Source organism: Pseudomonas caspiana, from assembly GCF_002158995.1.
Classification (GTDB): Bacteria; Pseudomonadota; Gammaproteobacteria; order Pseudomonadales; family Pseudomonadaceae; genus Aquipseudomonas; species Aquipseudomonas caspiana.
In genome coordinates this window covers 438,437-496,107 of record NZ_LOHF01000001.1, presented here as the reverse complement: position 1 = coordinate 496,107, position 57,671 = coordinate 438,437, and the positions used below count along the sequence as shown (strand labels likewise).

Below are 57,671 nucleotides of genomic sequence, written 5' to 3'. Positions count from 1 at the left end.
CGGCGGCGAAGTCCATCATCGAGAAACCGGGGATCAACAAAAAAGTGAATAACCTCGACACCTCAAGCACCTCCATGCACGGACTTCATTTCATGTATGCAAGCCCTCAGCCAAACACCCTGAAGCATGTCGCAAAAGTCGCCATCCTCGGCGCTAAGTTACGGTTTGTGGACGTGGGCCTTGCGTAACTTAGCTCTCTATGGCTGACGGCATATTTGAAGACCGCCCCGTTACGGCGCCTTGACAGACTGCACTGCTCTGGCGCGGAACACGGGCCATTCGCAGTTGAGAGAAGGGATAGTTGAGATCATGAACAGAAACGTCATCGTGACATGCGCTCTGACTGGCGCGGGCGACACCGCGGGCAAACACCCGGCTATCCCAGTGACGCCAAAACAGATCGCACAGGCGGCGATTGAAGCGGCTAATGCTGGCGCCAGTATCGTGCATTGCCATGTCAGGGATCCCGAAACGGGAAAGCCCAGTCGTGACCCTGCCCTGTACCGCGAAGTTATGGAGCTGATTCGCGGCAGTGGGGTAGACGTCATCGTCAACCTTACAGCGGGTATGGGGGGCGACCTGGAAATTGGCCAAGATGAATCACCCATGAACTTTGGTGCCGGCACTGATCTGGTGGGGCCACTGGAGCGACTGGTGCATGTGCAGGAGCTGCTTCCGGACATCTGCACTCTGGACTGTGGAACGCTCAACTTTGGTGATGGCGACACCATCTACGTAGCGACACCTCCGCAACTTCGTGCGGGGGCGAAAAAAATCACCGAACTGGGTGTGAAGGCAGAACTTGAAATCTTCGACACAGGCCACCTGAGTTTCGCCAAACAGATGCTGCGTGAAGGTCTGTTGATTGACCCGATGTTTCAGCTTTGCCTGGGTATTCCCTGGGGAGCGCCCGCCGACACCGGAACGATGAAAGCGATGGTCGACAATTTGCCATTGGGCGTGCAGTGGTCTGCGTTTGGCATCGGGCGCATGCAGATGCCAATGGCCGCTCAGTCAATGTTGCTGGGCGGGCATGTCCGAGTTGGTCTGGAAGACAACCTTTGGCTCGACAAAGGCGTCTATGCGAGCAACGGCTCATTGGTCGAGCGAGTCGTTGAGCTGATCGCCCGAATGGGAGCCACGCCTCAGACGCCGACAGAAGCGCGCAAGACGCTGAATCTCGTCTGAATCATTCACCCACACATAGGGCCGCATCATGCATTCGACAGTCAAACACGTCGCCGTCATCGGCGCGGGTGTTATAGGCAGTGGCTGGGTCGCGCGTTTTCTGGCCAACGGTTTAAGTGTGACCGCTTGGGATCCGTCCGCGGATGCGCCAGCGCAAATTATTCAGCGCGTTACTAACGCTTGGGCAACGATGCCGTATACGACCCTAAGCTTTGAAGAGGCGATAGCGAACCTCCACATGGCGGACACGGTTGAGCAATGTGTCGCACAGGCCGAGCTGGTTCAAGAAAGCGCGCCTGAGAATCTTGTGTTGAAGATCGACCTGCACGCCAGAATCTCTCGCGCAGCCCCGACAGATGCGCTCATTGCGTCATCCACCTCAGGGTTGCTGCCATCTGAGTTTTTTGCCGACGCGTCTATACCAGAGCGTTGCCTGGTCGCTCACCCGTTCAACCCGGTCTATCTGTTGCCGCTGGTTGAGATCGTGGGAGGCGTGAACACCTCGCCTGAAAGTCTTGATCGCGCAACGGAGGTGTATCGCACTCTGGGCATGCATCCATTGCGCGTGCGTCATGAAGTGCCGGGCTTTATCGCGGACCGATTGATGGAGTCCATGTGGCGCGAAGCCCTGCACATGATCAATGACGGCGTGGCGACACCCTCTGAAATTGATGATGCCGTCCGTTTCGGCTGCGGATTGCGCTGGGCGTTCATGGGCTCGTTCATGACCTTTTCACTGGCTGGAGGAAAGGAGGGCATGCGCCATTTCATGCGCCAGTTTGGCCCGGCTTTGAAGCTGCCGTGGACGTATCTCCAGGCCCCGGAACTCACCGATGCGTTGTTGGATAGCATCGTTACCGGTTCGGAGGAGCAGTTAGCGGGCCGCAGCATCGAGGCGCTTGAGCGTTATCGGGATGATTGCCTCCAGGCCATTCAGCAAACCATTGCGCAGGCCAAAGCGCGCCACGGAATCGAGGATTAAGTGCGATGAGCAACGTACGACAGGCCCCGGAAATCCTCTGGTCAGGACAGGTACTTGCTGAGTGGACGGACTATAACAGTCACCTGCGAGACGCTTACTACCTGTTGATCTTCAGTTTTGCAGGTGACGCGTTACTCGATTGGCTGGGTCTCGACGCTACAGGTCGTGAGCGCTCGGGGCATTCGATGTTCACCCTGGAGTGCCATTTGAACTATCTGCATGAGCTCAAGTGTGGGGATGAAGTGGAGGTTCGTTGGCAGCTACTCAACGCTGACAAAAAACGCCTGCAACTGTACTTCAGCATGCATAGGCGGGGATCGAAAGACGCTGCTGCTGTCGCTGAGCAGATGTGGCTGAACGTCGATATGAGCGGCCCGAAATCAGCGCCTTTCAACCCCGCAGTTCAATTGCAGGTATCCACCCTTGCTGCCGAGCATGGCATGCGCAATACCCCGCAGTTTGTGGGGCGCTGCATTGCGCTGCCAGCCTGACCCCGGCAGTTATCTTTCTTGGAGATGATCATGAGCGCAGTTCAGAAACAAACCGTTGAGGAATTCGCAGCTGATTGGCGCAGCTTCGCCACGAACCGCCAGATTCAGAGCTGTCATCTGGAGTCTGGCAACGTGACCGTCCAGTGGGATGATGGCCGCAAGAATCTGTTCCACTTCGATTGGCTGCGCGATAACTGTTCGTGTCCGGCATGCGTGCATCCGGTAACGCGCGAACAGGTCTTCGAGATCGCTGATACACCTGTCGATCTATCTGTCGTCGACGCTACAGTGATAGGGCAAAGCGAGCTCGCTATTCGTTGGTCTGACGGGCACCAGAGCCTGTTCGGTGCAGGTTGGCTACGAGCCCATGGCTACGACCAAAAATCCCGTCAGGAACGCTTGAGCGCCGAGCGTACGGTGCAAATATGGCAGGCTGACCTGGAAATTCCTACGTTCGATTATTCCTCGGTCATGGCCGACGATCAGGCACTCCTTGACTGGCTCCTCGCTGCCCGGGATATAGGGCTGACTCGGATGATCAACATGCCCACCAGCGAAGAAACCATGGAGCACGTAGCACGACGGATTTCTTTCATTCGCGAAAGCAACTTCGGTGTGGTCTTTGAGGTAAGGACCAAGGTCGAGGCAGTCAACAGCAACGCTTACACTGCGCTGGAGCTGCCGCATCACACTGACTTGCCCACTCGTGAGTTGCAGCCGGGGCTTCAGTTTCTGCACTGCCTGGTGAACGACGCCACAGGAGGTGACAGCACCTTTGTCGATGGCTTTGCTATTGCCAACCACCTGCGGCTTGAGCATCCAGCGGATTTCGAACTGCTGACACAGACCCCGGTAAGCTTCCGTAACAAAGCCCCGCAGAGCGATTACCGCAGTCTGGCTCCGATCATTGGCCTCAACGCGCGCAGTGAGGTTAGCGAAATTCGCCTGGCTAACTGGCTGCGTGCTCCATTTGACGTCGCCGAGCGAGACATGCCTGCGTTCTACCAAGCGTATCGAAAATTCAGCGCAATGGCCCGCCAGCCGGAGTTCATTGTTCGCAAACGCCTGAATGCCGGTGAGATGTGGTGCTTCGATAACCGGCGTACGATGCATGCGCGCCAAGCGTTCGACCAGTCCAGCGGACTACGGCATCTGCGCGGTTGCTACATGGATCGCGACGAGTTGCTGTCGCGAATCCTGGTGTTACAGCGCACTCACCGCGCCAGCCGTTGACCAATATTCTTCCCTTGGGATTGGGTGCCTTGATGAGCGATCTGACTTTTCATCTGAGTGAAACGAGCGAGAGCATTTATCTGCGCACGGCATCAGCAACATTCGAGATGCCCGCACTTTGGTTGCGCGAACGCAGCCCCGACCCTACGCAACTGGAGGCGTTGACCCAGCAACGATTGTTCGACTCCCACGCAATCGACCCGCTGATCACAGTCAGATTGCTGGAGACCAGCGGTGAAGATGTGTGGTTGGGCTTTAGCGATGGGCACCATGCCCGGTATCAGGCCACGGCCTTGTTCAAGGATGCCACCGAACAGTCGAGCTTCCCGGTGTCTGAAGGCTGGGCAGGTGATCTGAGCCTGGCGAGTGTTCGAGCGGACTGGCGCGAAATGGATGATCCGAGCGCGCTTCTTGACGCGCTGGATGCTTACCTGCGGTTCGGCTTTATCATCCTGCACGATGTGCCCTGTGATCCTGAGAGCGTACTCGTCGTAGGCAACAAATTCGGTTACGTGAAGGAAACCAATTTCGGCCGATACTTCGAGGTTTATTCACGTCCGGATGGCAACGATCTGGCCTATCGCTCGATCCATCTAGGCCCACATACCGACAACCCCTATCGCGATCCGGTACCAGGCATTCAGCTATTGCATTGTCTGATCAACGAAACCAGCGGCGGACTTTCGACTTTGGTGGACAGCGTCCATGTTGTCAGCAAGCTGGCGCAGGAAGATCCCGAAGGCTATGAGCTGCTGTGCTCGGTTCCGGTCAAATATCGCTTCGTCGACAAGGGTACCGAACTGGTGACACACCGTCCGATCATCAACATTGATCGGCAGGGGCGGACGTTGGGTGTGCATTACAGCCCAAGGCTGGATGGGCTGCCGTTGCTGGCCGTGAACACGTTGAGGCGGTTCCATCAGGCACGAAAACGGCTAGGCGAATTGTTCACGGATCCGGGCAATGAAATCCGTTTCAAACTGGAGGAGGGCGAACTGATGCTCTTCGACAACAGCCGCGTGCTTCACGGGCGTACAGCCTATGACCCCAGTGAAGGTCATCGCCACCTTCAGGGTTGCTACATTGATCTTGATGGCCCACGCGAGCGATTTGCCAGCGCCCTCAAGTCCCTTGGCCGTGTTTAGGAGAATGGAAATGGATCAGGTTGCCTTCATCGAGATGAAAGCAGGTACCGCAGAGGAGTATCACTTCCTTGAGCGTCTGGAGCAGGATTACAACCAACATCTTCCAGAACGCATTCTGGAAGCTCTCGAAGCATCTGCACACACGCTTAGCGGATACAAGGTCAACCGGCTTGAACATGCCCTACAAGCAGCTGCGCGAGCCGAGGCCGATGGTGCAGACGAAGAAATGATTGTTGGCGCGCTCATCCACGATTTGGGCGATAGCCTGGCACCTTATAACCACTCGCAATTTGCGGCATCGATTATCAGGCCTTACGTGCGAAACGAGGTGACTTGGGTGCTGCATCACCACGGACTGTTTCAGAACTTCTATTATGCGCACACGGGGGGGGACAGAAACGAGCGTGACCGTTATAAGACTCATCCTTACTATCAAAGCTGCATAGACTTTTGCGAACGCTGGGATCAATCGTCTTTCGATCCAGACTATCCAACACCTGAGCTGAGCCATTTTGCTCCGATGTTGCGGAATATTTTCGGCCGTAAGCCTTTTGATCCGGAGGTCATAGGTGAAGAGTACGCACTAGAATGACCAGTGCTTGCAGTGCACGTCGCTATAACGCTGCCCTTGCAGGCAATCGAGCAAAGTCGGCAGCCGCATCTTCGACTATCTGCCTCGGAATCCTACACCCGCGCGGCGCCCACAAAGTAAGCCGACCTTGAACCGCGCTGCGTTGGGCAACAATGCACGCTCTTTCAGGGAAGTGTTCGGCGATGAACCTGCTTATTGAAGGTTCAGGGATCCATAGCGGGACAATTTTTTCAAATTGTCCCCGACAAGCAAGCCCACCCCGGTGAGCTTGTCTGCGTGTGTTGGAAACCATCCCCCGTAAGGCAGTCACACCGCGCTATACCACGGCGGCCTTGGCGCACTTTGCGCCCCTTAGCATGGCTGTTCGAGTTGCTTTAAGCATTCAAAGACCTTTACGCGTTCAGACATCACCGGAGAAACGCTGCGCGCCATGAGCATATGGTTTTGAACGACCTAGGGTATCAAGCGCATCTCCCGTAATTTGTCGAATACATCGAAAAATGCTTGGTCACTTGCTTGGTACGCAGTGAAGCCCATTGCACGGCTTTTCGACATATCCGTTACGACTTCGATGGGTCGACCGAGGTCTGCATCGGTATGCCACGGGGATATCAGGCGACCAATATCGGATTCTTTCAGGCCATGCTCCGCGACTATTTGCGTCCATACGGCCTGGTCGTCAGCCATTTGCTCCTCAAGGGGAGAAAGTGAAGCGGGATAGTCGGCAGCGGGCAAGTCGAAGTATTCGGCGATCCGACTCCACATCCATTTCCAGCGAAACACATCGCCATTAGTGATGTTGAATGCCTGGTTGGCTGCAGCTGGCGTGGTGGCCGCCCACAGTTGTTGTTTCGCCAACTGTCGCGCATCCGTCATATCGGTGAGGCTGTCCCACTGCACCCTTGATCCAGGAAACACAAAAGGGCGATTGGTTTTTTTGCAAATCGAGGCATAGACGGCGAGCGTGGTTGCCATGTTCATCGCGTTGCCTACGGCAACCCCGGTGACGGTGTGCGGACGATGGACGCTCCAGGTGAAGCCGTCCCTCTCAGCCGCGGCGAAGAGTTCGTCTTCTTGGGCATAATAGAAATTTTCGACATTCAGCCGACCCTGTTCCTCGCGGAACGGTGTTTGCGGAAGGCTACCTTTACCATACGCTTCGAATGGGCCGAGGTAGTGTTTCAGCCCGGTAACCAATGCTACGTGCTCAACGCTCCCGGCCGGGCGAATGGCGGCGAGTACGTTGCGTACCATGGCGGCATTAACGCGAATGTTCTCGGCTTCCGTGGCTTGCCGTGACCATGTGGTAATGAACACGTGAGTAGGTTTCAAATCCGCCAGCGCATGTTCCAGCGAAGCAGGATCCTGAAGGTCTGCCGCGACAGGGATGACGCCTTGCGCTTGCGAGGGGTGCCTCGACAACGCGGCGACCTGCCAGTTGTTGTCGATCAGTAACTGCGTGATGGCGCTGCCAACGATGCCGCTGGCGCCCACAACCAAAGCTGTCTGGGTCATACGATTCTCCTGGATTTAGGTTTGGGAGTCCTCTAAGCAACAGAGGTTCAACCTAAACGGGATTCGTATTAGCCGGTACAGGTGACACGTAAATACCGCGAATGGAACTGACGGGATATCAAAAAGTGGAGGTATGAACGCCTGACCTCACGCTGACAGGAGGCCGGGGTATGGAGATCACGCCTTGCTGCCTACATCCACAGGCTGCTACCCGTCATTGGCTAGCACCCTCGTTAACTGAAAGTGCTCAGCAAGCGGCGGCTATCAGCGCGCTCAAGGTAATAAGTGAGCTTGCCGGTCGTGTCGGCAAATGGAATGGCTGCCGTTGATCGTCGGGGTATGACAAGTCGCCGTTGCCGTCAACCGTGCTGATGTAATACATGATGCTGTCCGGGCGCGGCGGTTTTAACGTTAGCGCCGCTCCCGTGGCAGTATCCCTCGCGATGGGCGCAGGCCCGGCGGGTGCGGCGCTGTCGTTATGTGCCAATGCCGCCGGCCCTGCCGCAAGCGCTGCCAGAGCGAGAATCAGAGAAATGATTTTAGTGAACATTGCATGCCCTTGGCTTGAGAACGCGTACCGGTTTCAAAAGCATGTCTTTTCAACAGAGGGTCATGGCCTGCGTCTGCTGCCAATCATCAACAGTGAAAATACAGTCAGGAAGATCACGACTATTGGCAGTGCGAAGCTCAAAGGTGCGGCGGAGTAATACGGCATCAGCTGCGTGATCATGAGTCCAGGTTCAGCGGTCGGCGGATTCACTCCTGCGCCCAGATAGGCCAGTGTTGCTAAAACCAGGATGGCTGAGGCAGCACCAAGCGCGGAGGTGCTCAGGAGTCTTGATGACAGTTCAGGCCATACATGTCGGCGAATCACGTAGAGTGGACCGCGCCCCTGCAGGCGGCTGTCTGAAACATCAGGCGAAGCCAGCACTGTGCGTGTAAGCGCGCGTGTCATGCGGAAGTATTCAGTCCATAACACCAGTACGACAGCACCGTATATCGCCAGAAGATTTCCCGGCGACATCGCGACAATCAGTAACACCAACAGTAATCCGGGCAGGACGAGAAACACCTCGGATAACAGGCTGAAACATTTATCAATAACACCGCCTGTCCAGCCGGCAAGCATGCCCAGCAGTATTCCGGGTATTGCAGCGGTGATGACACTAAATGCCGCAAACCCGAGTGACAGGCCTACAGCGGCGGCCAACCGCGCAAGCATGTCGCGCCCCAGTTCGTCTGTGCCCAGAGGATGTCCATGGGTGGGACCTGACAGGAGCGCTGCGCGGTCCTGTTCCCCACTGTCCAAGCCCCAGATCAAAGGCACCAGCACGGCAAACAGTATCAGCGATGCGAGAAGGGAGAATCCGATGATGCGGGGCAGGGCATGCATGGCTGGAGAGTGGTTCTGAATAGCGGCTTCGTGGTTCATGAGTTTCTCCGGCGAGAATCGATGGAGTGGTTTGCCAGGTCAACAATGGTTTTGAGGAGCACGAACATCAGCCCGATAGCCAATGCGGTGCCCTGCATCATTCGTGAGTCGCGATCGACAATTGCGCGCACCAGTTCCAGGCCGATGCCAGGCCAGGCAAAAACCGTCTCGACGACAATGATGCCCTCCATCAGATACACGAGTTGGGCGCTGAGCCCGGTCATCAAGGGGCCCCTTATGTCGCGCCAGCCGTGCTGCCGGAATATTGAGAAGGCGCTGAGTCCTTCAAGTCGTCCGGACGCGTAATGGGGCGCTGAAGTAACGGCTAATGTGGCATCTCGCACGACGCTTGAAGACACCGCTGCCAAACCTAAAGCGAGGGTGACAGTTGGAAGGATCGAGTGAGCGAATGTGGTGTGCCCGTGAGGTGGAAGTACAGCCAGCGCTACTGCGAAGATCAATATAAGAATGGCGCCAAGGACAAATTGCGGAATTGCGCGTATCGCTGTGGACATGATCAGCAGTGCGCGATCCACCCATCCACCCGCACGCAAGCCCGCAGTGATCCCTAGCGGTATCCCGATCAACAGGGAAAGTATCAATGCACCGATGGCCAGGGGAATTGAACGACCCAAGCCATGGATAACCGTATCCAGGACGGGTTTACCCGAGACCAACGAATTGCCGAGCTCAAAGGTCAGCAGTTCACCTATCCGGCCGAAATAAAGCAACATGACTGACTGATCAGGCGGCAAACTTGCATTGCTCTGAGCAATTATCGACAAAAAAGTCAGTGCCGCGACCAGCAATATGACCATCAAGGCCTGCAGAAGACGAAGGCTCAACAACCTGATCATGCTGCGCACTCCTGGACGAGATCAGGTTGATGATTGCCAGCGGCATACACCTCACTGATGTAATGAAAGATGCTGTGCGGATGCGACGGCTTTAATGGTAGAGCCGCTCCATTGGCCGGGTCTGTCGCGACAGGTGCCCGTTCGCGGGTGGTATCAATAAGCATTGGATGTCCATGTCTTGAGAATACGGAAGTCTGCTCGGCCCAGGCTCGTGCAAACTGTGCTTATGGCAATCACAGTGCTGCGGTGTCCCGCAGTTAAAGGGGACGTTGCCATGCTCTTTCACTTGGAAGTTTTCTGAATGCATAAAGTAATTCAATGGCCGATATTTGAAATAGTACACCTGTACTATGTTTGCCTTTTGCGGGAAGTGTTAGGTTCATCTCATTAGTCGGTGGCAGTCATCGCCGTTACAAGTTTGCACCGTCTTAGGAATCTTGATTGACAACAGGTTTGAAGTTCACAGTAAACACTACTGGAGGGGGCGTTCTTTCCTGGGCGGGAAACTGAAAGTCTCGGCGGCTGCTTTTGAACGTGTCAGCAGCGTGCATGACGCTGCCCCGCATGGCTGCGGGCGCGGCGGCTCAGAACAAGTCAGACAATAATTCCTCGCAACGGAATGCCGCCGAACTTGAAGTCATGTTGAACGGTGTGATGAATTCAGCGTATGGCGCTGGTAATTACGACGTCTCACGAAAGTGCTGATCGGTTTTACCCGTGGGCCCCATGAGTCATACCCGCCACTGCGTTACCGAGCGGATATTTGCGGCGTGACACCGCGATGCATTAACTCAATGCAGGCGTCGCGAAACCCACGTCTTGTATCTGGTTCATTTTGAAGCTCAGCAGTAAAGAGCGAAGTTCAGCGGGACGCACCGGCTTGGACAGTATCGGGATATCCGGATCATTGAGTGACTGCTGGACATGCTGTAACTCATGACCGGTAATCACGATGGCGGGTATCCGGCGGCCGTGCAGTTCGCGCAGATAAGCGATGCTGTCGGCGCCGGTCGCGGTGCGATCAAGATCGAAGTCGGTGACGACAAGGTCGCAATCCACACGGGTTTGAGGGATTGCTGAGGCTGTCTGCACATCGCAGCCCCATTTTCGCAGCAACATCGCGGTCGCCTGCAGAACGTTGTGATTATCTTCGATCAGCAGCACACGCAAGCCCCCGAGCAAGCGTTTGTTCCAGTCGATATCAGGCGCTGGAGCCACTACATTGGCGGGCACGATGGGCAGACCATTAATGATAACGGCTGTGCCGCGGTCCGGGCGTGACTTGATGCTGAGCTGAAGTTTCAGTAGCCGGGCTATACGGCTGACAATGCTCAATCCCAGGCCAACGCCCTCGATGTCTTGATCGCGTTTCTCGCGAACCCGATAAAACTCATTGCACAAGTGCGGCAGGTGTTCCTCCGATATCCCGCGGCCCAGGTCATAAACGCCAATGCTCAGCTTGCCGTTACGCTGTCGGCAGCCAATCAGCACAGGTTTGTCTGGCGCATATTTGAAAGCGTTTGAAAGCAGATTCTGCACCAGAGTGCGCAATAGCGCGGCGTCACATCGTACATGTTGGCGGCACGGCCGCAGCCGGACTTCAACCCCTGCCCAGTTGGCGCCTTCACTGTTCTGACTTACCAGATTGCTCAGTAGCGCATCGACATCAATGGTTTCCAGATGTGGCTTCATATCGCCCTGATTGAGGGTGTAGATATCCAGCAACGAGCGGAAGAGTTGCTCAACGGCGCTCAAGGCCCGGTCAATATTGTCGACCAGTCGCCGCTCATCATTGCCCAATTGCCCGTCACGCAGGCAGGCGGTGAACAAGCTGATGGAGTGAATCGGCTGACGCAGGTCATGACTGGCCTGTGCCAGGAAGCGCGATTTGGCTTCATTCGCGGCCTGGGTTTCCTCAAGCGCGATATGCAGACGCGAGAGCAGGAAATAAACGAATAACGGCAGCACCAGCATCGTCAGAATCATCATCACCGCGACGGCGGGGTGCTGCTGCAGGAAAGGTGTGAGCTGGATGATCAGCGCCAGGGAGGCCAGGGCAAATCCGGTGGCCAGCAGCAGGTACGTACGCCCGTAGCGCATGCCGTAGCCTACCGTCATGCTCAACATCACCGAATATACAGGCAGCATCGCTTCGCCCCCGACGGTAATCGTGACAATCCCGGCCATATTGTCCACTACCAGAGCAAACATCCTCCGCGGAGTTGAAGCGCCAGGTTTTTGCGCGATGCGTATGATCAGCCCCGTGTTAACGATACCGAAGGCGAAGCAATAAGCGAGAATCACCCACATCCGCGTATCCGTCATATCGTCCATTGCATAGGCGATGAGCGTGTATAACGCGGAAGTGGCAATCACCGCCATGCGCAATAGAGCCTGAATCATCTCCAGGTCTTTGCATTTGGTGAGTATCGATATCATTGACATCGTTGCGCCTTATCCTGGAATTAGCCGAAAGATTGCCAGGCCGGATCAAATAATACGGTTATAACACCGGACTCTTCTGTCCTCCGCTGAAGGGGAGGTCCGTATGTTTTTAATTGCCCTTGCATAAACAAGACGGGGCATTGGTCGTCTGAAACGTTAAGACCGACATGGCGTCAGCCCTGCGTTACTTGACGACCAGGCTGGAAAACTGAGCTGCCGCGGCTGAGCGTGTGGGAACACCCAGTACCTTGAGCAGACTGGATACATGGATGCGCACGGTAAAGGGTGAGACACCCAGTTCCTTGGCGATTTCCTTGTTGGTTTTTCCAGAGGCCACCAGACTCAGTACCTGCTTCTGGCGAGCTGTCAGGTGACTGAGAATCTTCACGTCTGCATCGTTAAGGATCGAGCCGCCGGGTTTGTATTTGACGACAATCTCACCTTCACGAATAGCAAGGATGGACTCGGCAATTTCCTGGGGATCGATGTTCTTGCCGATAAACCCGTCCGCGCCATGCGCCATGACGAGGGAGATGGTCTCCAGATCATCGACCATGGACACCACTATGATTGACGTGCGTTTAAATTCCGCGCGGAGTTCGGCGATGGCCTGCATCGAACTCAAACCGGGGAAATGCAGATCCAGAAACAACGTATCAACTTCCGCGCCGGACCGAGCCAATGCCAGCACTTCATCGAGATTGCTGGCTTGCTCAATGATCGACCCGGGCAGCAGTCGCTCGATGGTCCGAAACATACCTTCACGAAACAGCGGGTGGTCGTCAGCCACGATAATTCTGCACGACATTCGTCTGTCTCCGTAATCCAAGGGAGCATCATACATACGAGGACATGATCTGTATCAAAAGTGATACGCAGTCAGAGTATGGTTTCGTCGCAAAGTTGCACTGGTAAGGGAACTTTTCAAACGAAAATTTGTGTGCGGTTTCCCTGGGAAGGGGACGGGAGGGGACTAGGTTGCCTGGGAGGCTGTGGCGCGGGGTATATTCGGCAAGGCCGGGCCCTTAATTCCGAGTGCAACAGTCTCTGAGCATAGAACAGCTTGCCCGGGTGTCGACTAATATTTTCTGAAAACCGGGTCAGTACAAGCTGAATAAATAACGCTGCATGGGGCGCCCCCATTCATCTCGCAGTCTTTCGTTGCTAGATCAATTGCAATCTCCACGCTTTCCGCCCCCTAGATATAGCTGATTGTTTTTGACGAAATCCTGGCGGCACATTGATTGAAGAATACAAAATCTACTTTGCAATCTTTCGCTTCGCCTTTGGCGCATAGACGCATCGCTGATCTCGCGCCTCGCGTTCATAAAACTTGCCGACGGCACCGCCCGACTCGCCCTCCGCATCTGATCCCGCAATAGCGCCCATCGGGCAGCGGGTCTGTGCTACGACCTGCATACTTATTATCAAAAATGACGAGCAGGCGAGAGGCGCGATCTTTTCATCTCTTATCCCGGTCTTTGACACCTATCGAAGTGCAGGTCGCAAGAAAAGGTGCGGTGATAACGCCATTCGAACTATCGCGTTCAATTGTCACGATCGAACCAACATCGTCACGTCAGTTGAGCCTGTGACGGCGCTTAATGTCGCATCTCTACTCGGCCTTCAAAGCGTACGTCGGGCCCCACGCCGAATCGCCCTGGACTTCACGTGCCTTAATCTGGATTGGGCGATAAGTAAGCGCTTTCAGCGTTTGCGCCAGTTTAGGCATGCCCCAATCCGCAGGGTTGTCGGCTTTCCTGACCTCTTCTAGTTCCCCAAGCATTTGTACCAGGGAGACTTGTTTAAGCTCGCAGCGCATCTGCTCCTGATCCGCCTGCTTGCAGCTTTTGTCCTTGAACGTTGCGGCGGGTGGTTCTGCGAAGAAACCGTCGATCAGAATGACTTCGCCAGCAGCGATATCAAAGGCGGCAAACTCCTTGTTCAGCTCGACCTTTACCGAGCGGGCTTCAAGGGTGTTCTGCTGAATGCTGGGTACCCAGCCAGCCTCGGAGGTCTGTTGCTTGACGTCATAGGATGACTTCCCCCAACTGGTGCATTCATTGTTGACCACGCGCCTTGAGGTGCAGTAATCCTCCTGAACTGTCTCATTGCGGTAGGTTGCGTCCTGCCATTTTTTGCCGTGCTCGAACTCATCTATCGTGAAGGATTTGAGCATCGCATGGCCTAGGGACGATGGGCTGATATTACGTCCACCGGGGGTTTCGAAACCACGCGTTCGTGGCAAGTTGTAGCTCACACCGCTAATCGAGTAATGGCCAGGATCGACCAGATAAATCATGTACATCGTCCGCCCGAAAACCACCTGGAAGTAAGCGTGTTTAGGGTCGTTCTCGTCGCCGCGATTTTTGGTGTCGTACCCCACCTTGAATGTAGAAGAGGGACGCGAAGTATTCGTCCACTCGGTGGTGCCCGAGCGCATCCTCAGGAAATTGGCGATCGAGTCACTGTTCTGAAAGTCAGTGTGCAGGCTATCCAGGCTTGGGCTGGGTACGACAACGATCGCTTCGCCTGCGCTTTTGAACTGCGCAAGCATTTCATCTTTTGCGTTATTTTGAGCAAACCTGGAGGCAGGCTGCGCTGGAACTGCCTGAGTAGTGCCGTACGGCGAGTAACCAGCGTAGGGCGACGATGTCGCCGGTACGCAGCCGCTCAGCGCTACGCCACATATACTGGCGCTGAACAGCAAAAGGGCGTGAGTCGATAGCGTACTCATTTCAGCAACGTCCGGCAGCTTTCAACAATGCATTACAGTTTGCGGGTGCGGAGGCCGGTGCCGGAGCTTGGTTGCCGGTCTGCTGTGCAGAACCCTCGACAGGGCCAGAACACAGCGTGTCCGAATCAAGGGCGACGAGAGTTGTGTAGTAGCAGTTGTAAACCCCCTTGTTTGTCTGTGCTTTAAATTTCACAGAATCGATCTCGGCGCGCTTGTCAAAAATTCGCACTTTCTCAGGCGTGGTATTAAGTGTGACGGCTGCCTTTTCCTGCAGGCCGCTATCGCTGACCGTTTTCGACGCGATCATTCCGCAGCCTTGTAATAAAAGTACCGCGGTAACTGTGCTGAGCGCCCGAGCCAGAGTTCCATTGGGGATCATGATATTACGCCTGTTTATTAGTGAGAAAGTTTATGCAAGGCATCGTGCTCGGCAGGTAAATATTTTGCTAAATGTGCAATTAACCAACACCGCTTGTGTGGGACGCATTGCGAGGCCTGTTCAGAAATAGTTGAGTCAGCGGCCGCATCGGTGGCGACTGACTGGCGTTGACGTTAACGTCGGCTCAGTGACGTGGGCAATAGTACACATGTGCTATTGAGGGGCTCTGGTCTTATAGGTGACCATGCTCAAAAGAACATCAGGCTGCCGCATTAAGTTGTATGCATCCTGCATGACTCCCGATGATTGAGCGAATCACTGACTAGTCTCTGTGTGCTGAATTTTTTCTAAGGCCTGGATTGAAATAATGTTCAAGATGACAGTAATGGCGCTGATGTTTATGTCCGTTTCGGGTTGCGTTAGCCTTCATCCCGAACACGAAATGATAAACCAGCTCAAAGGCAAAGACGTCAATGAAGCAAAAGGGTTTCTGTTCTCAACCATGGGCAATCCCGTGTATGAGCCAACACCTGTGCCCAGCATCATTGCCGACTCCATTCCGGGCAGTGGCGGGGGGTTATACCAATGGGAAGCGCTGGCTTATTACGAAGATGTGCCGGAGCAAACAGGTTCGTACCAGGATGTCGACTCAGGTCGGCCCGTCATTGTGCACACCTACGCCTATAAACGCGTGAATCACTACTGCACGGTCAATCTCCAGGTCGACACTCGAAATATCATCAGAGAAGCGAAGGCGGTGGGTTCGGGATGCACACGGATGTCGAAGAGTTGGTATTTCGGTAGTTGAAACAGGTCTCAACTGTCAGCAGTAAATAAGCGACGCGTCAGAACTTCCTGAAGAACGGCTCGGTGCAATCGGTGCCCCTGACGAAACATTGCGCCCCGGAGTCATCTTGGCATTTTCGCAGTGCAGTTCGTTTTGCAATGTCCGCAGTTTCAGCGGTGATGATCTTCCCGCCTGTACGACCTTTCGCAGCCTGAACCACGGCCACACATTGATTTTTATATGTCATGTTGACCTTGCAGTCCGAATTCCCAAAGTCCGCACAGATCTTTATTGCTTCAGCTTCGGCGTCTTTTTTTGAAAATTTCCCGGTACTGCTGCCGATATCACCGTTTTCCGAACTGGCGATCGCCCCCCAGGTTTTGATCCATTCACCTGTTGGCCTGGGAGCGGCGTTCACTTCTGCCTGAGGATCATCCGGTATGCATTGGATGTTTCCCGCCTGGACTCCGATTGGGCATCGCGTTTGGCCCACGGCGGTGGCAGAAATAATCGAGCCAAGCAGGAATAGATACGAGAAAGAGCGGAGCATTTAACAAACCTCGAGTGGCGATGTATTGGAAGCAGTCAGCCCAGGTTGCTGGCACTTAGAACTTCCCGAATACGGGGGCGAGCACTCTGTTAACGAAATCGCGCAGGTTGTCAGGTTTTCCTGAGCCGGGTATTTATCTGTGCAATGACGCAGTCGACAGCGCGATAACGTGAGCCTGGCAATCAAAGCCGCCTTGCTAATAGCGCTAATGGTCATTGCTCTATTGAGCCAGGTGCACGGGCATATCGTGAAGTGACTCAGACCGATAAAACATAGTACATGTGTGCTATTGAAAGCCGGACTGGCCTCCAAGAATAATGCCTGGCAATTGCTCCTGCGACTTCTGGTCATGAACGTGCGAGCACCAACAAGTTCTATTCGACATTCCCGTGCCCCACTGCTCAGCAGAGCTGACGTTGCGCGGTATGGACTTAGCGTTTAATTCCCATAATAAACAGGGTGCCTTCATGCGCTGGACCAGTGACAAGCTGTTTGGAGGCGCGCCAACGTGTTGTTTGATGGCGCTGGCAATCACGTTTAGCTCGGCAACGGCGGTTCTGGCCGAGCCTTCGTCAGCACTTTCAGAACCTGTGGGCGGCTGGCGTTACAACGGCCTTCTGGATCGAAGTGAAGCCCCACGAGTCGCGTATCCCACACCTCCCATCGACCGCGGCGGACAGCGCAGTCGCACCATGATCGAGGGCCAGATCAAGGCCCTTGGCAAACAACGCGGCCCCAACGTTCTCGCGGTCAATGGCAACCCGTTGAACCTCTATACGGATGAGCAGGGGCGCTTTGCCCGGCCATACGCCTTTGGTGCGGGCTCCAACAGTGTCGAGGTGCGCAGCGCCGAAGGCAAATCCCTCAAACGCGTGCAGTTTTACGAAGCCAACAACCAGCGCACGCCAGCACGTATTCGTGTCGTGCTGGGATGGGATGATCCAAAAGCGGAGCTCGATCTGCACATCGTTACACCCGACGGCCAACACGCGTTCTTCGCCCATCCAGTGCTGACCAACGGCGGCGGTCTGGATACCGACAGTGTGGATGGACCTGGCCCCGAAATGTTCACCATGACTGCGCCGCTGCAGGGCACCTATCTGATTTACGTGAATTACTGGGGTAACTACAGCAGTGGCGGCGGTTATAACTTCAATGAAGCCAGTAACGAAAAAGAAGTGATTACTTCGCAGATAAACCTGGTGCTCAACGAAAACACTGTCAATGAAAAACGCGAGACATTCATCGTGCCTTTGCGGGGCATTGGTGACCTGCTCTTGGTCAAGACATTCAACTATTGATCATCCCCTCCCACGGATGAATTGGGTTTTGTGAACATGAGCGATAACTCGACTTCAGCGACTTCCGAGCCAACCGGCACGCCCGTCGTTAAACCTGCCCGACGTTGGCCGTTGCTGTTGGGCGGGCTGTGTGTGGTCGCCGGTGTGGCCGGTGCAATGGGCTGGTTCATGCACAAACCCAAGGCGCCAATGGCCGAAATTGCCAGCGACAGACTGCGTTTGAGCCGTCCGGATGGCCTGCTGGAAACCACGTCCTTGAGCCAGTTGCCCAAGGATCTGCTGGCGGTGCCGTTCCTCAAGGACACACTGACCGAAGATTTCGTTTTCTATTACGAAACCCATGCTGACCGCCTCGGGTTGATCGGCAGCCTGCGCAGAATCATTTACGAGTACGACCTGACATTACAGGACACCCTGATTGAACAACTCCTTGATCAGCCTGCGGACATCGCACTGTGGCGTGGCAAGGACGGGCGACTCAAAGACTTTCTCATGGTCATGGATCGTGGCGGCATGGCCAAGATGCTGGAGCAACTACTCAAAGTGCTCTATGACCCGCAATTGAGCGAAATTGGTGTCGTGAAGATCGGCTCCGATGAAGTGCCGCTTTATCTTCTGAATTACAACGCCAGCAAGTCGCTGGCGTTCGCCTCCTATGGCGACAAGCTGGTGGTGGTGTCAAACCCCAACAAGATTGCGGGGCGCGATTGGACTCTGTATGGACAAGCGCCGTCCAGCGTGGGTCAGCCTCAGGGGCAGGCAGCCGAACAGTCTGCTCTGGAGTCCGGCAGCATTTCGCCCGAAGCCCTCGCTGCATTACTCAGTGGCGAAAAACTGTTTACCGAAGCATTCGGTTTGCAGCCGCGCGCGCCGCAGGTGAAGCAACGTCTGTCGATCAATGCCAGTGTTCTGGCCATGGGGTATCAGCGCTTCATTCCGAACTTCGCCGGTCTGCGTTTTGAAATGGACGAGAAGGGCTGGCACAGCTTTCTGGCGATGAACGAAACCGAAAATCAGCCAGGTTTTGATTTCAAACCGATCTGGCAAGCGATGCCCATAGGGGCCAGCGCGTGTGTGGCCCTGCCCCTTGCGGCCGCGCAACAAAAGCCATTGCTGGTGAAGCTCGGCGCAGAGGAGCCGGTTGCCCAAGCGCTCACTGCGTACATCTCTGATGCAGCGGGTCTTTGCTGGTACGCCGATTCACGGTTGTACACGCCGTTGCTGGTGGCCAATCTGACCGACAAAAACAGCGCCAGCCTTGACGGCGATCTGGGCAAGCTGTTCGGTTCCATGGTCGGCGCCTACGAAGCAAACACCGAAGGTCATGTGTTCCCGGTGGTCGAGAAGCAGCAGGGCGACAGCCATCAATGGCAGCGACAAGTCAGCACCCGTTTTGGTCCGTATCTGGCCAGAGACGCGGAAAATCCTGACGCTGTCAGCGGCAATGCGTTCATGAAGGTCAGCCTGGCGCGTCACGGTTCGACATTACTGTTTTCCCTTGATGATCAGCTCGTGGACAAAGCTGTCGGCACCCTCGACAAACGTTTCCCGCCGCTGGCTGACGTGCTTCCAGGCGATCAACTGGTTCCGGTCTATTTCAACCCTGGGGCCATTGCGCAACTCCTGCAGCAGGAAACCCTGGGCAGTTTGCCCAAGGACATGGAGCCGGTTTTTTACAACGCCGCGCAGACTCATCTGATCCCGAAACTGAAGAGGCTCGGTGGTTACGGCAAGTACGCGCTGACATTGCCAAAAGGCGCTGAACCCGATGGCCTGTGGCAGTGGATGCCACTGGAGTGGAAGCCGCTGTGATTGCTCTGGGTCGGGGCCTTGCGCTGTTGGCGATACTGCTCGGCGGCCCTGCGTTTGCCAGTGCGGTGCCAGCGCTCGACGCGCAGCAATCTCAGGTATTCCGTGCCTGGTTTGTAAGGATTGCTCAAGAGCAATTGGCCCAGGGCCCCAGCCCGCGCTGGTATCAGCAGGATTGCGCTGGTCTGGTGCGCTTTGCCAGTAATGAAGCGCTGAAGGTTCATGACGATAAGTGGCTGCGCAGCAATGGTTTGTCCAACCGATACCTGCCGCCCGAGATGCAACTGAGCGACGCTCAGCGAGGACTCGCACAGCAGTGGCAGCAGGGCGACGGGAAAACCGGGCCCTATGTGAATGCGATCAAACTGATTCAGTTCAACAGTCATCTGGTCGGACGCGACATGGCTCAGGCCCGACCGGGCGACCTGATGTTTTTCGATCAGGGCGACGATCAGCACCTGATGATCTGGATGGGCCGCTACATCGCCTATCACACCGGCACCACGACACCCACTGACAACGGCATGCGCTCGGCAAGCCTGCAGCAACTCATGACATGGAAGGACACCCGATGGATACCCGACGCTGCCAACCCGAATTTTATCGGCGTCTATCGACTCAACTTTCTCTCCCAATGATCGGTGCCCGCATGCCGCGTATTTGCTCTCTGATTTCATTGTCGCTGGCTCTTTTGCTGCCTCTTTCCAGCGTCAACGCCGATGACAGCGTCGAGCCAAGCGGCTATAGCGCAGTGCCGGGAGAAAGCTTTTTCCTGCTGGCGGACAGCAGCTTTTCCAGCGATGAGCAGGCCGCGGTACGTCTTGAGGCCCCGGGCCGTGATTATCGCCGGTTCCGCATGCAGCCTTACGGCGGCGCGGATATCCGTGTGTATCGCATCGACAAACCCATGGACTTCCTCAAGCGCCAGAAAAATCTGCATCGCGTAGTCAGTGAGGGGCAGTTCAGGGGTGAAGGGCTGTCCAACACCCTCTCGTATCTCTGGGACAGCTGGTATCGCCAGTCCCGGCGCGTCATGCAGCGGGCGTTTTCCTATGAGTCCCGCAAGCAGGTCACAGAAGAAGTGCCTGAACTGAAGATGGGTAACGCGATGTCTGCGCCTACACCTTATGAGGCGCAAGCGCAGTTTGCACTGATACCCGGTTTGCCGGTGGTCAGTCAGTTCCGCTACCCGATCTGGGAGGCAAAACCAATCCAGCCGCCGGCTGGGGTTGACCTGAACGGCTCGTCAAGCAAGTTCATCAAAGTCGTGCCCGGTAACGTCTACATCCCTCTGGGCAAGTTGAAGCCCGGCCTGTATCTCGTGGAGGCGCTGATCGGCAAGTACCGCGCCACGACCATGGTGTTCGTTTCTAATACCGTTGCAGTGAGCAAGGTTGCCGGTGATGAGCTTCTCGTGTGGGCCGCCCGCAAAAACGAAGGCAACCCGGCCGACAAGGTCAACGTGCTCTGGACCGACGGCCTGGGCGTCATGAGCAGCGGCGCGACTGACGCGCAGGGTTTGCTCAGGCTGAAACACGTCAGCCCCGAACGTTCATTCGTGATAGGTGAAGACCAGGAAGGCGGTGTTTTCGTCGCGGAGAATTTCTATTACGACAGCGAGATCTACGACACCAAACTCTTCGCATTCACTGACCGGCCGTTATATCGCCCCGGCGATTGGGTATCGCTGAAGATCGTTGGCCGTGAGTTCAAAAATGCTCGCGATTCCGTTGCGCCCGTCGCTGCCGACGTTGATGTGACCATCTTGGATGCAACCGGTACGGCGCTGCAGTCACTGGCCCTGAAGCTCGATTCGAAGGCGGGCGCTCAAGGCCGTTTCCAGCTTCCGGATAATGCAGTCGCGGGTGGCTACGAAGTGCGTTTCAGCTACAGGGATCAGGCCTACAGCAGCGCATTTCGCGTGGCAGAGTACATCAAGCCGCACTTTGAGATTTCCCTGAACCTGGCCAAGCAGGACTACAGCATCAACGAGCCGGTGAAAGGCAACCTGACCTTGCTCTATCCGGACGGCAAACCGGTGGCGAATGCAAAACTGACCTTGAGCCTACGCGCTCAGCAGCTGTCGACCGTGGACAATGAACTGCAATACCTCGGGCAATTCCCGATGGAATTGAAAAGCGCCGAACTCACCACTGACGCGAAAGGCAACGCGACAATCGACCTGCCACCTGCCTTCAGACCCAGTCGTTACATGCTCACTGTGTTTGCCAGTGACGGTGCGGCGTATCGTGTCAGGACCACGAAAGAAATCCTGATTGACCGAGGCGCCGCCAGCTTCCGCATTAAAGCCCCGCAACGGTTCAGTGCCGTCGGTGAGAAAGTTGCCTTCAGCTATTCCAGTGAAGGCGGCAGCGAGCAAAGCAAAGCCTCCACGCCTGCCAGCTATAAATGGGTGCGTCTGGAGGACCAGACCAGTGGCGGCGACAAGCTCGTCGCGGCGGACCAGGGTTTCGGTGTGACCTTTCAGCAACCGGGCACTTACAACCTGACGTTGATGGATGAAAACGGTCATTTGCTGGGTGCCACGGGGCACTCGGTAACGGGTGCCGGCGTCAAGGCGGTAGCGGGTACCGTCGAAGTCATTTTCGACAAATCCGAGTACACAGTCGGCGACGAAGCCTCGGCGCTGATCACCTTCCCTGAGCCCGTCAGCGATGCCTTGCTGTCTCTGGAGCGGGACAAGGTCGAAGCCACGGCGTTGCTGTCCAAGGGTGGCGACTGGTTGAAGCTGGAAAAACTCAACGACACCCAGTACCGCGCACGCATTGCCGTGAAGGACAATTTCGCACCGAACCTGACCTTCTCGGTGCTGTACACCAAAGGCGGGCAGTACAGCTTCCAGAACGCCGGGATCAAGGTCGTTGCACCGCAGATCGACGTGGCGATTGCCACCGACAAAGATGCTTATCGACCGGGCGACATCGTGTCGGTGGACCTGACGACTCAGTTCGCAGGCAAACCGATTCCCGCGCACCTGACGGTCAGCGTGGTGGACGAAATGATCTATGCGCTGCAGCCGGAAATTGCGCCTGCCATCGACCAGTTCTTCCACCACCCGCGCCGCAACAACGTGCGCACCAGTGCCAGTTTGTCCTTCATCAGCTACGACGTCGCGTTGCCTGGCAGCCCGTCAGCTCCGGGCAAAGCCAATCGCAGTGATCGCAGCGTAAAAGTGCTGGAGCGGCCACGTCGTGAAGACGTCGATACCGCCGCGTGGGAGCCTGAACTGGTGACCGATGCCAACGGTAAAGTGCGCTTCACCTTCAAAATGCCGGACTCGCTGACTCGCTGGCGCATCACTGCCCGGGCCATCGATCAAACAGGACAGGTTGGTCAGAAAAAGCAGTTCGTGCGTTCAGAAAAACCGTTGTACCTGAAATGGAGCGGGCCAACCCGGTTCCGTGCCGGAGATAAACCGGAGCTCGGCGTGTTCGCGTTCAGCCAGGCCGACCAGCCGGTCAAGTCAGAACTTGTGACCCACTACGCTGGAGCCGAGCAACGCATACCGGTGACCCTGAACAAAGGCATCAACTACATCGCATTGCCTGCATTCCCGCTGGCGAGTGGCGAGTGGAAGGCCGAGCTGGTCCAGGACGGTAAAGTCGCTGACGCACTGGCTGTGAGCCTGGCTTCCACCGGTGAGGGCTGGCAGGTCACGCAGAGCCAGAGTCTGGACGCGGTCAGTGGCGATACGCCGCTGACCTTGCCAGCCGACGCGACCGCCGTTCGACTGCGCCTGGATGACAGCCCGCAAGCGTTGTTTCGCTCGGCACTGGATGATCTGCTGAGCTACCCCTATGGCGGTGTCGAGCAGACAGCCAGCCGTTTGCTGCCACTGGGCATGGCGTATCCGATGCTGTCATCTGATCCGCAAATCAGAGACCGCTTGCGCCTGATCATGCAAAACAGCCGTTTACGGCTGGTGCATCTGGCAGGGCCTTCGGCGAGTTTTACCTGGTGGGGTCATGGCGGTGAGCCGGACGCGTTCCTCACGGCTTACGCCTACTACGCTGACTGGCACGCGAGCAAGGCGCTGGAGTTATCGCTGCCGCCAGACCATTGGCAGCGTGTGCTGGCTGTCTATGCGAAGCAGGCCGGGAAAACGCCGCTGTTGCAACGTGCACTGATCCTCTCCTTTGCCAGACAAATGCAATTGCCGGTCAATACGTTGCTCGGTGGCTTGATGGATGACTTGGCGAAAGCCGGCGAGGGCGTGCAGGCCAAGGTGATGGACATGGATGAGGGCAGCATCGTCATGAACGCCCCGGACTCTGCTTTAGGCCTCGCAGCCGCGCGGGTCATCACGGCTTCGCTGGCCAGACAGAACAAGGTGGTCATGCCGGAGGCGTTCAGTCGTCAGTTGCCGGGTGCCCAGCAGCGACTGGATGTCAGCTCCGAGCCATTCGCCGAAGCCTTGAATCTGTCGGTGAAAGGTTTTGATCAAGGACGTGCGCGTGCGTTGCTGGAGCGTCTACTGCCGCAGCAATCAACCCTTGAGCGTGCCTTGGCGCTGAGCTGGCTGCAGCGCAGTATCGAGCAGGCGTCGCCGACCATCGCGCTGGCGCCAGGCGAAGGCTGGAAGAAGCGCTACGGTGTCAGCGGTGAAATGTACTGGACATGGGAGGGAGCCAATCCAGTACCTGCATCGTTGTCATTGGCCGGAGCCCAGGAGCGCCCGCTACGTGCGTTGCTCAGCTACCAGACCCGACAGCCTGTAGCGGAGTCAATGCCAGTGACCGTCACTCGCCGTCTTTCCCGTCTTGTACCGGGCACTGAAGCGTTCACGTTCACTCTCGAAGCCGTCGACGGTAAACCACTGTTCAGTGACAGCCTCTATCTGGATGAAGTCATCATCACCAGTAAGGCTGCCAAGCCACTGCGCTACGGCATGATCGAAGTGCCATTGCCGCCCGGCGCTGATATCGAGCAAACGACCTGGGGTATCAAACTCCAGGGCAAGGCGGGCACGGAAGCGGCGGCGCTTGAGAAAGCGCGCTTCGAGCCGGGCCAGCTGGGCTACGCAATTCCGGTGGATGCCTTGAGCGGTGAGTTGCGCATGCGGCATCTGGTGCGTTTCTCGCAAAAAGGCCAGTTCAATCTGCCGCCAGTGCGCTTCACCCAAGTCTACGCACCGCAGCATCAGGCCCTTGAGCAGAAACCTGCATACGGCCAGATCAAGGTCAACTGACGTGCGTTCACGCTGGTTCTGGCTGGTGCTGTTGTTACTTCCAGCGCTGGCCCCAGCACAGGAGGATCAGGTTCAGGTCGCGTTGAAGGGCGAGCTGTTGTCCCTCAACCGTACCGGGCTTGTTTCGCGAGCTCCGCTGCCCGAGGATTTACATTCCCCACTGGGCAGTCTGTGGAAGTTGTTTGTCTACGCCTGGCTGGTGGACACCGGCGCCACCGAGTCCGCCTATGAGTGCCGAGGGCAGTCCAAAGAAGAGGTTTATTGCTGCACGGCCGGTGGCAGCATTGGCCGCGACCAGGCATTGGTGAAATCCTGTGGCTTGTATTTTGAGCCTCAGCGACTCGGCATCTCCGAGGCTGACTGGCGGGCCTATTGGCTAGAGCGCAAAGCACCGCAATGGCTGCTCAGCACTTCCTCACTGCAGCCGCAGACCCAAGTCCCCGTAGCGCAATTGCTTGAAACGCTCGGCACGCTTCCAGCACAGGATCAGGCACGACGGGTGCTGCTTGATGTGGTTCTGGGCGCGGCAGACAGCAATGTCGTTGGCGCGCTGGGTGGTCTTCTGCGGATCAAAACCTGGAGCTGGTTCGCAGACGAAGCTGCTGCGCAACGGGAGGGTGGTTTTGCCGGCTGGACCGTGGATGGCACACCGGTATGGGCGCAGGGACGCGGCACCAGTCAGACAGTCTTGCGCAATTACAGCGAGGCCCTGGCGTCAGTCCTGCCCGCAGGCTGGCCCGCCGAGCCGGGACGTTGCGTGGAAGTCGACCTGTTTTCACGTTACCCGATCGGGCATGTGCTCAAGGCGGGCCGCGCCGTTGAGTCAGGCCCCTTGCTGGGCGACTACCGCGTCGAGTTTTTGAATGGCAATCAACTGGACATCCACAGCGACGGCGAACTCTTTCTGGTGAAGGACAAGCTGGTCGCCCGGCTCGACCGCGAAGAGTACGTCGCGCGCGTGCTGCAACGCGAGGCCAAAGCAGAACCCGCCGAAGCAGCCAAGGCGCTGGCCGTCGCGATTCGCACTTATCTGCTGCAAAACGCCAGCCGCACGGGTGAATGTCTGAGCATCGATGACAGCAGCAACCGACAGCGAGTAGCGCCGCGCCCGGCGAATGCCGAATCACGCGGCATAACCGCATGGACCAGCGACCTGATCCTGGTGGGCACGAATGTCACCTATCACTTGACGCAACCGGATGCCGATAAATTGTCCTGGCAGCAAGCGGTAGAACAAGCCAATGCAGGTCAGCGTTACGACGCCATCCTGTCGCACGCCTATCCTCGCGCAAGTCTTGGTCGCTGGGACAATCCGGTCGCGTCCTGCACAGCATTGCCCGACGCTCAGGAGTGGCTGCAAAAACAGCGCCGGGTATGGCGTCAAAGGCTCGAAGGGGAGGTGGGTTACAACGAAGTCAGCACGTTTGCGGTATGCCGGGTGGCCTTCGGTAATCCCCATGTCGATCGCGAACGCAACCGGATCTACGTACGTGGCGTGCTGTCGCTTCAAGACCGTCTCGACCTGACGCACGAGTACCTGCACTTGGCGTTCGAGGCGCATCCCAACGGCCAGGATGAAGCGTATATCGAAGGGCTCGCCCGGCGTCTTTTGCTGGAGTAGCCCCCCGCTAAATGACCGGCAACGGCCACATAAACTATCCCACACTGATTACGGTTCGTCGTCCCAACGAAGAAGCCGATAGTACACCTGTACTATCGAAAAACTTAAACCCGTTGGATATGATTTTTTGAGAACACTTGCGCATCGTCGCCATCATGAAACTTGACTGAGACAGTGTATGACTAGCATAAATAATGAAATGGCTGAGCCGTCGACCGCCTGCTTCGCTCCGGCTGGCGTTGTCAAAAACGGCGCAATAAAACATGCACTGGTCGCCGTTTTGCTGTCTTTGTTAGTGGGGTGTACTTCGATCCCGAGTCAAGAGCTGAGTAGTGTAAAGGATGTAAAGGGTAAAGATGTCAATGAGGCCATTGCAAAACTTGCACCTCTGATGGGTGAGCCTAAAACTGTAGAACCTGACCGTAAAAATCCGGAGAACACTTCTTATTTCTGGAGCCGATATAAGGGTACTTTTTCGGAAAATAAATACATGGGGTCTACTCATGACCGGAGCGCAGGATATCTTCAAATTACCGATCAATACCAACAGAATACGTGGACGGAATATTGCTATGTCAAGGTCATCGCTGACCCTCAAGACATCGTAGTGGATTATGAGGTGGAAGACTGTGGTTTTATGGACGCTTTTTTTGGAAGTGGTGAACTTACGAAAGATTGTGTCCTGTGTAAGCTGGCTGAGTAATCATCGCCAATATTGCATGTGATGTGGCGCGCCTACCCAAAGTTGGGTGAGCGGTTGATCGATCAAAGAAAAAACCTCATTTTCGGAAGCGAGCTCCGTCGACACAAGATAATGCGTCGGGACATTTACTGGCGGAGGCAGGTGAAAGTGATTCAATCTGGAATATTGCTGTGAAGAAGTTTGCTCTGCTTCTACTCGCATCATCTGTCCTGCTGGCAGCCTGCGGGCCCGACAAAATCGTTTATGACCTTCCTTCGCCCAGTGGCAAATACCACGCTCAGGTTCGAAGCTGTCCTGAAACCGGATCCATTACCTGGGGCGAGCAACTGGAGGTCAACATCCTTGAGGCGGGCGTATCGGAAGACTGCCATTCGGATGTGCAGTCCTTTACAGGGTTCAAGGCAAGACCGCCCGGATTGCCAGTCGAACAGTTGCAACTTGAATGGCTGTCGGACACACAGTTCAGAGCGTGGTATCCGGGGCTGAAACCGAACGTTGAACCCTCAGGGTCTTACACAAAATACAACACGCCGGTCCAGATAATATATCTGCCGAAGCCGTGACCTTTGATGACTGTGAACGCTTTGAAAGCTGTAGCGCTCAGGGGCGTGACTGGTTTGTTGCTGGTATGGGTTTCAAACATACCGCTGGTCGCTGCCGCTGAAGTAACAGAGTTATGCGACCTGACATTCACCGGGAACATCAAACTCCTGAACGTACCGGTCGCGCGTACCTGGCCGCAGCAATCAAAAGGGCTGTCCTATCTGGACGATGTGGGGCCCGGAATGCTGTTTGCGTACGAGTCAGCTGGAACGCTTTCATTCTGGATGCGCAACACGTGGGTGCCTTTGTCCATCGCTTACATCAGCGAAGATGGGAGGGTGTTCAAGATGGAGGATATGGAGCCGGATTCTGCGGACTATCACTTGTCTGAGCAGCCTGCCAAATATGCTCTCGAGGTCATGCAGGGGCAGCTCGAGCGGAAGGGGATTGCGGTGGGTTCAAGACTTGAAAACATAGAGTGCCGGGCCAGGAGTCAGCGCGAATGACATGCGGTCTTTTGAACTCCTTAGCCATGGGGCCTTCGATGAAAAATCATCTAGCGTTGATTCTTCTGACACTTTCATTGTCCTGCGTTAACGCACATGCACAGACCCGCTGCCCGATGGGTGCACAGGCGGGCAGTATGCAATGTCTTCCGGATGATCCGCAGGGCGGCGGTCAAAACAATTCAGCGGCGAGGCCAACAGGCGAGTGGATAAAAACATGGGGGGCGATTGCTACTTCTCGCGCCTTGGGAGAAGCGGGGACTTCAGCCAATAAATTATCTGAAGACGATGCCCGCGCTGCGGCAATTTATCAATGCGCTTTGGGCGGTGCGACGGATTGTGAGGTGCATCTGACCTATCGCAACCAATGTGCCGCATTTGCCTCCTCGCAGTCGGCAGGTACTTATTTCCAAGCCGCTGAGACAGAAAAAATAGCTATTAAATTAGCGAAGAGCAATTGCGACAAGCATAGCGAGAGCGAGTGCAAGGTCAGGTATTCCGGGTGCTCGGACCCTATATTCCACAAGTATTAGGGTGTGAATAGGGTTCCGCACGCCATCAACTTGCCGAAGGCTTAACCAAAACCCTTTGAGCGATAACAGTGGGAGATCAACTATGTTTGCGGGCGTCCCCGGTACTGCACGACGCAGAACAGCGTGTGTCTTGACTCTATGGCTAAGCGGCGCACTTGCTCCGGCCATGGCGCTGACGCCTGTAGAGCAGCCTATTGATCCCATGGCAGCGCTGGAGGATTTCCGCTCAGAGGATCTCGCTTGGACATCGTCCAAAATGCGCGATTTTATGGAGCTCTGGTTCGATGTGACCGAGCTGGATGAGCCGCCTTGCGGGCCCGCCGACATGAAGTTATCGCCCATCACGACTGTCTGCGAATATAAACCAGACAACCAGGCTGATCAGTCAAAGCCGCCACGATTATTGGTAGGCATTGTCGGCAAAGACGCGAATACCGCCCGCATTGTCAGTGTTGTGAGCGAGCGGGCGCTCAACGATGCCTCCTGGAAGTGTCGTCCTTCGCAACCGGGCACCGTTGTGTGCACGCCTGTGGGTGGTGACAGTGCCGAGGCTGACAAGTTGTTTACCCACTGGGACAAATGGCTGCCCCGTACTGAAAGCGAGTGGTTTGCCTGGTACGCAACAGATCCGGAAATGAGGTACATCCAGAGTGCAGTCGCCTCAGGCGGAACAATGCCGGCCGATATACCGCGATTGCTCTCGTGGAAAAAGTGGCAGGGCGAGGCCATGAACACCGTACGGCTCGAGCGATTGGTCATGATCGGTCAGTTATGTCGGGTGTTGGATCAGGCTGACGCTGACACCATTACTCGCAATGCTCACGCGCAACTGAACTATAGCCGGTACGCTTTGGCTGATCAGGACAAGCGCCGTGCCAAGGAATGGTTGAGAGCGCTGCGTACGGGCGCAACCCAGTCAGCGAGACTCTCTGATGCGACCGATGAGGCGTCTTGCCAACGCTTTGCTGCGCCTTATGGAACCCTGTCAAAACTTCTGACGTGGACAGACAAACCGCAGGAGGCGAGTCCGGGCGTTCGCGCAAGTCCCAGAACCTTGCCCTGAGAGACGGCTGGGCGCATAAGGATATGTCCTGTTGGAGCGACCGGGGTGGCGCTCCACTTCTATCTGATATGGAATACGTGCTGTAGGTGCGAGGCTTGCACGCGATTCAGTCGATTCGGTAGGTCAGACGTACCGCATTCTCGTTCTTCGCGGGCTAGCCTCGCTCCAACACGTTATGTTTGCTGCGATGGACACCGTGATCTTCAGGCCTGCCGTTATTCAGAACAACCCCGCTTTAATCTTCTGCTCAATGATTTGACCTAACTCACGTCCGGGTGATTGATAAAGCAATGAAGAGTGCGGGCAGTGGGGGGCATGTTTGAACGGGTGAGGATCGATCAGATGTTGTGAATAACCACAATGCTGGCAGTACACCGACTCGCCCCTGAGCTTCCAGTGCTTGTTCCATGCCTGAAGAGGGAGATAAGGTATGGTCATCAGGGCCTACCGTATATTGAAGGTGAGTCGCATGCGTTTACTGAATTCATACGGTTGGCCATTTCCTCTAGGTGAAAGTCATGTGTGGCCGGTACTTAACTCCACGGTCAATATCTGCATAGAGGACGCCATTATGTTTGTATCAATGCACCGCTGATCAAACGAAACAATTCGTTTGTTTATGACTGTCAAGTTAAGTTTCATCTCGTCAGTTGCGCAATAGTACGGATGTACTATGCGCTTTTACACTGATGCAAACTTGAATAGGGCGATAGGGATAATTTTCTATAGCCCGGCAGTGAATATGGATTACAGCGACTCGTCCTGAATGCGATATAGCATCCAGCATGCTTCTCGCTTGAAGAACAATGAGAGCTGATAGCCCGTGTCGGCTTTGGCCAGCTTGATCACCGCCTGATCCGGCCCCTTGAGCCGCTTTGCAAGCGTCAACCCCTGATCACGCTGCTGCTGATCACTGGGCATCAGCGGAAACTGCAGTTGGGATTTGTCCAGTAGTTCAGAGACAGGACGAGGTTCCGGTTGTGCCTCAGGATCGATGTACTCGCTCTGCAACGGCGTACTGACAAACGCTTTCTGCACCTCAATGTCATTGGCGAAGCGCTTCAGGAAACCATCGAAATCCTGAGCCGGGCACGCTGCCACGCTTGCCTGCGCAGGCAGTTGAGTATTGGCGGCAAGTGAGGACGCGCTGTACAGCGTAGCGGCCGAGATCATCGACATAGCCAGCAGAACGGCTCCACGGGTGCGCCGGTAAGTAAGCATATTCATCACAGTGCCTCCGACCATTCTTTGTGGATAGCCGCGATGCGTGCAGCGTAAGCCACCGAGAGGCAGGCGGCATCGTTACACGCGCGGGCCAAGGCATTACGCCACTCTTTCTGTTGTGCGCCCATGGGATCCAGTGCCTTGCCGGTCTCACCATCGACCCCTTTGGTTTCTGCCCTTACATCTTCAACCAGCGACAACATTTTGTTGTCCTGCGCCCGAAGGCTTTCGCTTGAACACGCGATATCTTCAAGCGTGGTCAACTTTGCACTCTCATCGTCGCAACGCTCGGCAAACCCGAAGTCGGAATAGCCGGGCGGAATATCTTCGGCTCCGGCATTCGCGTGACAGGTCACGGCAAGGAGAAGGGCGCTGGTGACGAGCAGGCTAATCCGTTTTTTCATCTGTCAGCCTCTTTCAATAGTGATCGACACAATAGAGTGGGCTCCGACGAAAGATGAATACTACACCTGTACTATTGAAAAGCTCTGGTGGCTGGGGAATGCTTGATCTCTGAACCCCATTATTGAACCGGATTCAAATCATGATGCGATGCCTGGCGGTATTGTGCGCGGTTGTATTCTCCTTGCATGCCTCTGCGCAGGACAAATATTCTGCGCAATATGATGCCTGCATAGAGAAGGCTGAAGGTATTACCGTCAACATGAACGACTGCAACAACAAGGAACTGGCGTTGCAGAACGCCCGCCTCAATGAGTCTTACAAAGCTGCGATGGGCGCCCTTGAAGACGCGCAAAAAACGCAACTGCGTGATGCTCAACGGTTATGGGTGAAATACAGAGACGCTAATTGCTTTATGTATTATCACTTTTCAGGCGGCACCATGGATCAGATCAATGGCGCGGGTTGCATGTTGACCATGACCGTCGACAGGACAGAGGAACTCAAATGGTTTGCCGAGACTGGCGAGTGATTTGAACGCCTCGGTGGCGGCTCGACCGGCGCTAGGGGCCCCATATCTGGGGCCGCTATTCATCAAAGAGAAGACAGCTCTTTCGGCACTGGATACTGGCCACCGTCATATTCCAGCGTAAAGCGGGTAACCACTGGCTTGGCCGGAATTCTTTCGCACTCTTCGCCATTGGGCCGGTTTTGGGTGCCGATGACTTTTTGCTCGATTTCTAGGGCCGCGAGACCATTCGAGCTTTTGTCCGAGATGGAGATTGTGCGCTGTGTATCGGAAAACTCGCCCGCGCATCGAGTGTCCCATTCACCGTTGCTTCTGCTGACTTCCAGCCCGCTCATCAGCGGGCGTAATTGATCGCCCGGGAGCGCGGCGTACAGCGTCAGGACTTTACTTTCGAACGGGTTGGGGCGCGATGAGCCCCCATAGTTCACTCGCACACCAAATGCTCGCAGCTTCGGTGATAACTGATAGCGAGCAGTATCCAGCTCCAGCCCGTAAAAATAGATGGCGTCTGAACTGATCGCCCCCGCTTGATAGTGCCTGGCAATGATTTTGCCGGTGGTTGCGCTTGCGACTATCACCCCCAAGCCATAGTCGCCCTGGCCATCCTCGGCAACATTCTCGGCAAAAGGCAGGGCGGCCAGAATCTGGCTGGAGTCGCCGGGATTGATTTTGCACACCGCATGTTCGGTGTCGAGCGTCAAATCCGGACGCAGCGTCTTGGCCCAGCCCTGGATTTCATTGGTGCAGTCGGCCGATGCAAACAACGGGAAGAATAGCAGTGGCAAAACGGCAAGTTTATGCATTGAGCTGTCGTCCATTTTATAAAGAGGGCGAAAAGTTAGCGCCAGCGTGGCGGACATTGCCCCGTGAACGGGTAATCCGGCCAATGTTTCAGTCTACCGATAAGGCATTCTTGTTTGAGTGCCCGCGATGACAGTAAACAGGCGATATGACACGACCACCATCAGAATTTTCCAGATAAAGGCCTGACTCCATAAGATAATCATACTTGTCGTAACTCCATGCTCGGGGGCGACGAGAATGTCCTGCATAAAACGGATATAGAGGTCGGGTGACATCAACGCGATACTGTGGGTGATCAGCATGTACGGAATGTGGATCCACAAGATGCAACCCAGAATTTTCCAGCCTTGCCCTTTCGTCATGCGGAAACTTTCACGTATAGCGCCGACGCTGTTAAGGCCTCTTAACATAACCAGACACTGGCTGAGTATCAGTTTGATCGTGAGCCAGAATACGAAGGGGAACATCAAAAATTCAACTGTTTCCCAGAATTGTGCGGGCACGTAGTCGACGGTATGGAACATAAGTCGTTGCCATTCTTCCTTCCCCATGAACGGAAGGTCGCGGAGTAGGTAGAGCAACTCGGCAAGCACTGAAAGTACCACCAGATGAGGCCAGCGGCGCAGGGCGATGGACAGCACCTCTGCTTTGGTCAATCGCTCCTCCCGGCTGCGTGCTTCGAGCGTGAGGATCACCACTGCGGCGTAGAACGGGGTAATGATCGGGTTGACCAGAGCGTCCCAGACCCATGGACTCTCGATCCCCAATTGGCTTCTGATAATATTTTTTACGCACATCTCCAATACCAGCAATGGCAGGCATAAAACGGCGATGCTCCCCGCATTTTTCCATAACAGGCCAAACGACGATTTTATAATGTCCAACGGTGCCATAGTGATGACTCCTCAGTGCCAGGCCGTTCGACGACCACGGTATAAAAGCGAAACACCACAAGGCCGTGAAGATTCTGATACATCTGGATTTCCAGCGTTATGAAACAGCTGGCGAAACGAAGTTGTCAGGAACTTCAGTCCATTGATTAACGGCATTCGCAATGTTTATCGGGTTGGGTTCGTTTGCTCGCCATACTGAATATCACGAGCAAATGATTGCATTGATTTGCCGGGTAGACCGGGTTACGAATTACGGCCCATAGCGATCCAGCACAGTGTTTCTTATACCAGGCTCATAAATGATCGATACACTTTGCGGCGCCTCTGTGGCCTCGGCCAAAGCGAGAAATATAGAGCCATATGTGTGTTGGCCGACCTTTACTTCACCAAACGCTGGAGTTGCGTCGAGTTTCCATATGCAGACTGGGACCCCGTTTTCATGAATCCTTTCTGACCAGACAAAAACCGATTCCTCTGGTTTGCCATCGACGTCGAGGTACACGCATTGGCCGACGCGCGCGCCCTCAAAACGCGCTCGATAGAATCCGTCTAGCGCTTCCCACTCCCTCTTCCCTGGTGGTCCTTTGCGGAATACCAGAGGAGGTTCTGGAGGCTTGTCGCTTGCTGCGTTTGCGCCCGACGTTGACGGCGAGGCACGCAGCGTACTCAACGCCATCCAGCCAAGTAACATCACGCCCAGAGCCAGTACCGACAAGAGTCCGATACGTTTCCAGTTCAGGCCTGATGCGTCGTCCGGCGACATGGGTATCAGCTTGATCTGTGTGTTCTCGGCCACGGCGGTGCCCAGGCTGCTCATCTTCTGCGCGCTGTAGTCCGGGATCAGCGTTGCAAGGGGCAGGTTGGCGGGTTTTGCTGCGGGGTTACCAATGGCCAGGGTAAACGGGCCGTCGCCACGGGCGAGGAAGACCACCTGAGGCGCACGCAGTGCGAAGCGCAAGGTCGGCGACGAAGCGCCTAACCCGCCACCGCGCTCATCGAGTTCAAGTTTCACCTGACGCACGATGGTGCCGTGGGTCTCGACTTCATTCTGGACTACTTCCTTGCCGTCTTGCGTCAGCCGGTAAAGCAGACCATTGCCGATCGCTTGCCAGGGTGCCTTGCTGTCGGTTCGACCGTACACGCGGCCGGGGGCGATGCTGTTGGCCTGGGCCATGTCGACTTTCACGCGCTCGACGGGCAGGCCAGTCGGCAATTGCCAGATATAGCTGCCTGGTTTTTCGACGCTTCCAGTCACTGGCTCCGACCAGGCAAGCGGCAACGCGGGGGTATCATTGTTGACTGTCAGAATTTGTGCTGAGGTCAGCATCGGCGCGTTGGGGGTCGAGCTCCATAGCAGCCGCAGATAACGTGCGGTGCGACCGGGCAGGGTGACTTCGCGCTGTTCGACCGTTTGATCGTCGAATGACAGACGCGCTACCTGGCTCGCGCCCCATGGACTCCAGTTCTGCAAATCATCGCTGGCTTCGATGCTGAAACGCTGAAAGCCGTCTTGAGCACTGTCCCAGTCGAGAATCAGTTTTTGCAGCGGCTGGTTGATTGCGCTCATGTCCAAAAGCCAGCCACGCAAGACTTGCTCATCGGCGGCAGCGCCATCCTGAGGCTCAACCTCCACAAGTGTACCGCTGGCGCTGCGCTCAACCTTGATCCTGGGCGCTCTGTCGAGTTCGTTGGCTCTGTTGTAAAGAGGGAACCATTTCACGTTCGTCGGCGTTTGCGATTGCTCCGCCTGAACCGGATTGTGGGCGATGGCATATGCCTGAGCCTGACCCTGGGCGTTGAAAATGCGCAAATCGCCAAGATCCCGCTGGCGCGAATTGAGCTGCACATTCATGGGCAGTTCAATGCGATACCACGGGCCGTTACCGCTTAGTTTCAAGGGCGTCTGGCTCGCGAAATCCGCCTGGGTGTCATCGGCGCTGGCAAGTGTAGAACCCAGCAATGCGACACCGCACAGGGCCAGCCGGAACAGCTGCTTATAACTCAATAGTGTGCTCCTCATAGCGACGGGTCCGGCTTGCCGGCAAATGGATCAGCTTTTTGCGTCGTGTTTTTTTTGGGCGGAAGAGGCGCGAAGTAACCCACCACCAATAGCAGGATGCCGACCCCGATGAAGGAGATGACACGGGCCATGCCGCCCCGGTCGCTCAGCTCTACCAGGAACAGCTTGGCAACCACGACCCCGATCAGCACTGCACCGGTAATCCATACTTCACGCTGCCTGCGAAGATGGCCGCCGATCATCAAGGCCAGTGCCGTCAGGGTCCAGACGATCGAAAGTGCCGCCTGCAGCAGCGAGGGATCGATGGGGCTGCGGAACACCATGCCAGTGATCAGCGCGAACAACGAGGCGCCACCTACGATGATCGCCAGCCGCTTGGCTTGCAGAGCCTCAATGCCGAGCTGCGACAGGTTATTGCGGATCCAGTTCACGATTCCCAGCAGGGCGAACAACAGGCCCAGTTCCAAAGGGTTGAGTACTGGCACATAGGGCAGAGGGTCGGCGTCGACGTAGCTGTAGTAGTTCATCAACCAGAACCACCCTAGCAACCACAGAACGACAGGTACGGCGGCCCAAACACGATAAGCCTTAGGGTACGCGTCAACCGGCCATGGCCAGCGTCGGTTCGCGGCCATGGCAATCAGGTAAAAGCTGGGTATCAGTGAGCCTGCGAGAGAACTCCATGCACTGTAAGCGGCATTGGAGTTGACCAGAATGTATGCGCCGTAAGACAGCTCCAGGCTGAGCAGCACAATGTATAACCAGACACCCAGAATGTGGGCTCCCGCCAGTATTCTGCGTGGCAGCAAGTCAGCCAGGCGATGCAGTGAGAACATGTGGACGATCAGCATTGCGGTCCAACCTACCCATGCCCAGTTGGCGAACAGGTGCCGATAGTCGCCCATGCATATGAGCAACATGAACCAGCCAGCCGGTATCAGCGCCAGGCATAGCGCAGCCAGACCTGGCCAACGCCAATGTGTCGCCAGCCACGTCCACAGACCAACGCTGATCGCGATCGACAGCAGTAACAATGACGCCAGCAGGAAGTGAGGCAACAGATGCATGTGCGCGATGAGTAAAGACATCCCCCACCATGCACCACCCCAGCCCAGCAATATCGCTGAAAGTGCTTTCTCGTTCATGTATCGCAAGGTTTTGATGCGGTGGATCTGCAGGGCGCTGAATAAACCGGCAAGGGCAATGATCATTGGCGTCCAGAAATCCCCTCCTTTTGTAGAGGGGAAGTACCAGGTAGTCATCTCGCCGATGAATGCAAGACCGGCAGCTATTTGCAACAACACACCAAAGCCGCGGGCCAGCAGTCGTTGCTGGCGCATGCCCAGCCAGAAAATCGCTGCACCTTCGATGGCCCAGGCGCTGGTGGTCCATTTCGCGCCCAGCCCTAGCGGAATAGCGAAGGTCGCAAACACAATGCCGAGTGCGAGGCAGGTTTCTACCAGCAACAAGGCACGCCCTGGTGCCCGGCCCGAAAGCAGGCGGGCTATCCCCATGTAAAGCATGCCCAATGCCAGAGCGCTGAACGCCGCGCCGAATTCGAGATCGGCTGTCAGTGAATATTGCAGACCGAAGCCCACGAGCGGGGTGCCAAACAGTAGCGTGCCATCAACGTAGTCACCCTGGCGTCGGGACCATTGCAGCATCGCTTCGCGGCTGGCGTCCGTGGGGGCGTCGCTGAGTTCCTGCAACTTGCGTCGGGCAAACAGCAGGCCGATGGCCAGATACATCAGGAAGAACAGAATCAGGAACGGTTCAACGCTCCAGAACAGATCCGGTGTGTACGAGCGCAGCCCCCATGCGATGCCAATCCCGAACGTGCCGAAAAAACCGATCAGGTTCAGCAGACGCCAGGTCTTGAACCAGGCGATGGCAAAAACCCCGACATTGAGCAAAGCGAAGTAGCTGAACAGCGTGATATGACTGCCCTGGCCTGTGGAGGACAGAATCGGTGCGGCAAAACCGCCCAGTGTTGCCGCACAGGCCAGTGCCAGCGAGTTCTGGGTGATGGCGAGCATGGCGGAGAACAGCATGACGACAATCAATAGTGCGAAGCCCAACGTCGGGTCCAGCAACTCGTGCACGCGAATGGCGCCGCTCACTGTCAGGTACAGCACGCCAACGCCGGTGCCTTGCATCATCAGCGCGAAGGCTGGTTTGCGGCGGCGCAACCACCAGCCCAGCCCGAGTAACGCGATTGCGCTGCCAGCAACGCCGGCGTAACGGGTTTCAATCGGGACCACGACGCCTTCGGTGGCATATCGCAACAGAAACGCGAGGCCCAAAAACAGCACCACAGCCCCCATGCGAAGCACAGTGTTACCACCCAATAGCCAGTTCTGCGCAGCTTGAAGCGCGGCGTTTACAACGTTCGGCATGGCAGGTTTTGACGGCGCAGGTCGGACAGTCGGTTGGCCGGTAGCGGACGACGCGGCGGGTTTGGCGAGTTCGTCCGAAGTTTGCGCCGGAAGCTCCCAGACAAGTTCCGTCTCGGGCATTGGGCTGATAGAGGTGGACGTATTGTCAGGAAGCGGTGCGGACGCGGCAGTTTGCGCCGTCGAGTCTGTTGACTGTGTCGGCATCGATTCCAGCAGCGAGATACGCGCTTGCAGACTCCCTATCTGCTGCTGCGCTTGCGCCAGCTGTTGGCTTTGCCGTACCGACTCCAGGCGCAGGGTTGTTACACGCCGGTTGAGCCAGACGCCGAAGGCAAGCAATAGCAGGGGGGCGCCAATGACCCAGATATATACCGGATTATCAATGAGAACATCGGCTATCCCCAGACCTATTTCCAGAAGAAGAGATAACACTCAATAACTTCCTTTTTAGTAAGGAGCAGGGACGCCTCGATCGCTCACTATTGAGCGTCAGTGCGGGGTGGAACCGTCAACAAATCTGCCAGCGTCGCCTGAAAGATATGAATAAGCCCAAAGTTTGAAATGTGCACTTATTTTCAATAACTTAAAGTGTTTCAGGCGCTTAAAAAATAGTACACATGTACTATACCGTCCTGCGGTAACCAGCCCGTATAAAGTGTCAGTACAATGTTTTTCTCTAAACGGAATTTGAATGCAGACTTCACCGCTGGCTTTGCCTCCACGGCCTGTGACCATCATCGGTTCCGGGCATGCGCTGCCGGACAGAATAGTCACCAGTATCGCCCTTGATCGTGAGCTTGGCCTGGCGGCGGGGAGCGTCGAGCAGATCAGTGGGGTTGTTCAGCGGCATGTCGCGTCCAGCTCCGAAACAGCCGCGAGCCTGGGCGCGACCGCCGCGCGAAATGCCCTGGCGGCGGCCGGTCTCGAGCTGGACCAGATCGACTTGATCGCCTGTGCCAGTGGCACTATGGATCAGGGCATGCCGTGCAACGCCGCGTTGTTGCAACGTGAATTAGGCATGGGTCACTCCGGCATCCCGGCCATGGACATCAATGCCAGTTGCCTGGGGTTTATTGCCGCCATTGACACCTTGTCATGGCCCCTCGTCGCCGGTCGCTACCGGCGTATTCTTCTGGTCTGTTCCGACATCGCGTCCTGTGGACTGGATTGGCAGCATGTGGAAGTCAGCGGCATATTCGGCGACGGCGCAGCGGCTGTCGTTCTGTGCGCGAGCGAAGGCGGGGCGAAGATTATCGCTTCGAACCTGAAGACGTTTGCCGAGGGCGCTCATTTATGCCAGATCCCGGCCGGTGGGTCGCGCTTTCATCCTCGGCGTATCGATATCCCGTTCGAACCTTTGACCAGTTTTTCCATGCAGGGCAAAGGCGTATTCCGTCTTGCCGCGAAGCACTTGCCCACATTGATGAATGATCTGCTGGATCAGGCCGGGCTGACTCAAGACCAGATCGACTGGGTAATCCCTCATCAAGCCAGCCAGCAAGCGATGCAGCATGCGGCCAGGCGCCTGGGTTTTGCCCCGGAGAAAGTCATCGACATTTTTGCTCATCACGGCAATCAGGTGGCTGCCTCGCTGCCGACAGCGCTGGATATAGCGATTCGTGACCAGCGCATTCAGCGCGGGCAGATCCTGATGTTGATCGGTACCGGTGCAGGATTATCGATCGGCGGCATGATCCTGGAGTATTGATGAAAATTCTGGTGACCGGCGGCACTGGTTTCATTGGTCGCCATATCGTCTGGCGACTTGCCTCCCAAGGCTGTGAAGTGCTGTTCAGCGGACGCAATGCGACAGCGGCGGCCGATGTCATTCGGCACAGCCCGGGTGCCATCGAGTGGCTTGCCCTTGAGCATGGTTCTTCAGCCGGGGCGAACAAACTGATCGAGGCCGCGCGGGGCTGCACGGCGGTTGTCCATTGCGCAGCGTTGTCCTCGCCCTGGGGAACGACAGACGCGTTTGCCCAGGCCAATCTGACGGCCACCGAAGAAGTGCTGAACGCCTGTCGCATCAATCAGGTCAAGCGCCTTGTGCACCTTTCGACACCCAGCCTGTACTTTGCCTTTCGTGATCGACTCGATATCCATGAAAGCGAACCTTTGCCAATGCCCGTCAACGAGTACGCACGCACCAAAGCGCTGGCCGAAATGAAGGTTCAGGAGGCGGGTCTTGCCGAGGCGGTGATTTTGCGTCCGCGTGCGGTATTCGGCCCATGGGACGGTACGTTGTTGCCACGGCTGTTGCGTGTCATGCAGCGCGGGCACATACCCCTGATGCGCGGTGGCAGGGCCCGACTGGACCTGACCTGCATCGACAACCTGGTCCACGCCGTGGAGCTGAGCCTTAATCAACCGTTGCCGCGCCCCGTCTGCACTTACAACGTGAGCAACGGTACGCCCCTGGCTTTTGAGGATTTGTTGCATCAAATCGCCGAGCAATTTCACCTCACTCTGCGCACCCGACGCCTGCCATGGCGGTTGGTGGACGCCGTGGCGCTAGCGTTTGAAACCAGCGCTCGACTGCGTCACAGCGGCGAACCTTTACTGACTCGATATGGCGCCGGAGTGCTTGCATTCAGCCAGACCCTGAACCTGGACGCGATACGTAACGAGCTGGGTTACCGCACAGTGATCACTCAGGAGCAGGGCATCCGCCAGCACGCCCAGTGGTGGCTTGCGCAACAGGGCATAAAACCGTGAGCCGCACAGTCAGCCTCAACGTATTGCGCGCCGGTTGGTGCCGACACCTGGCGTGCATGGCTGATCGCAGCGCCCGCTGGGCGCCGACGCGGTTTCCGTCACTGTGCGGCCTGATTCGCCATCCCGACGCCGGCTGGATCCTGTACGACACGGGTTACGCCGAACACTTTTTCAATGCCACCCAAACCTTGCCAGAGCGTTTGTACCGCACCGCAGTGCCGGTGCAATTGCCGATACAGGAGCAGTTGATCGCTCAACTGAATGACTTCGGCATTCAGCCTGAGGATATCCGCACAGTGATCATTTCGCATTTTCACGGCGATCATATCGCCGGGTTGCGGGATTTCAATCAGGCTTCATTCATTGCGCTTGATGCTGACCGTCAGCACATTGAAAGCCTGCGGGACTCGCGCTGGCGGGCGACCCTTGGCGGCCATTTGCCGGGCTTGCTGCCGGACGATTTCGCCAGCCGACTGATCCTGGCTGATCATTGCAGGCCGGCGACCTTGCCTGAATGGATGGCCCCGTTCACCCAAGGCCTGGACCTGTTTGGCGACGGCAGTCTGATCGGCGTGCCGCTGCCGGGACACAGCCGTGGCCAACTGGGGTTGTTCATTCCTGATGCTCAAGGGCGTCCGGTATTTCTGGTGGCCGATGCCTGCTGGTCGGTGCCCGCTTGCCGCGCAGAGCGACTGCCTGCGGCGCCTGCATTGTGGTTTGCCGGTCACGATGCCAGACAGTACAAAAAGACCTATGCCAGCCTCGGCACGCTGATCCGTCGAGAACCTGCCGTGGCGGTGTTACCTTCGCACTGCACGCACGCCTGGGAGGCGTTCAGCAATGAGCAATGAACGCTTGATCGGCAAGCTGCGCAGCGCGCTGAGTTTTCTCAACAGTCGCTATCGCTTGCGCTTCACTCGCAGAGAGCAACTGGAAGCGTGGCAGGCTCAACAGCTGAAGTTTTTTCTGAAAAACGTGGTGCCGACAGCCGAGCGCTTCAAAGACCATCACTTCACTCGTCTGGCGGACTTTCCGCTGATGGACAAAGCGACAATGATGAGCGACTTTGCGGCGTTCAACACTCGCGGTCTTGGTCTGGATCAGGTCTTGCCCGTCGCGCGGCAAGCAGAAGAATCCCGCGATTTCAGCCCTACGCTGGGCGATATAACCGTGGGGCTTTCAAGCGGCACATCCGGTAATCAAGGTGTGTTTCTGGTCAGCACCCTGGAGCGTCAGCGTTGGGCCGGGATTCTGTTGGCGCGGACCTTGCCGGGCCGCTTCCTTCCGCGTTTGCTGTGCTTCTGGCAAGCGCCCTTGCGGATCGCTTTCTTCCTGCGGGCCAATAGCCGTTTGTACACCACGTTGAGCAGTCGCCGTATCGACTTCGCGTTTCACGACCTGACACTCGGGCTCGAAGCGTCACTTGAACGTCTGCAGGCGCAGAACCCCGATGTGCTTGTAGCCCCGGCAACGGTGTTGCGGGGGCTGGCTGAAGCCTCATTAAGCGAGCGTTTGTCGATCCGTCCGACGCATATTCTGTCGGTGGCCGAAGTGCTTGAAAGCACGGATGCAGATGCCGTTCTCAAAGCTTTCGGGGTAATGCCGCAGCAGATTTATCAGGCCAGCGAAGGCTTTCTTGGCTACACCTGCGAGCAAGGGACTTTGCATCTCAATGAAAGCCATCTGCACATTGAACCGGAGTGGCTCGACGCCGGGCACACCCGTTTCCAGCCCATCATTACCGACTTCTCCCGTCGCACGCAGATAATCGTGCGGTATCGCCTCAACGACGTGTTGCGGGTTAGCGAGGCGCCTTGCGCTTGCGGGCGGGTCGAGCGGGCAATCGCCGCTATCGAAGGGCGTGCCGACGATATCCTCTGGCTGCCTGATGTGGCGGGGCGCCAGTTGTGCGCGCTGTATCCGGATGTCGTGCGCCGAACCTTGCTGATGCACGGCGCTACGCTGCAGGAGTATGAAATCCATCAGACGAACCTGAACTGGCAGATCAACGTTCAGGCCCGCTGCGATCATGACGCTCTGTGCCAGGCAATTCGCGAAAGCCTTCAACACCTATGTGCCGGACAGGGCGTACGTCCGCCAGCATTCAGCTTCGGTCACTGGCAAGCTCCGGCCCCGCACTTCAAACGTCGACGCCTGAAGCTCCTGCAATTGCCTGAGGGGCTACCATGCGCGTACTGATTCTGGGGGCTCGTGCACCGGCGTGTCTGGAGTGGGCGAGGGCCTTCAGCGAGGCCGGCTGGACCGTGAGCGTGGGCGACTCGCTGGGGCAGCCGCTGAGCCGTTTCAGTCGTTCAGTGCAGCACTTCGTTCGTTTACCTGAGCCCCGACTCGATCCGGCTGGCTGGATCGAAGCGCTGGCCAGCGTGATCAAGGCACAACGCATTGACCTATTGTTGCCAACCTGCGAAGAAGTGTTCTACCTGGCTCATGGTCTGGAGCGCCTCAGGCCGTTGTGTCGGGTGCTGACCAGTGATTTTGCGCTGTTGCACCGACTGCATCACAAGGGGCAATTCGCGGCCATGACTCAGGACTGGACATTATCGACGCCGGAAACCCGCCTGCTGACGGATCAGCAGTCCGTGTTGGCGCTAAGTGCAGAGACTGCGCAGTGGGTGTTCAAACCGGCTTACTCGCGTTTCGCTTCACAGACCCTGATCCGGCCCGACGCGAGTCTGGTTAGCAAGGTTCAGCCCAGTATCGAGGCGCCCTGGGTTGCGCAGCGGTTTATTCAAGGGCGGGAGTTTTGCAGCTTCAGCGTCCTGGTGGAGGGCCAGTTGCGCGCTCATAGCGTCTACCAGCCGCGCTATCGGGTAGGCCGGGGTTCGGGAATCTATTTCACTCCTGCGAGGCCGGAATCTGTGCGGTTATTCCTGGAACAGTTCGGCCATGAAACTGGCTATACAGGGCAAGTCGGCTTTGACTTTATCGAAGATCACGCTGGCCGTTTCCATGTACTGGAGTGCAACCCTCGGGCCACCAGCGGCGTGCACCTGTTCGACAACCAGCGTCAGGCGCTGGTGAGCAGCCTTGGCGAAGCATCCGGCAGCGTGCTTGAACCCACCCAGGAACCACGAATGATCGCGCTGGCGATGCTTTTACTGGCTGCGCCTTCACGGGCGTTGAGCAGGACGTTCTGGCGTGATTACCGTATGGCCCGCGACGTGATCGTTCAGCAAGGTGATGTGCTGCCGCTGGCGGCTCAATGGCTGAGCCTGGGGGAAATCCTCTGTCGCGCTGCCTCTCGCCGCTGCGGGGTGCTGGCCGCATCCACCGCAGACATCGAGTGGAACGGCCAGGCATTAGCGGACCCGCCGCAATGAAATTACTGTTCCAGCAGCAGCTCCTTCAGGAGCCGGTGACACCCCACGACAGTCCCGCCCGACAATACGTCCGTGGTTGGGCCGAGGCAGGATTGATCGCCAATGTCAGCACGCGGATGGCGCTGCTGGATACCGGCACGCAGCAGCTTGCGGTGAGCATCAACGACGGACATGACCCTGAAGACAACTGCTATGTGGTGTCGCCCCGTACCGCCTACAGCGGGTATGCCCGCGAAGAGCTCAAGCGCCTCGGCCGCCCGTGGCTGACCCGACCGCTGAGTGCGCTGACCCGAGGCGTCGACGCTTTGTTGAGTTCGGCCAAAGTCGACAAGCTGGTCCAGGTCAACAACTGGCTGCTGTCCACCAACCTGTATCCCGCTGACTGGGATCTGAGTGAGCTGCCGCAGATCAGTGCTTTTTTGCAGCGGACATTTCCTGATCATGCGCTGTGTTTTCGCTCGATCAATGAGTTCAGCAACCGCGAGCTGAAACAACGTTTGCGAGCGCTGGGCTTTCTGAGCATTCCCAGTCGACAGGTGTATGTATTCGACGGCCGGAGCGGGGTGGATGCACCGTTTCTCCGGCATCACAACACCCGGCTCGACCGCACATTGTTGCGGCGCAGCCCCTATGAAGTAGTGCCGGGTGCTGCCCTGAACGACAGTGATTTTCTACGGGTGGAACAGCTTTATAACCTGCTGTATCTGGACAAGTATTGCCGACTCAATCCGCATTACAGCGCCCGCTGGATGCAGCGTGGTCAACGAGAAGGCTGGCTGGAGATGCGTGTTCTGCGCACCCCGGATGGCCGTATCGATGGCGCGCTGGGCTGGTTCGCCAATGACTCGACCCTCAGCACTCCGATTGTGGGATACGACACCGCGTTGCCACAGAAGGCCGGTTTGTACCGGCAACTGACCTGTCTGTGCCTGCTCGAAGCCGCCGAGCGCCGTACGGTACTGAATTTCAGCTCCGGCGCCGCAGGCTTCAAGCGCTTGCGCGGGGGGCAGCCGCAGATCGAATACAGCCTGATCAAGGTCGCCCATTTGTCTTGGGGGCGTCGCTGGATATGGCGATTGCTCAGTGTTCTGCTGCATGGAATCGGTGTGCCCCTCATGAGAACACTCAAACTGTGAATCGCCTTGCTCAATGGTGGCCGGTCGCACTGAGCCACGAACTGAAAAATGCCCCGATGGCGTGTCAGGTTCACGACATGCCTCTGGTGCTGTTCCGCGCCGACGATGGACTTGCGGCCGCATTACCCGATCGTTGTCCGCATCGTTTTGCGCCGTTGAGTCAGGGCAAGGTGCGCGATGGACACATTGAATGCCCTTATCACGGTTGGCGGTTCGCAGGGGATGGTCGGTGCACCCGAGTCCCCGGCACTGATCACGTCCCCTCCAGCAAAGCATTGCTGAGCAGCCTGGCCTGCTGCGAAGCCCATGGTCTGGTGTGGGTCTGCCTGAGTGACCAGCGTCCGGTTGATTTGCCCGTTGCCCCGGCCGAGCACGGACAGAAACTCGATACGTTCTGGATGACCGATCAAGTGCAGTGTTCATTGCAGGATGCAGCGGAAAACTTCCTGGACGGATTTCATACCCATTTTGTCCATGCGGGCTGGATCCGTCATGACAAGCAGCGCCAACACATCACGGCCCGGGTTCGCCCGCTCGATGACGGTATCGAGGCGATTTACAGTGAAGAGGGCAAACAGTCCGGGCTTATCTCGCGATTGTTCGAGGGGCAGCGTGGCAAAAGCATGGGACGTTTTCGCCTGCCAGGGCTCTCGGAAATCGAGTACCGCGATGGCAACGATCGCCTTAATCTGCTGGTCAGCGCCTGGATGACGCCCTGTGCGGACGGGCAGTTGCGGGTTTTCGCGCGAGTGGCGACGGCGCGGGGCAAAATTCCCGCCGTGTTGAAGCGTGCGGTATTGCGGCAGGCGTTCAAGGTCATCTTGCGCCAGGACCGACAGATTCTGGAGCAGGTCAGCGCCAACAGGCGACGCTTCCAGCAATATCCGGTCATGCCGCTGGACGGCCCGCAGGACTTGCTCGGGCCCGGCATCAGGCATTTGCTTGAGCACGGGCAGCCGCTGGATTTTGAAGAGCGCACTGTTGATATTTCGCTGTAAAGCGCCCCAATCCGGCAGGACCGAATTCATTCGGGAAGGCGGTATTCCTGACGACGCAGGTGCGTCGAATGTACCGGCCCCTTCGCGAATGAATCCCACAGGAGTCAATGATGACGTGGCACCGGCTTTAGCCGGGAAGAGGCCGGGACAGACGCTGAATTTTCATCAGTAGGAACACCGCTTTCCCGGCTAAAGCCGGTCCCACGTCGTCAATCAGCTTGCGGACAAGCATAGAATCTCCACTGGTAAGAGATCTCAGGATCTGTAGTTGAAAAGACTCACTGCCGACTCTGAGAATCCTGGCGGTTGATTGAATCGTTGGCGTCCTTCTGATAGCGCGGGGCAAAGTGGGGCAGCAGTAACCGCGCCCAAGACGAGACGATTTTGCTGGTTTCCTGAGGGCAGCGTGCAGCTCTCGATTTCGGTAGCAGCCCTCGATCGACAATCGACGCATACTCCTGAGGATTACGGCCGTAAACCATGCAAAGCAGATTGTAATAACGCTGTTCATTCAAGGAGTGCTCATCCGAGAACGCGTCATTGTGCGTGTTGCCGTTTTGCAGTGATGCATTGTTTTTGAACCAGGTAGCCGTCATTGCCAGTACGCGAGTCAGCTGTTCAGGTGTCTCATCACGGTTGACGTGGAACAGAATCATGGTCGCCGCCATTTGATCGACTGCGTCTTCTTCACGGCCGGTAGAGGGCAGGTTCAGCAAGTCGATAAATGCATGGCCGGTTTCATGCAACAGAATAAAACGCAGGTTGGATTTGACGTAATCAGTGGGGAAATCAGGATCGTTGCTCGTATTCAGTTCATCGGCCTGACGCAGCAGGTAGTTGACCATCTCATAGCAGAGGAAGACTGCCGAGTCTTTCGGGCTGTAGAACGCATTCACCATCCCGCACTCCATGGCCACATAGTGCAGAGGGCGAGGCATCATGAACATGCCGTCCATGGCGTCAATTTCTACGTTACCGACCAGCAAGTCAGCCTTGCGCGTGAAACGGTAGGCATCTTCCAGTCGAGCATCACGCGGAGCCTGATAGGTATAGGAAAAACGTGTGCCCTTGCCGTCCGAGACATCGGTTTTTTGCGCATTCTGTGCGGCAGGTTGCTGCTGTGCGGGCTGTTGTTGCACAGGTTGTTGCTGAGCAGGTTGCTGTGCGGGTGGTGGCGTATTTGCGTTATTTGCAGGCGGGTTGCCGCCGGCTTGGTTATTGGCAGCCTGGGCCAGCCCGACAAGGTAGGAGTAGTCAGGTTCTCTTGTCTGGCGAGGGGGATCGAAGGGTTCAAAGGTGTTTGAAATCAATACCGAGATCGGCTGCATTTCTGCGTCCCGACTGCCGCTCCAGACCAGATCATAACCTCGGACTTCGCCACCACGCTGTTCATAGCGGCTGTAATATTTTCCGGTGCCGCGATCACCCGAGATGATGAACAAACTGCCTTTTCTGAACGAGTAAGCGACGGTGGATTTACCGTTGCCGGTCAGGTCGTTGTACAGCGTGTCGATGGCGTCGGGTTTGACGTTATCGATACGTAATAGCTGGATCGAAACACTCCGATCTTCAGAATCAATATTGACGAAGTTCGGTTCCGGGCTGGTGGTCCTTGTGAGCAACTGTGAAGGGTAGGCCAGCGTCACGCCGGATTTGGGTTCGGTGATCGTCGTCCAGCCGTACTTCTTACGGTTATTCAGCGCCATACCACCCAGATGCACCGCGAGATCGGCATTGAGCATCCCGGTGCCAGGTTGCTTGTATTGCTGCTGAACAGTGGCAATGGCGTCCCGTGTGCCTTTGCCAAACTGGCCATCGATCCAACCGTTGTAAAAACCGCCCCAGATCAAGCCTTCCTGAATCAGCTTTCGTTCATCGAGGTTGAGCGAGCCTTCTGTGTTGTCGGCATTCTGGGTGGCATAAGGGTTTGCGGGGGCTGCAGCACCCGCGAACACGCCTCCAGGCTGCCAGGCAAGGGTTGCGACAGCTGTGATGAACGCCACGTGCACCATGCGATTTTTCCAGCTCGTCGAGGAGCGGGTTGCTACAGTCCCTATCGTCAATGGAATAGCCCCTGAAGTGCGCACGCTAGATAAAGTAAGTTCGTCATCATTTATTTCAGTTGTCAGGTAGTGCTTCATAGCCTTCGATTGCATAGCCCTTGATGCTCGTGCCTGTCAGGTGGGCGTCATCGCACCTGTAACTTCGCCTTTCATAACTGTAGGAAGTCCGTATCTGATTGATATCGCGTATAAGCCGCCGGAATTGCCAGCCTTCCTCGACTTCGTAAGTCAGGTGTTTGTCATCAATGGCGATCACGCCGTCGGAGTAGATCAACGTCTGCCTCGATCCGTCGTCACCGGGTAAAGGCTGCGGATCGGCTTTCTGCTGATCGGCTCGCCACGTCGTCTCGAGGAAAGCACGGCAGGCAGAAGCGCTGGGCAACGTGCGGTCTTCGATCGTACTGGGTGGCAGTTGCCCGCTGGCATGCACGCAAACGGGCAGGGCCAGAAGTACAAGTGGCACCATCAAGCCTGCCAGGGCTTTACGAGGTGTTGTTGTCCTGACGGATGCAGTCGCCATACTCCGTAGTTATCCTTGATTGCTGCACAGTCGACGTCTTTTAATGTCGGCTGCGGAGTCACACCATCGGCAGACGTTGCAGAAGTTGGTTATTAGCAATTTACGGGGAAACTATAAAATTCCAATAGCACATCCGTACTATAGGTGCGGCGAGAGTGAGTGTGCTAACAACTAAAATTAACAAACGTTATGTCAACGGTTCCCTGAACATTCCCAGATGCTCAATCGGAACAACACCTCATTGCGGCGTCTGCGCATCATGGCGATCAGTTGAACTGCTGTTCTTCTGATACCGCGGTGCCAGGTATGGCGACAGGAAGCCTACCCATGCTTCATATTTTTTCGGCGCATCTTCTCTGCAACTTGCTGCTCTGGATTCCGGAAGCAACTGCTGATCGACAATCGAGGCGTACTTCTTCGGGCTGCTGCCATAAATCATGCACAGCACGTTGGAATACCGCTCCTCATTCCAGGCGTGTTTGTCGGAAAAATAGTCGCGGGTGTAAGCCGGTTGCACTGATGGATCGGCTTTGAACCCGGCCGCGTTCATTGCCAGCATGTGCGTGAGTTCTTCAGGATCGTCCTCATTTTTCATACCCAGCAGAATCAGGGTGGCGACCAGTTGATCGACAGCTTCTTCTACGTTCATAGGCGGTGGCAGTTTCAAGAGGTCCATGAGCGCATGGCCTGTCGCATGAAGAAGAATAAGCTGCAGCCTGGCTTTAATGTATTGAAGCTGGAATGCCGGATCCTTATCGACGTAGAGAGATTTAGCCTCGCGAATAAGGTAGTCGACCATCTCATAACACAGGAAAACTGCGGCTTCCTCGGGCTCGTAGTCCGCATCCACGCGACAAGGTCTGGCGATATAACGCAGAGGATGTTGCGTCATGAACATCCCATCCAGCGCGGCGATTGCGACGTTGCTTCTCAGCAAGTCAGACTTGCGTGCCACGCGATAGGCGTCTACAGCTTTGCCACTCGTGAGCTCCTCGTACAAATAGGTAAAGCGCGGGCCAAGCCCATCGGCAGTAGCTTTTACCGGCGCTTGCCGCTCAAGGGATGAAGCCTTGTTGCTGACGGATTGTTTTTTTATTTCCCTGGAGAGCTCACTCAGGTAGGGGTAATGAGGAAACTTTATCCCGCGAGGTTTAAGAAAAGGGTCGTATGTCGAGGGCGTGCTGAATGGGTCGAAACTGTTGGCAATCAAGGGGGAGAGAATTTGCATCTCCGTATCACGCTCGCGGAACCACACCAGGTCATAGCCACGAATTTCAGTCCCTCGTTGTTCGTAACGGCTGTAGTGTTTGAGATCACCACGCTCTCCGGCGCTGACGAACATATTCTCGTTCTTTAATCTGTAGGTGATGGTCGACTTTGAATTTTCAGTCGTTTGCTTATAAAGGGCGTCAATAGCGCCCAATTTAACGCCAATCTGGTTCACCATCTGAAGCAATATTTTCTTGTCGTCCGATACAAACCCCATCGCTCCGGTGCGCGGGTCGGGAGAGGGCGTAAGCAGTGCGGTCGGGTAGGACAGCATCACGCCCGTTTTAGAGTCGGTAAAACTGTCCCAGCCGAATTTGTTTCTTGAGTGTTGGGCTAACTGGTAAAGACGCGCGGCCATTTTGGTACTCAGCCGACCTGTTTCGGGTTGTTGGTACTGTTGCTGAAGTAACGCAATAGCGTCACGCGTGTCCTTTTCAAAGTTGCCATCGATCCGGCCGGTATAGACCGTGCTCCAGATCAAGCCTTCCTGAATGATTTTGCGCTCATCAAGATTGAGCAGGTTTTCAATATCATCCGTAGTCTGAACGGGATAGGGCGGAACGGGCGCTGTCTGCTCGGCAAACGTGTTCAGTGGCTGCCACAGAAATGCTGACGCAGTAGTAATGAACGCCAAACGCACCACGTGATTTCTCCAGCGTTTCGATGCGCCGTTTGCAACAGTCAGTATCGTCAATGAGTTGGATCCTTTGCTTCTGAGATGGCCTGTGCCTGCCGATCAGGCCCGTCGTTCGTGGCACATGACGTCAACGAAATTCCGGATAGTCCTGAATCAATCTGGCTTCCACGGTATCGGCCAATGCATAGCGCTCCACCGATTTCATTTCCTGCACCAAACTCCAGGGCGTGTCGATCAGGAGGTGGCCCACGCTGAATTCAGGAAGTCCATTGCGGCGGCGCAGGGCCTGGACGGCAAGCAGCTCAGCCGGGAAGCAGCGATCCAGCGTGGCGTCAAACTCATACCTTTCCCGGTCTGTATTTTCCTTGCTCCGGCTGATATGAAAGTCAGCCGCGTCCTGCATGACGGTGGTGAAGGTGGCTTCATCTTCGCTTTGCCAGTGCTCCAATAGCGCCTGATAACTAGGGACGAGCGGCTTTGGCGCAATGAAATCCGTTTCGATGTTGAATGCCTGGGAAAACAGGCCAATCAGGAAAGCGTCGCTGGTACCGCGCTTTATTCTGCGCATCTCACGCATTGTGTTAATGCGCTGGTCTTTCTCGGCCATTTCGATGAACACGCGGGCACAGATCTCGGCGCGGTCCCACCATGAAAACATCGCCGGACTGGCAGCTGCCATGCCGTATTTGAACTCTCTTGGCCAGCTCCCCAGATCCTGACGCATATGGCTGTACATACCATCCCAACGCAGCATCAGCGCCCTCAATGAGGCTGCGCGTTGAAGCGTATGGGCATTGGCCTGTCGCCGCGAAGAAATGCGTCACAGCTTGCTACATCGTAGTGATGAGCCAGGCTGTCCAGATGCAGTCCTGTCTTGGCGTGCAGTGGCCCTGGGATATCTATGTAGTCCTGGACAGCCGCCGTGAAGCGCTCGTATTTGCCATCAAGCTCGGCGCGCTCGATCCACTCGCGACAATCCAGTGCGAGCGGCTTCAGGGATGGATGGATATTGCTTTGCATGCGAAGTGGCGCTCCTGAGTCTGATGATGTGAACGCGCTTACCGAGGGTTTTGCAGAAACACCACATACCCCAAAAATCCCTCACTGCGCTCCAGATAAGCCGGTGCGCTCCATTCGCCGCCCTGAATCAGTCCCACTTTGAAAGGCAGCCCCAAGCGACTGAGGCCTGGTAGATAGGCTTTGTAATCCGCAATGCTGTACCTGCCCTGATAGGTTTGAACCACCACTTCGTCAATCACGCCTTTTAGCTCGCCGATGACCGAAGCGTCGGCGTTACTGCTCCAGTCCATCAGGCCGGTGATGCTCAGCCGATAATTTTCCGGAAGGCGCTGACGCAGATCGCGCAGGAACTCCACGTACTCGTCGAGGTGTCGCGTACGGGCGTCAAAATCGATCTGTATGCCTGCAACGTTGCTACCGGTCTGCTGCCATCGATTGAGCTGCCCGAGCAACTGCGTGTAGACAGCGTCCGGCCAGCGCAGGGTATGTGCACGATAAACAATCCAGAGCTCTTCTTGAGGCAGCCTGGAGACTGCCATGCCCTGCGCGACAAAATTTACGCGTCGGTGGCGCTCGCTGCGTGAACTGCTGATTTGTCCCTGTAGCACATACAGCGTCCTGGCCTTGTCGAGCACCTCTTGCGATGACACGCCTCCCCAAAGCCAGAACGCGTCGTAGTCTTCGGCATCAACGGCTGCAGATGCTGAAGCAATCTGCAGCACGCTGACCAGCGTCAGCCAGAACAGCGTCCGCATTTACCAGTAATACTGCTGGGATTTAGCCCAACGAGTATCGGCAAATTCTTTCTTTAGGTTCTGGAACCAGTATTTTCGGACGCTGGGTTCAACATCCTCTCCGCCACAGCTATTGATACCCGCCGGGGCATAGCAATTGATCCCGCGGTAAAGCGCATAAGCGACGTCGGTATGGCTGGCATTTGGATTGTTTTTGACCGTTATGTAAGCGCTATGTCTTGCGAACGCGGCCCCCGGGAAGCCAGAGGGCCCGCTCCCGAGTACACCGTCAGTCAGTTGTTCATTTAATGGAGAGTTGTCCAGGTGGTTACGCAGCATGAACTCACCCATGCAAATCAGGCCTTGGGAGTCGCCTGGGTTCTTGTCCAGCGCAGCTGCCGCCTCGGCAATACTCGGACAGCGGTAACCGGACTCCGCTTTCTCACCATTCCATTTGAACAGTGCCAGCGACTGTCCTTGATCGTATCGATAGCCCAGGCTGTAACTGAGTCTGGTATCAGGTAGCGAATCAGGCAGTTGTTTCAGGTCTTGGGCAAACGCTGCAAACTGACCGTGCACCAATTGCTTGTAGAGCAGCAGGAAGAGGGCGGTGTCACGTTCAGTTTTGCTGATCCCTTGGCTAACCTGTTGTCGCAACAGATCTGCGTTGGCCGATTTGCCGAGCAGGATATACCGCACTTTCTCGTTCTTGATCGGTGAGTCTGCGCGGAATGCGTCAGCTACCTGGCCATTGCGCTCATAGTTCATGGCCAGCACCAGTTGCAGTTGTTCTTGCTGCAAAGGCAATTGGGCCTTGCTCAACAACTGCAGCCAGAGCTGCTGTGCCGTCTTGTCATCCTTGATGGCCTCAAGCGCCAGACCACGCAACATTTGCTGGCTGAACGCGACATAGCCAAGCGTGTCGGGCACCTCGGCAGGCAACAGCTGCAGCGCGCGGTTCGGATTTTTTTCGGTATAGAAGGCGACTGCCGCTTGCAGGTAGCTGAACAGTGCAGGCTGTTTAGCAAAAATGTCCTTTTGCTGGAGCAGGGCGGGTTCAGTCAACGTGTTCGATGTCCCCACGCGCATCCACATCAGGTCGTTGACCGCCGTGATCAGTGCCGAACTGACAGGCGCTTTATTAGGCGTGATCAGCTTCAGATCCAGCTCACGAATCAGCGCATTGTAGACAGCGCTGTCGGGTTGAGCGCCTTTGTCGATGTCGGCGAACAGGGCCTCGTACTCCGAGGCAAGCTTGTCAGTGTCCTGTAACAGCCAATGGACCCTGCGCAGCAATCCGTTGGCGGTGGCGGAATACAAGCCCGACGGGAGCGTTTCAAGATATTTTTCGAAAGCCTCTTCAGCGCGTTGTGCAGCCGCTTTATCCACCCGGTCAGGCTTGAGCTCGCCGTACTCAAAGGCTTTCTCCTGAGCCAGATTCAACTCGCTGCGGCCGATCAGGTACAGCGACGTGTCTTTCAGCCAGGTATTGGGATTATTCGCGAGTGACGTGAAGCCATTGGTGGCTTCAAGGAAGCGACCGCTGTAAAAATCCCCTGCCGCTTGCAGATAGGTGGTGAAGGACTTGCCGGCAGCGGACTGCACATCAACGGGCAACATGCGGGTAAATTGCTCTCGCTCCCAGCTGCAAGCTGCGAGCATACGCAAACGGCTGGTGCCCAGTGCCGAGCGTTCAGCCGGGGATAAATCCGGTGCGTCGACCAGCGCCTGAATAAAACCTGCGGCGGTCTGCTCATTGTTGCTCCGGCAGCGACTGCCTTCACCGTCGATCAGAGTCGAGCTGGCAACCTCCGCCTGCTCGCGCTTGATTCCCAGGCTGGTGAGCAAGGCATCGAGGCTCTGGCTTTTTTTGCTCTCGGGAACATCCGGCTCCACAGCGTCTGACGCAGGCTGAAGACGATAGTAGGCAAACGGTACCTCACCATAGCCTTCCGCGATGTCATCTTTGCTCAGGGGCGCAGGTGTCAGCGGCAACTTTCCGGAATCGGCCAATAACAGGCGCAAGTTGACGGTGCTGTCATTGCTGGGGCTGAGAAAAGGGAAGTTGCTGCAAACGCTGAATTGATTTGTGTTGACCGACCAGGTCGGTGCGCAGGAGTCATCATCACTCGCCTGAGCCTGGAAAGCAGTGATTGCACTTACAGCAAGAGCCAGCGTTGTCAGCAAGCGATGGTGCATAAAACATCCTTTAGATAACTAACAGATCAGCGCAGATCAGCGATGCGCATGATGGGCATTGATAAAGGCTATACCGAGGGCGTGCACGAACAAATAGCACACATGTGCTATTGAAAACGGCTTGGCATGAATGAATTAATTGACGTCACTGGCTACCTTTTTGAGGCCGACTACTCAACGTCAGTCATGACAGGCGAGCACTATCAGAATCCATGAAGGGGTTGCCCATGGAGTTAGCACTTGCGCTGAATGTTAGAAAGGTTTTTCGACATGCTGTCCTGTACGGTTCGGGCATCGCTATCGGAATCGGCATCGTGCTGATGTGGGACACAGTGCGATCCCCATCTTTTTTAACGGATGGATTACCAACCTCCTGGAATGGTGCCTCTGCGGAGTTCGACAGTCGCTTACGCGCCCGTTTTCCCTTGGGTATGCCCGCCAGCGATTTCATTCGCGAGCTCAACAAGGAAGGTTTCAAGCCCACGTGGTTTGAAAGTGCCGGTTATTACGGTGCTGTCCGCCGTGAGGGATGGATACCGTGCAGGGTGACTGCCAGGGTTCGTTGGCAGCCCGGGCCGGGCGATACGCTGGCTTACATCGACGGTAACTATCGGGAAGAGGGCTGTCTGTAATCACGATTAACAGGGTGGCGGGAAACATCAGGTTCAAGGATTGCATTCAAGGATTACAAAGGATCCTCTTAATGAAGTACCCCGTTGTTGCAGTTCTATTGCTGGCTTTTACTTCTCAGTATGTTCTGGCGCGCTCCGTGGATTGTGGTAAGGCATCAGCCGAAATAGAACATCTGATATGTGCCGACTCCCGACTGGTCACTGCTGACGCGGCAATGGGTACAGCCTATGCAGCGATCCTGAAGAGCACCGATGATGCAGGGATTCGCAGCATGCTGATTGCGAGCCAGCGTCGCTGGATTGCCGCAAGAGATCAGAATCTGGGGGAGCTGCGTGACAGCATTGATGGGAGAACAGGTGAGCCATACACCCGACAGGCGCAGAGCACTATCGTGCTGAACGCTATTCAGGAGCGTACCCGGCAACTGGGCCGGATGTCCGGTCAGCCATCAGCGAAACCCGAACTGGTTCAACAAGCCATTGACCAGCAAACATTTGATTCAGGATTTACAGGTGGCCGATTCGCCGGAAGCGATGTAGCGTGCGAATTTGTACCACAAGCGGACGCCTATGCTTACGGTTGTTTCGGGACTCGCTTTCACCAGAATAACAACCGGGTTTGCAGCCTTTCCCAGGATTGGGCCAGCGGGGAGCTGTATCAGACTCGTGCTGTCGCAGAGATCATTGACGGCAAGCCGAAGCTGATTGCGACGTGCAAACCTGGTATCAAGGATTGCGCTGAAGGCAGTTCTGGCTGGAGCGCCAGCTCCGGTGTACCGGACGCAGACACGCAACGTATGTATGACCAGATTGATAAAAAACCGTTATCCCGACTGGACGTCGAACTCGATGATCCGGAACAGGGTGATGAGCAGTGGTTGGAACAATGCCTGAAGGAGCCCGGCTTTCCATGGGGCACTTCCGCTGACCTTGGTGCCATGTTTGACGAGATTTACGCTTTGCGTAAACCCGTCGGGTTTGAACAGCTCGATGTCAGTGATGTGGTCACCCGATATTTTCCGTTGAATACTCGTAAGACAGTTCTCACCCAGGCGTTCGCTCCGTCCGGGACCTGGGTGATTGTCGAGGATCTGCCCGACAGGCTTGTGGTTCGGGATAATCGGGGAAGGGCTCTGGTGGACCTTGATGCCAGTTCTGTTGTGATGACGTTCTCGTTCAGTAAGAGCAGCACGCTTAGTCAGGTACGGGCCGTCCGTATAAAAAGCCAGTAGAAAAACTGGCTGGTTTCAAACAGTCAGTTAGTACAACACTCGATGGTCTCCGCGAGCGAACAGGTCTTCCTCAGTTTGCCCGCCCAATCCAACCTCCAATACGTGATGGAGTTATAAATGTCCAAGCTTGCAGAGTTTCGTTTGCTGGAAAGAAAATTGGCTGAACAGCTCAAAGAGCTGGATGCACTGAAAGGCGATGCAGAGCTCAAGAAAGAGATCGAATTCGAAACCAGGTTGCGCAGCCTGTTGGCTGAATACGGTTTCAGCCTGAAAAATGTGGTGGCCGTGCTTGATCCACACGCTGCTGCTCCCCGGTTCACGACCGACAAGCCTGTCACCGAGCGCAGAACCCGCCGGGCGCGAGTGATCAAGGTGTTCAAGAACCCCGAGACGGGGGAGGTTGTTGAAACGAAAGGCGGCAATCATCGCACCCTCAAAGAGTGGAAAGCCAAATACGGTGCAGACGTCGTAGACTCGTGGCTCGCTAGCTGATTTTAATAAAATAACACCCGATAGTGCGCCGGGCGCGATCGTATTGCTTTCATACGGCCCCGGCTTTCTACTTCGCACGCCTTATTCTTTTACCCCCATAGCACATGTGTACTATTTTTTAAGGAAATGGCAGCGGGTATCGTTTGGTCTTATCGCAATCACTCTGGAGACTAAACAGCATGTTCAAAAAAATTGCGTTATCGCTTTTTGTCGTTTCAAGTTTGGCAGGCTGTAATGTCATCGCCAGCAAAACCAATGTGCTGGATGATGAGAAGGTCAAATCGATTGGAGCCGGCGCTTTAGGTTATGCGCCTGAAGATTTGACCCTCGTCAATCGTCGTACCGATGGCACTAACACGTACGCCAACTTTAAAACCAACGACAAGAAAGAATTTGTTTGCATTATTAACGGTGGCAACCTCCTGACCATGGGTATGACCAATCCGCCTTCGTGCTCGAAAAAAGGTGAGCCCGTCAAGCAATCGCCTTATTAAGGCTTCACGCTCTCTTTATCTGAATTCGGGTTGATCAGCTGATGTAATTTGCTTACGTCGCGGATCAGCCCGGTTTATTTTCAGGTAGTTGATAAGCTCCATTTCATTGAGTATCAACCATGATGGAGCGCACTAGCACCGCGAGCCGCGATGGCGTCCTGCCTGATCCACCGCGATCGCAGCCTTCGGCAGCTCCTACAGATCGCAATGTTTGCGAGACAGCGCGGTGTCATCGATACCCCGGTACAACTATTAAATTTGGAACACTTTTCCGTAGGAGCTCACGAGCACCGCGAGGCA

General features: G+C 56.0%; 51 protein-coding genes and 1 pseudogene (1 of these 52 cut by a window edge). 29 read left to right on the top strand and 23 right to left on the bottom strand.

Annotation, left to right across the window (positions count from 1 at the left end; translation table 11 throughout):
• Positions 1-61, bottom strand: the beginning of a protein-coding gene (locus AUC60_RS02220; RefSeq protein WP_087264501.1) for a GlxA family transcriptional regulator. It extends 902 nt beyond the left edge of the window; 61 of the gene's 963 nt are visible here — the first part of the coding sequence; the start codon lies at positions 59-61; its stop codon lies off the left edge, out of view.
• 248 nt (positions 62-309) lie between these two features.
• Between AUC60_RS02220 and cdhC the strand changes: the two genes are divergently transcribed.
• Genes cdhC through AUC60_RS02190 form a run of 6 tightly spaced genes read left to right on the top strand, consistent with a single transcriptional unit; the run spans position 310 to position 5,631 of the window.
• On the top strand, positions 310-1,188 hold the full coding sequence (gene cdhC / locus AUC60_RS02215; protein ID WP_087264445.1) for a 3-dehydrocarnitine:acetyl-CoA trimethylamine transferase CdhC: 879 nt from the start codon (positions 310-312) through the stop codon (positions 1,186-1,188).
• A 28-nt stretch (positions 1,189-1,216) separates the two neighbouring features.
• Positions 1,217-2,170, top strand: a complete 954-nt coding sequence (locus AUC60_RS02210; protein WP_087264444.1) for an L-carnitine dehydrogenase — start codon at positions 1,217-1,219, stop codon at positions 2,168-2,170.
• A gap of 5 nt (positions 2,171-2,175) precedes the next feature.
• Positions 2,176-2,661: a thioesterase family protein gene (locus AUC60_RS02205; RefSeq protein ID WP_087264443.1), complete on the top strand. Its 486-nt coding sequence runs from the start codon at positions 2,176-2,178 to the stop codon at positions 2,659-2,661.
• 30 nt (positions 2,662-2,691) lie between these two features.
• Positions 2,692-3,894, top strand: a complete 1,203-nt coding sequence (locus tag AUC60_RS02200; protein WP_087264442.1) for a gamma-butyrobetaine dioxygenase — start codon at positions 2,692-2,694, stop codon at positions 3,892-3,894.
• A gap of 32 nt (positions 3,895-3,926) precedes the next feature.
• A complete protein-coding gene (locus AUC60_RS02195) occupies positions 3,927-5,039 on the top strand; it encodes a TauD/TfdA family dioxygenase (RefSeq protein ID WP_087264441.1) in 1,113 nt (370 codons plus the stop codon).
• 10 nt (positions 5,040-5,049) lie between these two features.
• Entirely contained in the window at positions 5,050-5,631 is a 582-nt protein-coding gene (locus AUC60_RS02190) for an HD domain-containing protein (protein WP_087264440.1), read from the top strand.
• A gap of 453 nt (positions 5,632-6,084) precedes the next feature.
• Here the strand turns inward: AUC60_RS02190 and AUC60_RS02185 are convergent, their stop codons facing one another.
• The 8 genes from AUC60_RS02185 to AUC60_RS02150 form a co-directional block, all read right to left on the bottom strand.
• Complete coding sequence (locus AUC60_RS02185; protein ID WP_087264439.1) at positions 6,085-7,146, bottom strand: SDR family oxidoreductase; 1,062 nt, start codon at positions 7,144-7,146, stop codon at positions 6,085-6,087.
• A 247-nt stretch (positions 7,147-7,393) separates the two neighbouring features.
• Positions 7,394-7,696, bottom strand: coding sequence for a hypothetical protein (locus AUC60_RS02180; RefSeq protein ID WP_087264438.1), 303 nt, complete (start codon positions 7,694-7,696; stop codon positions 7,394-7,396).
• A gap of 60 nt (positions 7,697-7,756) precedes the next feature.
• Positions 7,757-8,578: an ABC transporter permease gene (locus AUC60_RS02175; RefSeq protein ID WP_087264437.1), complete on the bottom strand. Its 822-nt coding sequence runs from the start codon at positions 8,576-8,578 to the stop codon at positions 7,757-7,759.
• A complete protein-coding gene (locus AUC60_RS02170; protein WP_087264436.1) occupies positions 8,575-9,435 on the bottom strand; it encodes an ABC transporter permease in 861 nt (286 codons plus the stop codon). The genes AUC60_RS02175 and AUC60_RS02170 overlap by 4 nt, the downstream gene beginning before the upstream one ends.
• Positions 9,436-10,221: 786 nt before the next feature.
• Positions 10,222-11,838: a hybrid sensor histidine kinase/response regulator gene (locus AUC60_RS02165; protein ID WP_167384302.1), complete on the bottom strand. Its 1,617-nt coding sequence runs from the start codon at positions 11,836-11,838 to the stop codon at positions 10,222-10,224.
• A gap of 226 nt (positions 11,839-12,064) precedes the next feature.
• On the bottom strand, positions 12,065-12,688 hold the full coding sequence (locus tag AUC60_RS02160) for a response regulator (RefSeq protein ID WP_087264435.1): 624 nt from the start codon (positions 12,686-12,688) through the stop codon (positions 12,065-12,067).
• Positions 12,689-13,495: 807 nt separating this feature from the next.
• Positions 13,496-14,617 carry a hypothetical protein gene (locus tag AUC60_RS02155; protein WP_238599499.1) on the bottom strand — a complete coding sequence of 374 codons (1,122 nt, stop codon included), beginning with the start codon at positions 14,615-14,617 and terminating at the stop codon, positions 13,496-13,498.
• A gap of 1 nt (position 14,618) precedes the next feature.
• The gene (locus tag AUC60_RS02150; protein ID WP_144443212.1) at positions 14,619-14,996 is read right to left on the bottom strand and encodes a hypothetical protein; all 378 of its coding nucleotides are present in this window, start codon (positions 14,994-14,996) and stop codon (positions 14,619-14,621) included.
• Positions 14,997-15,363: 367 nt separating this feature from the next.
• Here AUC60_RS02150 and AUC60_RS02145 point away from each other — a divergent pair, with 367 nt between their 5' ends.
• Positions 15,364-15,804: a hypothetical protein gene (locus AUC60_RS02145; RefSeq protein WP_087264433.1), complete on the top strand. Its 441-nt coding sequence runs from the start codon at positions 15,364-15,366 to the stop codon at positions 15,802-15,804.
• 37 nt (positions 15,805-15,841) lie between these two features.
• Here AUC60_RS02145 and AUC60_RS02140 read toward each other — a convergent pair whose 3' ends face one another.
• Complete coding sequence (locus AUC60_RS02140; protein ID WP_087264432.1) at positions 15,842-16,333, bottom strand: DUF4189 domain-containing protein; 492 nt, start codon at positions 16,331-16,333, stop codon at positions 15,842-15,844.
• Positions 16,334-16,851: 518 nt separating this feature from the next.
• Between AUC60_RS02140 and AUC60_RS02135 the strand changes: the two genes are divergently transcribed.
• From AUC60_RS02135 to AUC60_RS02090, 10 genes are all read left to right on the top strand, one after another.
• A complete protein-coding gene (locus AUC60_RS02135; protein ID WP_087264431.1) occupies positions 16,852-17,634 on the top strand; it encodes a YfaP family protein in 783 nt (260 codons plus the stop codon).
• 36 nt (positions 17,635-17,670) lie between these two features.
• On the top strand, positions 17,671-19,446 hold the full coding sequence (locus AUC60_RS02130) for a DUF2138 domain-containing protein (protein WP_087264430.1): 1,776 nt from the start codon (positions 17,671-17,673) through the stop codon (positions 19,444-19,446).
• A complete protein-coding gene (locus AUC60_RS02125) occupies positions 19,443-20,081 on the top strand; it encodes a DUF1175 domain-containing protein (RefSeq protein ID WP_193441835.1) in 639 nt (212 codons plus the stop codon). Before AUC60_RS02130 ends, AUC60_RS02125 begins: the two co-directional genes overlap by 4 nt.
• Complete coding sequence (locus AUC60_RS02120; protein WP_087264428.1) at positions 20,078-24,652, top strand: alpha-2-macroglobulin family protein; 4,575 nt, start codon at positions 20,078-20,080, stop codon at positions 24,650-24,652. Before AUC60_RS02125 ends, AUC60_RS02120 begins: the two co-directional genes overlap by 4 nt.
• A 1-nt stretch (position 24,653) precedes the next feature.
• Positions 24,654-26,273: a DUF2300 domain-containing protein gene (locus tag AUC60_RS02115; protein WP_087264427.1), complete on the top strand. Its 1,620-nt coding sequence runs from the start codon at positions 24,654-24,656 to the stop codon at positions 26,271-26,273.
• Positions 26,274-26,451: 178 nt separating this feature from the next.
• On the top strand, positions 26,452-26,976 hold the full coding sequence (locus AUC60_RS02110) for a hypothetical protein (RefSeq protein ID WP_087264426.1): 525 nt from the start codon (positions 26,452-26,454) through the stop codon (positions 26,974-26,976).
• A 170-nt stretch (positions 26,977-27,146) separates the two neighbouring features.
• Positions 27,147-27,539: a hypothetical protein gene (locus AUC60_RS02105; RefSeq protein ID WP_087264425.1), complete on the top strand. Its 393-nt coding sequence runs from the start codon at positions 27,147-27,149 to the stop codon at positions 27,537-27,539.
• Positions 27,540-27,545: 6 nt separating this feature from the next.
• Positions 27,546-28,025: a DUF192 domain-containing protein gene (locus tag AUC60_RS02100; protein ID WP_087264424.1), complete on the top strand. Its 480-nt coding sequence runs from the start codon at positions 27,546-27,548 to the stop codon at positions 28,023-28,025.
• A gap of 38 nt (positions 28,026-28,063) precedes the next feature.
• Positions 28,064-28,558, top strand: a complete 495-nt coding sequence (locus AUC60_RS02095) for a DUF4189 domain-containing protein (protein ID WP_087264498.1) — start codon at positions 28,064-28,066, stop codon at positions 28,556-28,558.
• 130 nt (positions 28,559-28,688) lie between these two features.
• Entirely contained in the window at positions 28,689-29,621 is a 933-nt protein-coding gene (locus AUC60_RS02090) for a hypothetical protein (RefSeq protein ID WP_144443211.1), read from the top strand.
• Between the two features lie 747 nt (positions 29,622-30,368).
• Here AUC60_RS02090 and AUC60_RS02080 read toward each other — a convergent pair.
• Positions 30,369-30,848 (bottom strand): hypothetical protein, encoded by a 480-nt coding sequence (locus tag AUC60_RS02080; protein ID WP_087264421.1) that lies wholly within the window; start codon positions 30,846-30,848, stop codon positions 30,369-30,371.
• Complete coding sequence (locus AUC60_RS02075; protein WP_087264420.1) at positions 30,848-31,249, bottom strand: hypothetical protein; 402 nt, start codon at positions 31,247-31,249, stop codon at positions 30,848-30,850. The genes AUC60_RS02080 and AUC60_RS02075 overlap by 1 nt, the downstream gene beginning before the upstream one ends.
• A gap of 140 nt (positions 31,250-31,389) precedes the next feature.
• Between AUC60_RS02075 and AUC60_RS02070 the strand changes: the two genes are divergently transcribed.
• Positions 31,390-31,779, top strand: a complete 390-nt coding sequence (locus AUC60_RS02070) for a lysozyme inhibitor LprI family protein (protein ID WP_087264419.1) — start codon at positions 31,390-31,392, stop codon at positions 31,777-31,779.
• A gap of 62 nt (positions 31,780-31,841) precedes the next feature.
• Here AUC60_RS02070 and AUC60_RS02065 read toward each other — a convergent pair whose 3' ends face one another.
• The 4 genes and pseudogenes from AUC60_RS02065 to AUC60_RS02050 all read right to left on the bottom strand — a co-directional run bounded on the left by AUC60_RS02065 (position 31,842) and on the right by AUC60_RS02050 (position 38,321).
• Entirely contained in the window at positions 31,842-32,636 is a 795-nt protein-coding gene (locus AUC60_RS02065; RefSeq protein ID WP_144443210.1) for a PA3715 family protein, read from the bottom strand.
• 36 nt (positions 32,637-32,672) lie between these two features.
• Positions 32,673-33,473 (bottom strand): hypothetical protein, encoded by an 801-nt coding sequence (locus tag AUC60_RS02060; protein ID WP_087264417.1) that lies wholly within the window; start codon positions 33,471-33,473, stop codon positions 32,673-32,675.
• A 649-nt stretch (positions 33,474-34,122) separates the two neighbouring features.
• Positions 34,123-35,493: pseudogene (locus AUC60_RS02055) on the bottom strand (DUF3999 domain-containing protein); the annotation flags it as partial.
• On the bottom strand, positions 35,490-38,321 hold the full coding sequence (locus AUC60_RS02050; RefSeq protein ID WP_087264415.1) for a DUF2339 domain-containing protein: 2,832 nt from the start codon (positions 38,319-38,321) through the stop codon (positions 35,490-35,492). The pseudogene AUC60_RS02055 and the gene AUC60_RS02050, both read right to left, overlap by 4 nt.
• 259 nt (positions 38,322-38,580) lie before the next feature.
• On the opposite strand from AUC60_RS02050, the gene AUC60_RS02045 reads away from it, so the two are divergent.
• The 7 genes from AUC60_RS02045 to AUC60_RS02015 are packed head-to-tail and all read left to right on the top strand — an operon-like array spanning position 38,581 to position 46,079.
• Positions 38,581-39,597 (top strand): beta-ketoacyl-ACP synthase 3, encoded by a 1,017-nt coding sequence (locus AUC60_RS02045; protein ID WP_087264414.1) that lies wholly within the window; start codon positions 38,581-38,583, stop codon positions 39,595-39,597.
• Positions 39,597-40,604, top strand: coding sequence for an NAD-dependent epimerase/dehydratase family protein (locus tag AUC60_RS02040; RefSeq protein ID WP_087264413.1), 1,008 nt, complete (start codon positions 39,597-39,599; stop codon positions 40,602-40,604). Before AUC60_RS02045 ends, AUC60_RS02040 begins: the two co-directional genes overlap by 1 nt.
• Positions 40,601-41,455, top strand: coding sequence for an MBL fold metallo-hydrolase (locus tag AUC60_RS02035; protein ID WP_087264412.1), 855 nt, complete (start codon positions 40,601-40,603; stop codon positions 41,453-41,455). The genes AUC60_RS02040 and AUC60_RS02035 overlap by 4 nt, the downstream gene beginning before the upstream one ends.
• Positions 41,445-42,803: a F390 synthetase-related protein gene (locus AUC60_RS02030; RefSeq protein WP_087264411.1), complete on the top strand. Its 1,359-nt coding sequence runs from the start codon at positions 41,445-41,447 to the stop codon at positions 42,801-42,803. Before AUC60_RS02035 ends, AUC60_RS02030 begins: the two co-directional genes overlap by 11 nt.
• Positions 42,791-43,945 (top strand): ATP-grasp domain-containing protein, encoded by a 1,155-nt coding sequence (locus tag AUC60_RS02025; RefSeq protein ID WP_087264410.1) that lies wholly within the window; start codon positions 42,791-42,793, stop codon positions 43,943-43,945. The genes AUC60_RS02030 and AUC60_RS02025 overlap by 13 nt, the downstream gene beginning before the upstream one ends.
• Positions 43,942-45,081, top strand: a complete 1,140-nt coding sequence (locus tag AUC60_RS02020; protein WP_087264409.1) for a hypothetical protein — start codon at positions 43,942-43,944, stop codon at positions 45,079-45,081. Before AUC60_RS02025 ends, AUC60_RS02020 begins: the two co-directional genes overlap by 4 nt.
• Positions 45,078-46,079: an aromatic ring-hydroxylating oxygenase subunit alpha gene (locus AUC60_RS02015; protein ID WP_087264408.1), complete on the top strand. Its 1,002-nt coding sequence runs from the start codon at positions 45,078-45,080 to the stop codon at positions 46,077-46,079. The genes AUC60_RS02020 and AUC60_RS02015 overlap by 4 nt, the downstream gene beginning before the upstream one ends.
• A gap of 278 nt (positions 46,080-46,357) precedes the next feature.
• On the opposite strand, the gene AUC60_RS02010 is transcribed toward AUC60_RS02015, so the two are convergent.
• From AUC60_RS02010 to AUC60_RS01980, 7 genes are all read right to left on the bottom strand, one after another.
• Positions 46,358-48,091: a DUF4344 domain-containing metallopeptidase gene (locus AUC60_RS02010; protein ID WP_158099093.1), complete on the bottom strand. Its 1,734-nt coding sequence runs from the start codon at positions 48,089-48,091 to the stop codon at positions 46,358-46,360.
• A 106-nt stretch (positions 48,092-48,197) separates the two neighbouring features.
• A complete protein-coding gene (locus tag AUC60_RS02005; RefSeq protein WP_144443209.1) occupies positions 48,198-48,662 on the bottom strand; it encodes a hypothetical protein in 465 nt (154 codons plus the stop codon).
• A 238-nt stretch (positions 48,663-48,900) separates the two neighbouring features.
• On the bottom strand, positions 48,901-50,625 hold the full coding sequence (locus tag AUC60_RS02000) for a DUF4344 domain-containing metallopeptidase (protein ID WP_144443208.1): 1,725 nt from the start codon (positions 50,623-50,625) through the stop codon (positions 48,901-48,903).
• Positions 50,626-50,695: 70 nt separating this feature from the next.
• The gene (locus tag AUC60_RS01995; RefSeq protein WP_144443207.1) at positions 50,696-51,292 is read right to left on the bottom strand and encodes a hypothetical protein; all 597 of its coding nucleotides are present in this window, start codon (positions 51,290-51,292) and stop codon (positions 50,696-50,698) included.
• 38 nt (positions 51,293-51,330) lie between these two features.
• Complete coding sequence (locus AUC60_RS01990) at positions 51,331-51,588, bottom strand: hypothetical protein (protein WP_087264403.1); 258 nt, start codon at positions 51,586-51,588, stop codon at positions 51,331-51,333.
• A 38-nt stretch (positions 51,589-51,626) separates the two neighbouring features.
• Positions 51,627-52,343: a DUF3142 domain-containing protein gene (locus AUC60_RS01985; RefSeq protein ID WP_087264402.1), complete on the bottom strand. Its 717-nt coding sequence runs from the start codon at positions 52,341-52,343 to the stop codon at positions 51,627-51,629.
• Positions 52,344-54,521 (bottom strand): PA5441 family protein, encoded by a 2,178-nt coding sequence (locus AUC60_RS01980; protein ID WP_087264401.1) that lies wholly within the window; start codon positions 54,519-54,521, stop codon positions 52,344-52,346.
• Between the two features lie 227 nt (positions 54,522-54,748).
• Here AUC60_RS01980 and AUC60_RS01975 point away from each other — a divergent pair, with 227 nt between their 5' ends.
• The 4 genes from AUC60_RS01975 (at position 54,749) to AUC60_RS01960 (ending at position 57,371) form a co-directional block, all read left to right on the top strand.
• Entirely contained in the window at positions 54,749-55,153 is a 405-nt protein-coding gene (locus AUC60_RS01975; protein WP_144443206.1) for a hypothetical protein, read from the top strand.
• 14 nt (positions 55,154-55,167) lie between these two features.
• Positions 55,168-56,385: a DUF6393 family protein gene (locus AUC60_RS01970; protein ID WP_144443205.1), complete on the top strand. Its 1,218-nt coding sequence runs from the start codon at positions 55,168-55,170 to the stop codon at positions 56,383-56,385.
• Between the two features lie 117 nt (positions 56,386-56,502).
• On the top strand, positions 56,503-56,877 hold the full coding sequence (locus AUC60_RS01965; protein WP_087264398.1) for a histone-like nucleoid-structuring protein, MvaT/MvaU family: 375 nt from the start codon (positions 56,503-56,505) through the stop codon (positions 56,875-56,877).
• A 179-nt stretch (positions 56,878-57,056) separates the two neighbouring features.
• Positions 57,057-57,371: a hypothetical protein gene (locus AUC60_RS01960; RefSeq protein ID WP_087264397.1), complete on the top strand. Its 315-nt coding sequence runs from the start codon at positions 57,057-57,059 to the stop codon at positions 57,369-57,371.
• The last annotated feature ends 300 nt before the right edge of the window (positions 57,372-57,671 follow it).

What these genes read in the sequence shown, in the direction of transcription:
- cdhC (WP_087264445.1), top strand. Translation starts at nt 310, where the DNA reads ATGAACAGAAACGTCATCGTGACATGCGCTCTGACTGGCGCGGGCGAC.
- AUC60_RS01960 (WP_087264397.1), top strand. Translation starts at nt 57,057, where the DNA reads ATGTTCAAAAAAATTGCGTTATCGCTTTTTGTCGTTTCAAGTTTGGCA.
- AUC60_RS02190 (WP_087264440.1), top strand. Translation starts at nt 5,050, where the DNA reads ATGGATCAGGTTGCCTTCATCGAGATGAAAGCAGGTACCGCAGAGGAG.
- AUC60_RS02065 (WP_144443210.1), bottom strand. Translation starts at nt 32,636, where the DNA reads ATGTCCGCCACGCTGGCGCTAACTTTTCGCCCTCTTTATAAAATGGAC.
- AUC60_RS02180 (WP_087264438.1), bottom strand. Translation starts at nt 7,696, where the DNA reads ATGTTCACTAAAATCATTTCTCTGATTCTCGCTCTGGCAGCGCTTGCG.
- AUC60_RS02100 (WP_087264424.1), top strand. Translation starts at nt 27,546, where the DNA reads ATGACTGTGAACGCTTTGAAAGCTGTAGCGCTCAGGGGCGTGACTGGT.
- AUC60_RS02120 (WP_087264428.1), top strand. Translation starts at nt 20,078, where the DNA reads ATGATCGGTGCCCGCATGCCGCGTATTTGCTCTCTGATTTCATTGTCG.
- AUC60_RS02075 (WP_087264420.1), bottom strand. Translation starts at nt 31,249, where the DNA reads ATGAAAAAACGGATTAGCCTGCTCGTCACCAGCGCCCTTCTCCTTGCC.
- AUC60_RS01965 (WP_087264398.1), top strand. Translation starts at nt 56,503, where the DNA reads ATGTCCAAGCTTGCAGAGTTTCGTTTGCTGGAAAGAAAATTGGCTGAA.
- AUC60_RS02170 (WP_087264436.1), bottom strand. Translation starts at nt 9,435, where the DNA reads ATGATCAGGTTGTTGAGCCTTCGTCTTCTGCAGGCCTTGATGGTCATA.
- AUC60_RS02160 (WP_087264435.1), bottom strand. Translation starts at nt 12,688, where the DNA reads ATGTCGTGCAGAATTATCGTGGCTGACGACCACCCGCTGTTTCGTGAA.
- AUC60_RS02095 (WP_087264498.1), top strand. Translation starts at nt 28,064, where the DNA reads ATGAAAAATCATCTAGCGTTGATTCTTCTGACACTTTCATTGTCCTGC.
- AUC60_RS01980 (WP_087264401.1), bottom strand. Translation starts at nt 54,521, where the DNA reads ATGCACCATCGCTTGCTGACAACGCTGGCTCTTGCTGTAAGTGCAATC.
- AUC60_RS02145 (WP_087264433.1), top strand. Translation starts at nt 15,364, where the DNA reads ATGTTCAAGATGACAGTAATGGCGCTGATGTTTATGTCCGTTTCGGGT.
- AUC60_RS01985 (WP_087264402.1), bottom strand. Translation starts at nt 52,343, where the DNA reads ATGCGGACGCTGTTCTGGCTGACGCTGGTCAGCGTGCTGCAGATTGCT.
- AUC60_RS02080 (WP_087264421.1), bottom strand. Translation starts at nt 30,848, where the DNA reads ATGAATATGCTTACTTACCGGCGCACCCGTGGAGCCGTTCTGCTGGCT.
- AUC60_RS02040 (WP_087264413.1), top strand. Translation starts at nt 39,597, where the DNA reads ATGAAAATTCTGGTGACCGGCGGCACTGGTTTCATTGGTCGCCATATC.
- AUC60_RS02070 (WP_087264419.1), top strand. Translation starts at nt 31,390, where the DNA reads ATGATGCGATGCCTGGCGGTATTGTGCGCGGTTGTATTCTCCTTGCAT.
- AUC60_RS02135 (WP_087264431.1), top strand. Translation starts at nt 16,852, where the DNA reads ATGGCGCTGGCAATCACGTTTAGCTCGGCAACGGCGGTTCTGGCCGAG.
- AUC60_RS02200 (WP_087264442.1), top strand. Translation starts at nt 2,692, where the DNA reads ATGAGCGCAGTTCAGAAACAAACCGTTGAGGAATTCGCAGCTGATTGG.
- AUC60_RS02010 (WP_158099093.1), bottom strand. Translation starts at nt 48,091, where the DNA reads ATGGTGCACGTGGCGTTCATCACAGCTGTCGCAACCCTTGCCTGGCAG.
- AUC60_RS02175 (WP_087264437.1), bottom strand. Translation starts at nt 8,578, where the DNA reads ATGAACCACGAAGCCGCTATTCAGAACCACTCTCCAGCCATGCATGCC.
- AUC60_RS02195 (WP_087264441.1), top strand. Translation starts at nt 3,927, where the DNA reads ATGAGCGATCTGACTTTTCATCTGAGTGAAACGAGCGAGAGCATTTAT.
- AUC60_RS01975 (WP_144443206.1), top strand. Translation starts at nt 54,749, where the DNA reads ATGGAGTTAGCACTTGCGCTGAATGTTAGAAAGGTTTTTCGACATGCT.
- AUC60_RS02060 (WP_087264417.1), bottom strand. Translation starts at nt 33,473, where the DNA reads ATGGCACCGTTGGACATTATAAAATCGTCGTTTGGCCTGTTATGGAAA.
- AUC60_RS01990 (WP_087264403.1), bottom strand. Translation starts at nt 51,588, where the DNA reads ATGCAAAGCAATATCCATCCATCCCTGAAGCCGCTCGCACTGGATTGT.
- AUC60_RS02005 (WP_144443209.1), bottom strand. Translation starts at nt 48,662, where the DNA reads ATGGCGACTGCATCCGTCAGGACAACAACACCTCGTAAAGCCCTGGCA.
- AUC60_RS02150 (WP_144443212.1), bottom strand. Translation starts at nt 14,996, where the DNA reads ATGATCCCCAATGGAACTCTGGCTCGGGCGCTCAGCACAGTTACCGCG.
- AUC60_RS02205 (WP_087264443.1), top strand. Translation starts at nt 2,176, where the DNA reads ATGAGCAACGTACGACAGGCCCCGGAAATCCTCTGGTCAGGACAGGTA.
- AUC60_RS02030 (WP_087264411.1), top strand. Translation starts at nt 41,445, where the DNA reads ATGAGCAATGAACGCTTGATCGGCAAGCTGCGCAGCGCGCTGAGTTTT.
- AUC60_RS02165 (WP_167384302.1), bottom strand. Translation starts at nt 11,838, where the DNA reads ATGATTCAGGCTCTATTGCGCATGGCGGTGATTGCCACTTCCGCGTTA.
- AUC60_RS02210 (WP_087264444.1), top strand. Translation starts at nt 1,217, where the DNA reads ATGCATTCGACAGTCAAACACGTCGCCGTCATCGGCGCGGGTGTTATA.
- AUC60_RS02025 (WP_087264410.1), top strand. Translation starts at nt 42,791, where the DNA reads ATGCGCGTACTGATTCTGGGGGCTCGTGCACCGGCGTGTCTGGAGTGG.
- AUC60_RS02130 (WP_087264430.1), top strand. Translation starts at nt 17,671, where the DNA reads ATGAGCGATAACTCGACTTCAGCGACTTCCGAGCCAACCGGCACGCCC.
- AUC60_RS02110 (WP_087264426.1), top strand. Translation starts at nt 26,452, where the DNA reads ATGACTAGCATAAATAATGAAATGGCTGAGCCGTCGACCGCCTGCTTC.
- AUC60_RS02155 (WP_238599499.1), bottom strand. Translation starts at nt 14,617, where the DNA reads ATGAGTACGCTATCGACTCACGCCCTTTTGCTGTTCAGCGCCAGTATA.
- AUC60_RS02020 (WP_087264409.1), top strand. Translation starts at nt 43,942, where the DNA reads ATGAAATTACTGTTCCAGCAGCAGCTCCTTCAGGAGCCGGTGACACCC.
- AUC60_RS01995 (WP_144443207.1), bottom strand. Translation starts at nt 51,292, where the DNA reads ATGCGTCAGGATCTGGGGAGCTGGCCAAGAGAGTTCAAATACGGCATG.
- AUC60_RS02140 (WP_087264432.1), bottom strand. Translation starts at nt 16,333, where the DNA reads ATGCTCCGCTCTTTCTCGTATCTATTCCTGCTTGGCTCGATTATTTCT.
- AUC60_RS02185 (WP_087264439.1), bottom strand. Translation starts at nt 7,146, where the DNA reads ATGACCCAGACAGCTTTGGTTGTGGGCGCCAGCGGCATCGTTGGCAGC.
- AUC60_RS02045 (WP_087264414.1), top strand. Translation starts at nt 38,581, where the DNA reads ATGCAGACTTCACCGCTGGCTTTGCCTCCACGGCCTGTGACCATCATC.